The following is a 56,660-nucleotide window of genomic DNA, read 5'->3' on the forward strand; positions in this document are numbered from 1 at the left end:
GGTCAACATGAGCCTCGGCGGCGGTCCGACCGACGGCACCGACGAGCTCAGCCTCGGTCTCGAGGCGCTGAGCGCGCAGACCGGCACGCTCTTCGTGGTGGCCGGCGGCAACGACGGCGAACTGGGCGCGTACACGATCGGCTCGCCGGGCACCGCCGCGGCGGCGCTGACCGTCGGCGCCGTCGGCCGTGACGAGAGCCTGGCGCCGTTCTCCAGCCGCGGCCCGCGCCTGGGCGACAACGCCGTCAAGCCCGACATCACCGCGCCCGGCGTCGGCATCGTCGCCGCGCGCGCCGCGGGGACCGCCATGGGCGACGTCGTCGACGACCGCTACACCGCCGCGTCCGGCACGTCGATGGCGACGCCGCACGTCGCGGGCGCGGTGGCGATCCTCGCCCAGCAGCACCCGGACTGGACGGGCCGGCAGCTCAAGGACGCGCTGGCCAGCACCTCCCTGACCGCCGGCGGGCTTTCGGTGTTCGAGCAGGGCGGCGGCCGGGTCGACGTCGCCCGCGCGGTGAAGCAGCAGGTCTTCGCCACCGGCACGCTCGACCTCGGCGCCGTCGAGGACGGCCGGGCGCCGGTGGCCAAGCAGGTCACCTACACCAACGTCGGCACCACGCCGGTGTCCCTGAAGCTCGCCCTCGACGCCAAGTCCCTCGCCGGCGTCCCCGCCGCCGACGGGATCCGGCTCGGCAAGTCCACTGTGGACGTTCCGGCCGGTGGCCAGGCGAGCGTCACGATCACCGGCGACCCGGGGAAACTGGCGGCGGGCACCTACAGCGGGCGGCTCACGGCGACCGCGTCCGGCGTGGTCGTGCACACCTCCCTCGGCGCGGACAAGACCGCGCCGAAGCGCAAGGTCAAGCTCACGGCGCTCGACCTGCAGGGCAAGCCGACGGTCGCGCCGTGGCTGCTGGTGTACGGCGAGGACTACCGCTTCGACGTGAACACCTGGCTGGCCGGCGACGGCCTGACGGTCGAGCTCGGCGACGGCGTGTACTACCTGACCGCGCAGGTCAACGGCGTCCAGAGCAGTGACTACGTCTACCAGGTCGTCCAGCCGGAGATCCGGATCACCGGCGACACGACCATCGTGCTGGACGCCCGCAAGGCGGTGAAGGTACAGATCGAGACCCCGAAACCGTCGGAACAGGCCGGGATCTGGAGCTACTACACCTACCGGGAACTCGGCTCGCGCAAGATCGCGAACTACGCCATGCAGTTCGACTACACCCGCGAACTCTGGGTCACGCCGACGCCGAAGGTGACGACCGGGGCCTTCGAGTTCGGCTCCCGCTGGTCGCGGATCGCGCCGCCGTTGACGGCGAACGTCCTGGGCGGCCGTGCTCCGCTCACGACCCGCTACCTCGCCGGATCGCCCAAGCTGGACGGCTGGCGGCTGCTGCAGGCCGTCTCCGCGGGGGCGGGCAAACCGGCGGACTTCACGAAGGCGAACGTGCGCGGGAAGGCCGCGATCGTCGACCCGGACCCGGCGGACTACAACCGCGACGAGGTCTCCCGCGCCGCCGCGGACGCCGGGGCGGCGATCGTCTTCATCGTCGTGCCGGACGGCTGGGGGACCGCCGCGGTGCCGTCGATCAGCGCGGCGCCGTTCCTGCGGATCCCGACCGTCCAGCTCGACCGGGACGAGGGCGTGGCGCTGCTCAGCAAGATCAAGCGCTTCCCGGCTTTCCTGAGCCTGCAGGGGATCGCGGTCAGCCCGTACCTCTACGACGTGGTGCAGACCGAGCGCGACCGGATCCCGGAGAAGCTCGTCCACCGGGTCACCGCGGCGAACACCGCGACCGTCACCACCCACTACCGCCAGACCGGCAGCGGCGGGGAGGCCAAGGAACAGCGGTTCGCGTGGAAGCCCTGGCAGGACTTCGCCGTCAACGAGTACCAGCGGTACGTGACGACGCCGTCGACGCGGGAGGAGTACGTCAGCTCCGGGGACATCCAGTGGCAGCACCGGGTCAAGCACGGCCTGGTGTGGGACGAGATGTCGCCGCTCGACGGCGGCATGACCGCGGCGCCGCGCACCTACACGGGCAAGGAGAACCTGACCGAGGACTGGTTCGCGCCGGTCGTGCGGCCCGCCATCCCGCGGGGCGTGCCCGGCATGGACTCGACCCGCGAGGGCGACAACCTGCGGATCCGGATCCCGGAGTTCGTCGACAGCCAGGCCGGGCACTACGGTTTCAACGAAGGCGACGACCAGGCCGCCCCGGCGACCACGTCGGCGAAACTGTTCCGTGACGGCAAGCTCGTGTCGGAGCAGCCGTACGCGTTCGGTACCTTCCCCGCCGGCGCGGACCCGGCGACCTACCGGCTCGACCTGTCGGTGCGGCGCGATTCACCGGAGTGGCTGTTCGGCACGAGCACGCAGACGTCGTGGACGTTCCGCTCGGCCCGGTCGGCGGCCCCGGCGCTGCTTCCGTTGCTGCAGCTGGACTACGCGGTGGACGCCGACTCCGGCAACCGGCTCCCGGCCGGTCGGAAGGCCAGGATCGGCCTGAGCGCGCGGTTCCAGGACGGGATGGCCGCGCCGGACGTGCGGGCGGTGAAGGCCTGGGCGTCCTACGACGACGGCAGGACCTGGCGCGCCGTCGACGTCAAGCGCACCGGGAAGTCCTACGAGGCCACGATCGACCACCCGTCGCTCGGGGCCACGAACAAGTACGTCGCGTTGCGGGTGCAGGCCACCGACACCGCGGGCGACATCGTCGACCAGACGGTGACGCGGGCGTACGGGCTGCGCTAGCCGGTTTCGCTCAAGGGCTCCGGGTGCCTTCCGCCGGTTCGCGGCAGGAGGTGCCCGGGGCTCGGCTCGTCCAGCCAGCCGAGTTTGCTGGCCTGCCAGGCCAGCTGCATCCGGGTGCGGGCGTTGACCCGGCGCATCAGGTCCTGCAGGCGCCGCTGGACGGTCCGGTAGCTGACGTCGAGCTGCGTCGCGATCGACTTGTCGCTGACGCCGCCGATGAGCAGGGACAGCAGCCGCCGCTCGTCGGGGTCGAGGTGGCTCGTGGGCGCGGTGTCGCCGATCCGCAGCGGCGACGCGCGTTCCCAGTAGACCTCGAACAACGCGACCAGCGCGGACAGCAGGCTGCTCTCCCGGACGAGCGCGGCGGTCGGCTCGCCCGTGCTGTCGTGGCTGACCAGCGGGCACAGCGCCACCGAACGGTCGGAGATGGCCAGGCGCACCGGGAGTTTCGAGATCGAGCGGGCGACTTCGCCACCTTCGATCCCCTCCAGGACGTTGACGATCCGGCCGGGTTCCTCGAGCAGGCCGGTCTCGTAGATCACGCGGTAGCGCACGCCGCGGGCCTGCGCGAGCGCCTCCTCGACGTTCTCCGACGCCGCCATCGCGACGTTGCCCTCCAGGCAGAACCACAGCGACTCTTCGCGGGCCCCGCGCTGGATGGCGAGGGCCTGCCGCCGGATCGCGTCCACCCCGGTGACGACCTCGACGAGCTGCGCGGAGTCACGCCGCCGCGCGCTGCCGCGGTACTCCTCGGCGAGCTGGGACACCGCGGCCCTGGCGGCCTCCAGCTTCTCCTGGCCGTGCACCAGCAGCGGGCCGAGCGAGACGTCCGGCGGCGCGGACACGTAGTGCTCGTCGGTCCTGTTGACGAGCCCCTTCGCCAGCAGGACCTCCAGGATCGGATCCACGTCGTCGCGGCCCACGCCGGCCTTGTCCGCGATCTCGTCGGGCGCGGTCCGGTAGCCGCCGACGATCGCGCGGTAGACCCGTTCTTCATCGGGGGTCATGCCCAGTGCTTCCAGCACAATGCCTCCTGGCCACGTGGCCGGCGGGTGTCCCATCGGCGCTGACGGCTTGTCGACAACGTACAACGCGGGCGCAAACGGGTGAACGGGTCACACCGCTTCGTGATCTTGCCGGTCGTCCCGCAGCGCCGACTCCGCTTGCCCGGCCAGCCAGCCGGCCGCCTGCTCCAGGCCCCAGCCGAAGCTCCACATGGTGCGCCACGACTCGAACCCGAAGTAGAACCACAGGATCTGCCCGACGCGGGTCCGGTCCAGCCCCGCGCGCAGGCCGCCGATCTCGACGAGACGTCCCGCGGCGACGTCGAGACGCGCCCGGGTGGCGCGCACCGCCAGGTCGGCCGCGGCGGCGACGTCCCGGTCGGCCGTGCGGTTGTCCAGCAGGATCGCGAGGATCCGCTGCCGGCGCCGTTGCACCCAGCCGGTGCCCTCGGCCACCAGCCGCACCACCGCGCGGACGTCGGCGCACCCGGTGACCGCCCGCGCCGCTTCGACGGCTTCCTCGTCGCGGGCGCCGTCCTCGGTCAGCGCGGTCACCAGGGCCGGCTTGCCGCCCACGCTGGTGTAGACGGTGTTCACCGCCACCCCGGCGGCCTCCGCGACGGCGGCGACGCTCGTGCGGGCGTACCCCCGCTCGGCGAACAACGCGGCGGCCGCGTCGAGGATCGTCCGGCGGGTGTCCTGGGCGTGCCGCTCCCGCACCGACGACCGGTAGTCACGTGCAGCCATGGGCCGATGCTACCTCCCTACATTGAGAGTATGATCGTTACTATGAATATGGGGAGACTCCAGTCAACTGAACCGGTGCGTGACGACGTCGTGGTCGTCGGAGCGGGGCCGGTGGGCCTGTGGACGGCGGCGGAGCTGGGCCTGGGCGGCGTGCCGGCCGTGGTCCTCGAGCGGGCCGCCGGGCGCAGCCCGCACTCCAAGGCGCTGGGCGTGCACCCGCGCACCCTGGAGGTGCTGGCGACGCGCGGGCTGGCCGAGCGGTTCCTGGCCGAGGGGACACCCATCCCGCGGTGGCACTTCGGCATGCTGGACACCCCGATCGACCTCTCCGTGCTCGACACGCCCTACCCGTTCATGCTCGCCCTGCCCCAGCGCCGCACCGAGGAGCTGCTCGAAGAGCACGTGCTCGCGGCGGGGGCGCGGATCCTGCGCGGCCACCGCGTCACGGACCTGACGCAGGACGAGGACGGCGTCCGGCTGGAAGTGTCCGGACCGGACGGTCCGTACACGCGCCTCGCGCACTACGTCGTCGGAGCCGACGGCGTCGGCAGCGTGGTGCGCACCGCGGCCGGGATCGCCTTCCCCGGGACCGAAACGACGTTCTACAGCTACCTCGGCGAGGTCCGGGTGACGTCGGAACCGGTGCGCAGCGCCCACAACGAGCACGGCGCGCTGCTGTCGGTGCCCCTGCGCGACGGCCGCTACCGGATCTCCGGGGTGGACAAGGTGACCGGCCACGAAGCCGGCCCGTTGACCCTGGAAGCCCTGCGCGAGGCCACGATCCGCGTCGCCGGGAGCGATTTCGGGATGCACGACCCCAGCTGGCTCACCCGGTTCGGCGATGCCGCGAAGCTGGCGGAACGCTACCGCCACGGCCGGGTGCTGCTCGCCGGCGACGCGGCGCACCGGCACCTGCCGGCCGGGGGAGTGGGCCTCAACGTCGGCGTCCAGGACGCGATGAACCTCGGCTGGCGCCTGGCGGCGGTCGCCCGGGGCGACGCGGACCCGGCGCTGCTGGACGCCTACCACGACGAGCGTCACCCGGTCGGGGAACAGCTGGTCCAGCACACCCAGGGCCAGTCGGCGCTCATCACCGCCACCACCCCGGACGGGATGGCCCTGCGGGCGGTGCTGAGCGGGCTCATCGCCGAGGTGCCCGAGCTTTCGCTGGCGCTGGCCCGCAAACTGTCCGCCCTGGACGTCGCCTACCCGGCCGGCGGCCACCCGCTGACCGGCACACGCGTGCCGGTCGCACAGCCGTGGCCGGTGCTCCTGGTCGACGCGGCCGCACCGATCCCGGCGGCCACCGCGGCCGCGGTGAAGCGGGGAATCGACGTCGTCGCGGCGCCACTCCCGTGGACCACTGCGGCGGCGGTGCTCGTGCGTCCCGACGGGCACGTCTGGTGGGCCGCGGACGAGGTGGACGACGAGCGGATCGCCGCGGCACTGGCCGACGTCGGCGTCCGCTGGCCTGAACGCTCCGCTTCGGCCTAGGCGTTGCGCCGCTTCGGGTTGTCCCGCGGTGTCGTCTTCGTCGGTGTCTTCGGCGGTGCCAGGAGGCTAGGCATGAGGGCCACCGTCTCGGCGAACGCGTCGTTGTCGCCGAGGACTCGGGCGAGCACCAGCGAGCCTTCGATGCGCAGGAAGACGTCTCGGGCGGCACGCATGGCGTCGTCCGGGCGGCGGCCCGCGCGTTGTGCGGCTTCGGCCATCGCGTCGATCCACGTCTTGGCCAGCGCCCGGGCGTGGTCGCGCAGCCGCTCCGGGGTGCCGGCCAAGGTCATCGTGTCGAGGACGCACGACAACGCGCCCGCCCCGTAGAACTGGCCGAGTCGTTGCGCGGTCTCCGTGATGCCCTCGGTGACGTCCGGGTCCTCGCGCATCGGCGCCAGTATCCAGAGGAACCGTTTGCCCACCTCGGTGAGCACGGCGTCCGCCATCCCTTCCTTGCCGTCGGGGAAGCGGTGGTAGAGGCTCGCCCGCTGGAGGCCGGTGGCCGCCGAGAGGTCGCCGATCGCCGTGCCTTCGACGCCCTTCTCGCGGAACACCTTGACGAGCAGGTCGATCAGGTCGGCTTCGGTGATGGAGGGGGGGCGGGCCATACCGGCTAGTTTACCGAACTTTCGGTAAACTAGCCGGAGGGTGCTACTTCTTGAGCCTGCGGCTCCCGGCGTGCCAGTCCTCGGTCTTGCCCGTCTCCTCCGTCGTGACGCCGAACGACGGCAGCTGCGGGCGCTCGCGCAGGCTGCGCTTGAGCTCGGCGAAGCCGGGGAACCGGGCGAGGCCGACGACGTGGTCCCACAGCGCCGCGGCCTGGTCCTCGTCGGGCAGCCGGCTGATCACCGGCCCGAAGAAGGCGACACCCCCGGGCGGTTCGAAGTGGACGATCGGCGTACCGACGTCCTTGCCCGTCAAGGACAGTGCCTCGTCGGACTCGGCTTGGATCTCGGCGTCGCGGGTCGTGTCGTCGAGGGCGTCGGCGAGCGACGTCGGCAGGCCGGCTTCGGCGAGCGCGTCGGCGGCGAGGCCGGGGGTGCCTTGCCAGCCGGGGGTCTTGCCTTCGTCGGGGCCGGCTTCGAGGATGCGCGCGCCGAAGGCCGCGTAGAGCGGGCCGATCGCCTCACGGCCGTGCTTCTCGCGGGCCGCCGACGCGACGCGCAGCAGCCGCAGGCCCGCGGTGTGCTGGGCGTCGTACTCCGGGGGGAAGTGGGTGTCGTAGTCGAGGTGCGAGTTGATCAGGCGCAGGGAGATGAACCGCCAGTCGACGGTGTAGTCGCGCTGCGCCTGGACGATCCGGATCCACTTGCTCGTCATCCACGCGAACGGGCAGATGGGGTCGAAGTAGAAGTTGATGTCAGCGTTCTTCGCCGGATTCATGGTCACGATCCTAAGGTCGGTCTTCGGGTGGACGGCTGCTCAGTAGACGAAGCTCGGCCAGCCGCTGACGTAGTTGATGAAGCGCTCGCTCAGCCCGCCGGTGCGCAGATACTGTGCCGTCACGGGAAGCTGCGCGCTGTCGTACCGCGGGTTCGCTTTCACCTGCCGGGGGAAGTCCCGCTGGAGGATGCCGGCCCGGCCGATCAGCACGAAGTCGCAGCCTTCGTCCAGCAGCTGCCCGGCGCGCTGGGCGCTCATGATCTTGCCCGCTGTCCCCACGCGCACGCTCTTCCGGGGAAGACCGGTGAAGATACCGAGCATGGACTGTCCGCGCAACGCCCCCTCCTGGACGAGCTGCGCGGAATCCCACAGGGCCAGGTCGAGGTAGTCGATCAGCTCGCGGTCGAGCACCTCGGCGGTGATGTCCCGCAGTTCTTCCAGGCGCAGCCCGTACCGCTCGACCGACAAGCGCCAGCCGATCTGGAACTCGGGGCCGCACGCCCGGCGGATTCCCTCGATCACCTCGATGGTGAGGCGCGCCCGGTTCTCGGTGCTGCCGCCGTACTTGTCGGTGCGGTCGTTGAGCAGCGGGGACATGAACTCGGACAGGATCCACCCGAACGCGCCGTGGACGGCGACGCCGTCGAACCCGGCCCGTTCCGCCCGCACGGCGGCGGCGACGAAGCTGTCGCGGATGCGCTCGACTTCGTCCGTCGTCAGCGCTTTGACACCCGGCACCGTGGAGTCGGAGGCCGGAGCCGGGAGCCCGCCCAGTTCGGGGCGAGCGCGATGGCCGGCGTGGTGCAACTGCACCGCGGACAGGCCACCGCCCCGCCGGATCGAGGTGGCCATCTCGGTCAGGCCGGGCAGGTGGGCGTCGCTGTGGACACCCAGCTGCCGCTCGAACGCGATGCCGCCGGCCTCGACGGTGGCGGCGCACGTCTGGATCAAGGCGTAGTCGCTCCGGGCGAGCTGCCTGATCCACTCCTGGTCGAAGGGGGACGCGGAACCGTCGTGCTCGCTCTGCTGGTTGGTGAGCGGTGCCAGCATGAAGCGATTGCGCATCGCCGGGCCGTGGGCGAGGGTGAGCGGTTCGAACAGATCCGAAACTGACATGACGATCTCCTGCTGACGATGATTTCGGGCGAGTGACGGCGCTACTGGCCGGAGACGGGGTTCCGCGCCGGGAACGCGTGGTTCCGGGCGAGGAGCACGGCGAGCGCGGTCGGTACGAGGAGCACGACGGCCGCGATGATGAGCGACTCGGGGCCGAAACCGGCGAGCAGCGCGCCGCCGACCAGGCCGCCCAGTCCGATGCCCAGGTTCCAGGTGGTCACCATCGACGACTGGGCTGCGTCGGCGTGCTTGCCCGCGGCCCTCATCAGCGCCGACTGCAGCAAGGTGGCCGCTCCGCCGAACGCGAGTCCCCACGCCGCGACCGCGGCGTAGTCGACGGCGGGGCTGGAGGCGGCCACGGCGAGCACGCCCGCGGCTACGGCGAAGAGTGCGGTGCTGACGACGACCAGCCGGCGGTGGTGCCGGTCGATGAGCACGCCGGTGAGCCAGATGCTGACGATCGAGGCGATGCCGAAGTCGAGCAGGACCCACTGCACCTGGTCCTGCAGTCCGGCTTCGGAGAGGATCGGCGCGATGTAGGTATAGAGGATGGTGTGCGCGAGTACGAACGCGCCCGTCACGGCGAGGACGGTGCGAATGCCGTGCAGCCGCAGGATGCGACGCAGCGGAACCCGATCCTCGGCCTTTTGCCCGGCGAAGTTGGGAAGGCTCCACACGGTCCAGATGATCAGCAGCCCGGTCAGGGCCGTGACGACGCCGAACGTGAGCTGCCACCCGACCGCCTTGCCGAGGTACGCCCCCACGGGAACGCCGAGGGAAAGGGCCACGGGCGTACCGGCCATGGCGAACGCCATCGCCCGCCCCTTGAGCCCGGGGCCGACCAGCCGGGATGCGTACCCGCCGAGAAGGCTCCAGACGATGCCGGAGGAAGCGCCCGCGATGAATCGCGCGCCCATGGTGACGGGGAAGCTGAGGGAAATCGCGGTCACGAGGTTGGCGACCACGAATCCGGCCAGCGCCGCCAGGAGCAGATGACGTCTCGGCCACGAGGCGGTGGCCAGGGTGACGGGAATCGCCGTCAGCAGGGTGCCGACCGCGTAGATCGTGACCGTCTGACCGCCGACGGATTCCGAGACTTCCAGCGCCTGGCTCATCTGCGGCAACACACCGGCCGGCAGCGCCTCGGTGAGGGTGGTGATCAGTCCGGCGACGAAGAGCGCGATCAAGGGGAGCAGGGGCAGCCGTTCCGCGGGCGCGGTTGTCGGAACGTGCGTTGGTGAGGTGGTCACGAGTGTCCTTTGTGGTCAGAGCCGTTGAAGGTGTTGCCCTGGGCTCGAATCGGGCCTCCGTGTTCGGAGACTCGGCTAGACTCCAACCTTGACATCGATGTGAAGGCTAGTGGCTTTCCGGGAGTTGTGATGAGGATCAAAGCGCTGTCCGAGCGGACCGGCGTTTCCGCGCGGTTGCTGCGTTATTACGAAGAGCAGGGTCTTATCGATCCTCTGCGCCAGCAAAACGGTTACCGCGACTACGACGAGGCTCAGGTCGAGCGGGTCCGACAGATTCGTAGCCTGCTGGATGCCGGGCTGACAACCGAGATCATCAGGGCCGTGCTGCCCTGCCTGGCCGAGGCGGCGGATTCCCGTTATCCCGCACCGGACTTCGTCAGTCGGATCCGGCAGGAACGCAGCCGCATGGCTGAACGGCTCGCAATCCTGTCGAAGAACCTGCAGGCGATGGACGCCTACCTGGACGCGCTCGTCAAGGAGTAACACGCCGGTGTCCACTGTGCACAGTCCGAGGTGGACGCTTCGGTTCCGGTGTTCGGTGGTCCGGTCATGGTCCTCTCCGGTATGGACGATGGCACACTTGTTACCGAACGTACGGTAAAAAACTCCTGCGGGCAGCGTGACGAGTGCCACTTTTGAATATTACCGAACGTACGGTAAAAATGAAGCCGTTCACCTCATCCGATCCCGAGGAGCACGTTCCATGAGCAGCAAGACCGCGGTCGTGGTGCTGTCCGACCCGTCGACCGGCACCGACGAAGCACTGGGCCGGGTGTTCGACGCCCTCGCCACGGCGTGGGAGTTCGCGCAGGGTGGGGAGGCCCTGGTGCTGTTCCAGGGCACCGGCACCCGCTGGCCGGCCGTGCTGGCCGACCCGGCCCACCCCGCGCACGAGCTCTACACGGCGGTGAAGAAGCAGGTGGCCACGGTGGCCTCCTCCGGCTGCACGACCGTTTTCGGCGCGACCGCGGGCATCGAGGCCGAGGAGATCAAGCAGATCGGCCAGAACCAGGCCCCCGGCACCCCCGGCGTCGCGAGCATCCGGGAACTGGTCGAGTCCGGCTACCAGGTCCTGACCTTCTGACGCCGTGACCTCATCGACCGGCTCGCCGTCCACCCGGCGAGCCGGCGGCGAGGTCCGGCGGGATTCCCGACGCCGGGCGGCCGCCCGGCGCAGCGACAATCCGAAGTGGACGGTGACGATGAACCCCAGCGCGCACCCGGCGACCCGCGCCGCGCGAGCGGGCACCCACACCCCGCCCGGCGCGGCCCCGCCCCTGGTGCCGGCGCTGCACCAGAGCACCGTGCACGCCTACCCGGACCTCGCGTCGCTGCACCGGGTCCTCGACGACGAGGAGCGCGGGCAGGTCTACTACCGGTTCGGGCACTACAACGGCCAGGTGCTCGAAGAGGCCGTCGCGGACCTCGAAGGCGCGGCCGACGCGGTCTCCGCCGCGTCCGGCATGGCCGCGCTCACCGGGACGGTGCTCGCCCTCGTCGAGGCCGGCGGCCACGTCGTCGCCGACCGCAACGCCTACGGCGGCACCCGCAGCCTGCTCGAGGTCGACCTGCCCCGGCTCGGCATCACCACGACCCTCGTCGACGCCGCCGACCCCGGCGACGTCGAACGGGCGCTGACCCCGCGGACCGGGCTCCTGCTCGTGGAGGCGCTGACCAACCCGACCATGCGGGTGCCCGACCTGCCCGCCCTCGCCGCGCTCGCCGCCGCGGCCGGTGCCACCTTCGTCGTCGACTCGACGTTCGCCACGCCCGCCCTGATCCGGCCGCTCGACCACGGCGCCGACCTGGTGTGGCACAGCATCCCCAAGTACCTCGGCGGCCACTCCGCCGCGATGGGCGGCATCGTCGCCGGCGACGCCGGCCTCGTCGCGCGGATCCGCCGGTCGATCGTCCACGTCGGCGCCACGCTGGGCCCGTTCGACGCGTGGCTGGCCCTGCTCGGGCTGAAGACCCTCCCGCTGCGGATGCGGGCGCACACCCGCGGCGCGACGGCCGTCGCGGAGTTCCTCGCCACGCACCCGGCGGTCACGCGCGTGCACCACCCGGCGCACCCCGGCCACCCGCACGCCGCCACCGCGGCCCGGCTCTACCCGGGCGGAACGGGCGGCATGCTGTCCTTCGAGCTCGCCGGCGGCCGCCGCGCCGTCGACGAGCTCATCCGCCGCCTCGGGCCGGCGATCCCGCTGTCGCCCAGCCTGGCCGACGTCGCGACGACACTCGTCCACCCCGCCACGACCACGCACCGGTCGCTGGCCCCGGAGGACCTGGCGGTTCTCGGGATCACCGACGGGCTGGTCCGCCTCTCGGTCGGCATCGAAGAGCCGGCCGACCTCGTCGCCGAGCTGGGCGCGGCGCTCTAGAGCCGGTCGGCGAGCTTCCGCGCCAGTGCGGTGTAGACGTCGGTGCGGTGCTCGCGCAGGTACAGTGTCGCGGTCCGGTTCTGGCCGTGGCTCCGCTTGCCGGTCATGACCAGGGCGTCGCCGTCGGCGGCGGCCAGTGGGCAGTGGATCGCGCCCTCGCCGATCCCGGGCAGGGTGGTCGCGGGGCCGCGGCAGTCCCGCTTGCTGTTTTCGACCGCCCTGGCGGGTGTGTAGGACCGGGACGACGCGATGATCCACATGTCGAGCACCCAGGGCGTCCGGTACTTGCCTTCGTAGCGGCACTGGAACTCGGTGCCGGGTACGTGGGTCGGGTCCGGCGGCTGCTCGGCCGCGACGATGTCCTCGCTGGTGCCGATCAGCTCCTGCACTTCGCCGGGGCCGAGGAACGGGCACGCGGCCGTCACCTTCGCGGGCGACACCAGCGGCGTGAACGGCGGCGCCACCGGGGTCGTGGTGGCCGGCGGGGTCGTGGCCGGGCGCGCGGTCGTGGCGGTCGTCGCCGGCGCGGACGTCACGGCGGCGGTCTTCGGGGCCGAGCACGCGGCCGGGCCGGCCAGGACCAGTACGGCCGCGAGAGCGACCCCGAATCTCCCCATACCGCCAATCTAGCCCGAAATCGGTCGGAGGCGAGGGCCGGCGCATCGGTCACGACCGCGGAAACCGTCGAATGGGAAGTGGCGGATCCCGCCGAGGTGCCGGATTCGTCGGTGGCGCACCCACAGTCCGTCCCGCGGCCGGGCGACCGTGCTGATCCCGGGCCCTCGGTCCGGCTCGTGATTGACTGGCACGCATGGCCCTGCTCCCGCGTCCGTTCGCCCGGGTCCGCCGATGACCGCCGAGTCGCCCGCGGCCACCCGGCCGCGCAACCGCAAGCAGCTCATCGTCGAAGCGGCGGGCCGGGTGTTCAGCGAGCGCGGCTACCACGCCGCGTCCATGGAGGAGATCGCCACCACGGTGGGCATCACCGCGGCCGCGCTGTACCGGCACTTCCCGAACAAGTACGCGTTGTTCGCCGAGTGCGCGAACGTCATGGTGGACCGGCTCGTCGCCGCGGTCGACGAGGTGCCGCCCGACGCGGCCTTGGCGGACCTGCTCGCGGCCGTCACCCGGGTCACCGTCGCCCATCGCGCGGCGGGCGGGCTGTACCGGTGGGAGGCGCGCTACCTCGACCGCGACGACCGCCGGGTCCTGAGGGCGAAGTTCGCGCACGTCGTCGCGCGGGTGACCCGGGTGGTGCGGCGTGAGCACCCGCTGCCGGACGAGCACCTGCGGGCCGCGGCGGCCCTCGGCGCGATCGCGTCGGTCACGATGCACCGCACCTCGATCGCTCCGCGCCGGGCCGAGGACCTGCTGCTGGCGGCCGCTTTGCGCGTCGCCGCGACCAATCCCGCGGCGGCCGTCGGGAGCGCGCGCGCCGTCGAGCTGCCGGTCCTGCCCGTGCCGCGCACCCGGCGTGCGGAGATCCTCGCCGCCGCCGTCCCGCTGTTCGAACGGGACGGCTTCGCCACCGTCACGAACGGCCGGATCGCCGAGGCCGCGGGCCTGGTCCCGTCGACGATCTACCGCCACTTCCCCGCCAAGGCCGACATCCTGGCCGCGGCCTGCCTGCAGGCGGCGGGCCTGCTGGCCCAAGCGGTGGAACAGAACCTGCACGGGGTGGCCGGCCCGCACGACGCCGTCGTCGCACTGGCGGCGACGTACGTGGCCTACAGCTTCGAGCACACCGCGCTCACCAGCGTCGCCGACGCCGAGGTCGCCGGCCTGCCGGCCGCCCTGCAACGCCCGCTGGCCGTCGCGCAGCGCGAGCACATCGCCGTCTGGGAGCAGCAACTGCGGCTGGCCCGCCCGGACCTCGATCCGCGCCAGGCCCGGGCGCTGGTGCACGCGGGCTTCGGCGTGGTGGTCGAGGCCGGCCGGCGGCTGCGGTGGCAGGACGGCCCGGACCACCGCGCCGCCGTCACCGCGTTGGTCGTCGGGGCGCTGGGACTCCCGGCGCGCCGGTCAGGCGCCGGGCCGGTTCGCGGTGGGGATCACGATGGTGGTGCTCGTCGGTGACGTCCCGTTGTTGAGGAACAGCATCGCCAGCGCCCGCACGAACTGGTCGAACATGTAGAAGCCGACGGGCAGCACGGGCAACAGCCCCTCCCGGAACGCGATGTAGGTGGGCCACCCGGTCCGGACGAGGGTGGCCGCCGCGTAGTCGCGGGGCAGGGAGAGCCAGTCGCCGATCTTGTCGTTGAGCACGTAGCGCACGAACTCGTTCAGGAATCCGCGTGTCACACCCAAATCGACCTGCGCGGTCAGGCCGAGGAGGTCCTTGGCCAGTTCCTTGCCCTCGGTCGTCGGGGCGAGGATCGGCGTGAGCGCGTACGCCGACTGCGCGTTCGCGTCGGCCCACGTCTTGGGGATGAACTCGTCGCGCACGCCGAGCAGGTGGATGGCGACCTGCCACATGTGCAGGAAGGCCTCCTCCTCCGCGGCCGTCATCGGCACCTTCCACTCGACCAGCTTCCGGTGCACGAAGGTGCCCAGGCTGTGGAAGGTGACCAGGATGTCGCCGTTGCTGATCGGGATCGGCGTGTCCGTGGCCGCCTGCCAGTGCGCCGACCGCGGCAGCAGGTGGCGCACCGCGGCGTGCACCAGCCGCGTCTTGTTGGCGGTGACCACGAACTGGCCGGTGGGCTCGTAGGCGGTCAGCTCGCTCAGGTCGTAGCCGAACGTGAACGTCTTGGCCGCGCGGTCCTTCATGTTGGCGCCGCCCGCGGACCAGTAGACCGACTCGGCCTCCCGCGGGATGACCGTGCTCATGATGCCGCTGCCGAGGCCGTACAGCATGAACAGGTAGGTGTCCTTGCGCCGGTTGAAGTCGGCGGCGAGCCGGAGCTTGGCGCGGTCGGCCCAGGCGGGCAGGTTCGCGGCCTGCTGGAGGTGCGCGGCGAGGGCGGCCGGCAGGCTGCTGGGCACCGGGTCGTTGTTGTTCGCCCACGACGCCAGCGCGGCGTTGACCGCCGGGACCTGGCCGTTGTCGAGCAGCACCGCCACCAGACCGTCGACCGGGTCGTCCCAGACCTGCCACGGGTCGGCTCCCGAGCCGGTGCCGGCCATCGACCCCGTCGACGACCAGGCCCACGCGGGGGCGGCCGTGCTCGCCACACCCGCGAGCCCGAGCGCCGCACCGAGGGACAAGACACTCCTTCTGCTGAGATTGCTCATTTACATACCTGCTTCCTTGGAGGCTGTTACGTGCATCTCTGCTGTCTGGCCTGGACTTGGTGCCACGACGTCGTGTTCGAGCTTGTGTGCGGGTGCGATTCCTCGTTAACATATCGAAGCGGGGTGCCGGTCAGCAAGGCCGTCGCCGGCCGGAACCGGTTCGCAGGCGTCGAAGGAGTTCGTGTGACCACAGTCAGCCCGGCCGAGCGGTCGCTCTACGACCAGGACCACGAGCTCCTGCGGGACACGGTCCGCGCGTTCGTCGACAAGCACGCCGCGCCCCACGCCGAGCGGTGGCGGGCGGCGGGCAAGGTCGACCGCGAGCTCTTCCGGGAGGCCGCCCGCGCCGGGATCCTCGGCTTTTCCATCCCCGAGGAGTACGGCGGGGGCGGGATCACCGACTACCGCTTCAACGCCGTGATCGGCGAGGAGTTCTCGCGTAACCCGGTGTCGGACGGGCTCGCCTGCGTGGCGCTGTCCAACGACATCGTCGTGCCCTACTTCACCGACCTGACGAACGACGAGCAGAAAGCCCGCTGGCTGCCCGGCATCGCCGCCGGCGAGCTGGTCGTCGCGGTCGCGATGACCGAGCCCGGCACCGGCAGCGACCTGGCCGGGATCAGCACCACCGCCGTCCGCGACGGCGACGACTACGTGGTCGACGGCAGCAAGGTCTTCATCTCCAACGGTCAGAACGCCGACCTCGTCGTCACCGCCGTCCGGACCGGCCCGGACCGCCACGGCGGGCTCAGCCTGCTGGTCGTCGAGGCCGATCGGGCCGGCTTTTCCCGCGGTCGCAACCTGGAGAAGATCGGCCTGCACGCCCAGGACACCAGCGAGCTGTTCTTCCAGGGCGTCCGGGTGCCGGCCGCCAACCTGCTCGGCGCGGAGGGGTCGGGCTTCGCCGGCCTGATGCGCAACCTGCCCCAGGAGCGGATCTCGATCGCCGCCAACGCCGTGGCGTCGTCGGAGGGCGTGCTGGAGCGCACCCTGGACTACGTCAAGCAGCGCACGGCGTTCGGCAAGCCGATCGGCTCGTTCCAGAACACGCGCTTCGAACTGGCGGAAATGGTCACCGCCGTGCGGGTGAGCCGCAGCTACATCGACGACCTGCTGGCCCGGCACTCCCGCGGCGAACTGTCCTCAGTGGACGCCGCGGCGGCGAAGTTCTGGACCACGGAACAGTACGTCGACATCGTCGGGCGGTGCCTGCAGCTGCACGGCGGTTACGGCTACATGCTCGAATACCGCATCGCGCACGACTACCTCGACTCACGCGTCTCCACCATCTACGGCGGCACCACGGAGATCATGAAGGAGATCGTCGGCCGCGACCTGGGCTTGTGACTCTCGCTTCGGCGGGGATGCTAAGACTCGCGGCGAGCGAAGAGAACCGCGCCCGGCTTCTCGTCCGGGTGCAGCAGAAACTGGGCCTCGATCCCGAAACCGGCCTCGCGCAGCCAGGTCGCCACCTGCTCCGGCCGCCGGAGGTGCTCGGTTTCCGACGGTGACCCATCGCCGACGTGAAATCCGAGTTGCAGCGGCCCGCCGGGCCGCAGCACCCGGTGGAAGTGCCCGAACACGACCGGCACCTCGTCGTCGGGGATGTGGATCAACGACCACCAGGCGATCAGGCCGGCCACCGAGGCGTCGGGCAGGGCCAGGTTCGTCATCGACCCCACTTCGAACCGCAGGCCGGGATGGTCGCGCCGGGCCACGTCGATCATCCCGGGGGAGAGGTCGATGCCGAACGCGTCGACGCCGAGTCCGTGCAGGTGAGCGGTGACATACCCGGGCCCACAGCCGACATCCGCCACCGGCCCGCCGCCGGCGGCCCGCACGTTGCCGGCGAACAGCGCGAGAGCTGTCCGCAGGTACGGCTGTTCGATCAAGAGGTCGCGCACTTGATCGGCGTAGCTGACGGCGATGGTGTCGTAGGAGGTCCGGACGTCGCCCAGCCAGTCGTCTGTGCCCATGATCCGCACGGTAGCCCACGATCCGGCTCCGGCGACCGGATCGGCGAGCACACTGCCGGCGAACTCGCGCCGGACCCGGCCTCGGCGACGTGATCAGCGACCAGGAGATCGACGGCTTCCTTCCGAATGGCTACCGGGCCTGGTCGGCGCCGAGCGGGGTGCGCGACACCGAAGGCCTGTCGGCGGCCGCGCACCGCTGGTTCGGCACCAAGGCGGAGTCGGGCACCGGCCTTTGTGGCCACGACGTCCGGGCGCGCTGACCCGGCGGGGGAAACCCGGGCCACGGCCGGAGAACCGGCCCGGCTGTGGCGAATCCGACTCGGACTAAGCCGAACCGCGGGGCCGGGCGTGGTGGCTTCATGAAACCGAGAACAAAAGTCTTCGCTGTCATCACCTTCCTACTGTCCGTGGTCTTCACCGGTGCCACGCCGGCGTCGGCCGCCACGGTGCAGACCGTCGAAGTCGCCGCGCCGGTGGCCAGCGGCCTTCCGCCCTACGTCGCCTTCATCAGGCCCGTCACCGCGCAGCGGCTCGCTTCCAGCTGGCACGAGGGCTGCCCCGTCGGTCCCGATCAGCTGCGGCTGATGAGCTTGCGGTTCTTCGGCTTCGACGGTGCGGTGCACCAGGGTGAACTGGTCGTCAACGCCGATCGCGCCGTCGAAGTCGCCTACGCCTTCGGCGACCTGTACGCCGCCCGGTTCCCGATCGAGCGGATGGAGACCGTGGAGAAGTACGGCTCCGACGACGACGCGTCGATGGCGGCGAACAACACCTCGGCGTTCAACTGCCGGGCGATCACCGGCGGCACCGCGTGGTCCAACCACTCCTACGGGCGCGCCATCGACGTCAACACCGTGCAGAACCCCTACATCTCCGGCAGTGGCGCGATCTACCCGCCCAACGGCGCGCCCTACGCCGACCGCACGCTCAACGCGCCGGGCATGATCCACGCGGGCGACACCACCGAGCGAGCGTTCAGCACCCGCGGCTGGACCTGGGGCGGCTCCTGGGACACCCCGATCGACTACCAGCACTTCGAGAAGCCCTGACCCCGTAAGGAAAACCGAAGGAACGGACCACGCCCAGGACCGCCGCCGGCCGGATCGGCGGCGGCCCTGGGCGGGTCGTCGTGGCCTCGCGACACTAGGGTGTTTCCCTTGGCGAGAGGGGAAACAGGGCGATGACCGACGAAGCGGACGAGTGGTACGCGGTGCGCTGCGTCTTCCGGTGGACCGAGCCCGACGACCGGCCGTACGAGGAGCGGATCACGCTGTGGCGCGCGGCCGATCTCGACGCCGCCATCGCGCGCGCCGAGGCGGAAGCCCGGGAGTACGCCGGGAACACCGGTGTCACCTACCTCGGGCTCGCCCAGGCGTACGAGACCGGGGAGAAGGACCTCACCGAGGGCATCGAGGTGTTCTCGTTGCTGCGCAACAGCTCCTTGCCGCCGGAAGCGTACCTGGACCGGCACTTCGACACCGGCGGGGAACACCAGGGCGCGCGCTGACCGGCCGAGCCGACGTCAAGATCGGTGCGCCGCCGGGCGTCGGCGGAGTTCCGGGTGCGCGAGTGCCGGTGGGACGTAGGCGACGTCGATCGGTCCGACGTCCGTTCCCGGCGCGACGATCTCGTCGATGCGGTCGAGCACGTCGTCGTCGAGGAGCGTGCCCGCTCCCGCGAGCAGGTCGTCGAGCTGCTCGGGCGTGCGTGGGCCGATGATCGCCGACGTGACCGCGGGGTGGGCGGTCGCGAACGCCAGCGCGAGGTGGGGCAGCGACAGCCCGGCCTGATCGGCGACCCCGGCGAGGGCTTCGACGGCGTCGAGCTTGCGTTCGTCGGTCATGTGCCGCCCCGCCCAGTGCAGCCGCCCGGCCGACGCCGTTTCCGCGCTGCCCTTGCGCAGGCGCCCGGCGAGCAGGCCCATCGCCAGCGGGCTCCACACCAGGACACCCAGCCCGTAGCGCTCGCAGACCGGCAGGATCTCGCGTTCGATCCCGCGGTTGAGGATCGAGTAGTGCGGCTGTTCGGACCGGAAACGGGCCAGCCCGCGGCGCTGCGCCACCCACTGGGCCTCGACGATGTCCGACGCGGGCAGGTTGGAGTGACCGATCGCGCGGACCTTGCCCGCCCGCAGCAGGTCGGTCAGCGCGCCGAGGGTTTCCTCGACGTCGGTGCCGGGCTCGGGGTGGTGGGCTTGGTAGAGGTCGATGTGGTCGACACCCAGCCGCCGCAGCGATCCTTCGACGGCGGACACGATCCACCGGCGGGAGCTGCCGCGTTCGTTGGGGCCGGACCCCATCGGGCCGTTGAACTTCGTGGCCAGGACGACGTCGTCGCGGCGGCCGCGCAGGGCCTTCCCGACGATCTTCTCGGACTCGCCGTCGCCGCCGTAGACGTCGGCGGTGTCGATGAGCGTGATGCCGCCGTCGAGGGCGCGGTGGACGATGCGCGCGCAGTCGTCGGGGTCGGGATTGCCGTACGGCCCGAACATCATCGTGCCCAGGGCGTAGGCGCTGACCTGGATGCCGGTCCGGCCGAGCGGGCGGGTCTGCATGGGTTTCTCCTGTGGGGGTGCGGGGAGTGCGGCCGGGACCGGCCGCACTCCCCGCGGGTCGGTCAGGCCTGGGCGTACTCGGCCGCGACGTCGACGATCCAGGTGACGCCGAAGCGGTCGGCGAGCATCCCGAAGCCGGGCGCCCACGGGGCGGGGCCGAACGCCTCGATCACGGCCCCGCCCTTGGCGAGGCCCTCCCAGACGGGGGTGACCTCGTCGACGCTCTCGCCGCGGACGGAGAGGAAGAACGGCTCCGTGGTGATCGTGGTGCCGTTTTCGCGACGCGTGGTGGGCGCGCCCGGGGCGGCCGGCGTCTGCGCGCCGGGCACGTCGTAGGCCATGACCCGGAAGCCGTTGTCGGCGACGACCTGGCCGAACACGACGCGGTCGGCGCCCGGCACCTCGGCGGGCATCCCGAAGTCGGCGTAGGTGGCGACGGTGAGCTGCCCGCCGAACACCGACTGGTAGAACTCCAGGGCTTCGCGGGCCTGGCCGTGGAAGTTCAGGTGGGTGACAGCGCTGAGCGACATGTGTTCCGGTCCTTCACGAGTGGTTCCTGGTGCCGGAGGTCTCCGGCACCAGGAACGACGATGCCAGCAGTAGCGGACAGGGAACGTCCGCTACTTGTGGCATGGTGAAACCATGCCGATCGCCTCCTCGACGACCACCTCCAGCCGGCTGCTGTCGCTGCTGTCCATGCTGCAGGCCCGCCGTGACTGGCCCGGCGGCCTGCTCGCCGAGCGGCTGGGCGTCAGCGAGCGGACCGTGCGCCGCGACGTCGACCGGCTGCGCGAGCTGGGTTATCCCGTCCACGCGGTCAAGGGCCCCGACGGCGGCTACCGGCTCGAAGCCGGCAGCCAGCTGCCGCCTCTGCTGTTCGACGAGGAGCAGGCGGTCGCGCTCACGGTGGCGCTGCGGATCGCCGTCGGCACCGGAGCGGGCATCGAGGAGGCGGCCGCGCGGGCCCTGACCACCGTGCGGCAGGTGCTGCCGTCGCGGCTGCGGCAGCGCGTCGACGCCCTCGAGATCAGCGCGGCCGGCCCCGGCGGGCCCCAGGTCGACACCGGGGTGCTGCTCACGCTGAGCGCCGCGGTCCGCGCGGGGGAGGAGCTGCGGTTCGACTACCGCTCGCCGGGGCGCCCCGAAGACGCCGAGCCGGGTCCGCCGCGGCGGGTGCAGCCCCACCACCTGGTGGTGCGGGCCGGGCGCTGGTACGTCGTCGGCTGGGATCCCGACCGCGACGACTGGCGGACCTACCGCGCCGACCGGATGACACCGCGGATCCCGAACGGGCCGCGGTTCGCGCCCCGCGAAGTGCCGGGCGGCGACGTGGCCGCGTTCCTGTCGGCCCGGTTCAAGGGATCCGAGACCGCGGACGCCTGGCCCTGCCGCGGCGAGGTGATCCTCGACCTGCCGGTGGCGGAGGTGGCCCCGTTCGCCGGCGACGGCGTCGTCGAGGCGCTCGGCGCGACCCGGACCAGGCTGACGTCGGGCTCCTGGTCCTGGGCCGCCCTCGCCGGGGCGCTGGCCCGCTTCGACACCGAGATCGAGGTGATCGCCCCGCCGCAGCTGCGTGCGGCGTTCGCGGAACTGTCCCGGCGGGCCGGCCGCGCCGCCGGCTAGGCGCTGTCCTGCAAGTCATCGGAGCCGGCGGACGATCGCGGCGATGGTGAGTTCGGCCTGGTAGCAGGCAACGCGTTTGGCGTAGCGGGTGGCCAGGTCACGGATCTGTTTGAGCCGGTTGAAGCACCGCTCCACGACGTTGGGCTGCTTGTAGGCCTCGGCATCGAAGGCGGGTGGCCGGCCGCCGCGGGAACCTTTGGCTGCGCGGCGGGCAACCACACTCGAATCCACCGAGACGACCCACTCGAGGTCGCCGACAGAGTCGTCTTCGCGCCCAGGCGGCCCCTGACGGCACGGGCGGCCCCTGACGGCACCGCCCGCACCGTCAGGAACCACCTGGATCACGAAGCCCATCGAGCAGACTCGCAGGACAGCGACTGGACGATCAGGCCGGGTGCAGCCGCACCGGCAGTTCGCGCACGCCCCAGGTGAAGTTCGACGCCGTGTAGCGCGGCTCGCCCACGATGTCCACGGCGGTCACCCGGTTCAGCAGTTCCTCCAGGAACACGGTCAGTTCCAGGCGGGCCAGGCGCGCCCCCAGGCACTGGTGACGGCCGCCGCCGAAGGCGAGGTGGCGGTTGGGTGTGCGGTCCACCCGGAAGCGGCCGGCGTCGCCGAACTCGGCGTCGTCGCGGTTGGCCGAGACGTTCCACAGGGTCACCCGGTCGCCCGCGGCGATGTCGACGCCGCCGATCGTGGTGGGCGCGGTCGCGGTGCGCAGCACGTGCACGCCGGGGGTGGTCCAGCGCAGGACCTCCTCGACCGCGCTCGGCAGCAGCCCGGGGTCGGCCCGCAGCGCCGCCCACTGGTCCGGGTGCTCGATCAGGGCGAGGACGGCGCCGGCCGCGGAGTAGCGCGTGGTCTCGTTGCCGCCCGCGAGGACACCGTTGCAGTTCACCACGATCTCGGTGTCGGTCAGCGGCCGCTTCGTGCCGTCCGCGGTGGACCGCCGGTCGGCGGCGATGCGGCTGACGAAGTCGTCGCCCGGGCGCTCCCGGCGGTCGAGCACCAGTTCCGAGAAGTACAGGAAGATCTCGGCGTGCGCGGCGAGCCTGCTCTGTTCGTCCTCGCCCTCGAAGGCGTCGTTCATCGTGCCGCCGAGCCAGTCCCACTCCTCGCGCGGCACGCCCATCAGCGCGCACACCACGCGGGTCGGCAGCCGGCGCGCGGTCTCCACGACGTCCACCTCGCCCGCGGCAAGGGCGTCGTCGAGCAGGCCGCGCACCACGGTGCGCACCAGGTCCTCCGCGTGCGGGATCGCGGCGGGCGAGAAACCCTTGGCCAGCACGGTCTTCAGCTGCGCGTGGTCCGGCTGGTCGGAGACGATCAGCATCTGCCCGGTCACGGCGTCCACCGCGGTCTGGTTGGTGCCCAGCCGCATCCCGTGCCGGGAGCTGAACCCGGCCGCGTCGCGGTAGACCGACAGCACGTCGGCGTACCGGCTGACCACCCAGAACCCGCCGTGGGCGTCGGGGTGGCGGCTCACCGGGTCGTGTTCGCGCAGCCACGCGAAGTGCGGCCAGAATTCGGTGCCGGCGAAGCTCAGGTCGTCGGTCAGGTCCATCAGCACAGCAGGCTCCCCAGCGCGGGCACGGTTTCGTCGGCGAGATCGGTCAGGAAGGTGTGGCTCCCGGCGAAGGCGCGCCGGGTGGTGCCGGTGGTGCTGTAGCCGGCCCAGCCGTCGAGCAGGTGCCCCGGCACGACCTCGTCCAGGTCGCCGGACCAGGCGTGGATCGGGCAGTCCACCCGGAACTTCTCGGCGAGCACGTGGGTGTCGGCGAGCTTGTCGTCCCGGCGCAGCACGTCGAGCAGGAACTCCTGGCTGTCCTCGTCGAGATCGCGGAGTTCGGGCGGGCCGGAGACGAACAGGTCGCGCAGGATCTGCTCGTCGATGACCAGGTGCTCGGCGGCCGACCGGTTGCCCGGGGGCTCGGTCGCGGCGAGCACGAGCGCGTCCGGCCCCACCGCCCGCGCGAGCTCGTAGGCGAGCAGGCCGCCGAAGCTCTCGCCGACGATGACGAGCGGCGCGCCCGCCCGGAGCTCGGCGAGGTCCGCGGCGACGGCGGCGACGGCGTCGGCGAAGGTCGCCGGATGCTCCTCGGCGAACCGGTTCTCCCGCCCGGGAAGCTGCACGCCGACCACCGAGACGGCCAGCCCGAGCCGGGCCTGCCAGCCGCGGAAGCGGTTGCAGCCGGAGCCGCCGGGCGGCGCGCAGACCAGGGTCGGGCGGCCGGCGGGGGACGGGTGCCACGGCACCACCCAGGCGCTCACGCGGACACCGCCGCGAGCAGGTCCAGCTCCCGGGCCAGCGCGGCCGGGTTGGGGTTGCCCAGCAGCAACGGGATCGACGCCCGCAGCCCGGTCCGCTTGCGCAGCGTGGCCACCATCCGGGCGGCGAGCAGCGAGTGGCCGCCGAGCTCGAAGAAGTCGGCAGCGACGTCGGCCACCGGCTGGTCGAGCACCTCGGCGAAGACGGCGCAGACCTCGTGTTCGCGGGCGGTGGCCGGCGCCCGGCCGGCGGGGCGCGCCGCGTCGGCGGCCACCGCGAGCGCGTCCCGGTCGACCTTGCCGCGGTCGGTGTAGGGCAGCGCGGGTACGAAGTCCACTGTGGACGGAAGCAGGTGCTCGGGCAGGAACGTCCGGCAGTGCTCGCGCACGAGCAGGGCGCCGGCGACCGGGTCGTGCCCGTCGGCGAGCACGGCGGCGACGCCGAGGGTGCCGCCGTCGGTCCGCACGAACGCCGTGGCCGCGAGCACGGCCGGCAGCTGCTCGACGACCTGCTCGAGCTCGCCGAGCTCGATCCGGAACCCGCGCACCTTGACCTGGGTGTCGAGCCGGCCGAGGAACTCGAGCTGCCCGTCCGGGTGGGCGAGGACCTCGTCGCCGGTGCGGAACAGCCGTTCGCCGTCCACGGTGACGAACCGGCGCGCGGTGAGGTCGGGGTCGCCGCGGTAGCCCCGGGCGAGCGCGGGGCCGCCGAGGCACAGCTCGCCGCGGGTGCCCGCGGGCACCGGCCGCAGGTCGTCGTCGAGCACCCGGGCCAGGTAGCCGGGCAGCGGGCGCCCGATGGTCGTGACGTCGTCGCCGCGGGCGCTGTCGGCGCAGGTCGCGGCGATCGTGGCCTCGGTGGGCCCGTAGACGTTCAGCACCCGGTGCCGGGCCAGCAGCACCTCGAGCAGCCCGCGCGGGCAGCGTTCCCCGGCGACCACCACGACCTCGGCCCCGGCGAGCGCGTCGGCGCAGGAGGCCAGCAGCGACGGGGTGAGGCTGGCCGTGCGCGGCGCGATCGCGGCGATCCGGCCGGCGAGGTCGACGTGCTCGCCGTCGTCGGCGAGGTCGAGGATCGCCGTGCCGATCCCGTTCAGCAGGTGCAGCAGCACGCACCAGAGCCAGCCGTCGAACGCGGGCGAAAGCGGGTTGATCCCCAGGCCGCCCGGTCCGATGTGGAGGGTGCTCATGGCGCCCAGCGCGGTTTCCAGGCCCGCGTAGGTGACCTCGACGCCCTTCGGTCGTCCCGCGCTGCCCGAAGTGTGGATGAGGTAGGCGATCTCGCCCCCGGCCGCGGTGAACGCCCCGCCCCGGGCGCTGTCCGGGTCGAGCACGGGCAGATCGGCCGGTGCGCCCGGCGGCCGCCGGCCGAGGATCAGCGACACGCCGGCGTCGGCGAGCACGTCGGCGGTCCGGGCGGCCGGGTGCCGCTCGTCCAGCGGCGCCGCCGTCGCGCCGAGGCGCCACACGGCGAGCAGGCTCGCCACGGCCAGCCGGGACCGTCCGGTGGTCAGCGCGACGGTGGTGCCCGGTCCCGCGCCGGCGGCCGCCAGCGCCCCGGCGATCGCCGTCGTCCGCTCGGCCAGGCCGGCGAAGCCGAGCACGCCGTCCGGCGCGGAGCACGCCGTGGCGGTGGGCCGCTCGGCCGCCCACCGCTCGACCGCGGCCTCCAGCAACCCGATGCTCCTGCTTCGGGCGGCGTTCACCGGCAACGCGAGATCCGTCATCGTGCTGGAATCCATTCTTTCGGACGCGACAATGAAACCGACAAAGGGTGACCCGGCGCGTTCGTCGACGGGGGGTGATCGTCAGGACCGGGGAAGGGCGACTGATCGCTGGAGAAGTTACGGTGAGATCGCGTCCGAAGCAATACCACCCGAAGGTGTTCGACCCTCTTCGCCTAGTCGGACTGTACGCAGCGCAACTGCTCCGAATGCGCCGCCGACCATGGTATGCGACCGTTCGTGGCAGGGTGGATAACCCGATTAGCGTAGGACCGGTCGGATTCACCAATGATTTGACAGTATTGCGAAAAGTGACTATCCACATCGCGCGCCGCGCGGGTTTGTGACTGCCTGTGACAGTGATCGGCGACGGCTGGTCCCAAGTTCCGGAACCGGCTCCCGCGCCTTGGATCACCGTGGCGCTTTCCCGGTCGCCGGTCCGACGTGGATAGTGCGGTAGCCACCCGGGCAGTGATGCCCGTCACGTCCGGCGGCGGTGATTACGCCAGTCGGTCCAATTCGGAGCGTCGGCGGCGGACGCGACGACGGCTTTTGCGATCGACGGCGCGTTCGGCAGGCCGGCTTTGTTCGAGGGCGCCGAAAAAAGGGGAGTCCGGGCCTGTCGGACGTGACGCGGCGAGCCGTACGATGCGGCGTCGCCCGATCTGATCGAATGAGGAAACACCGGATGTCACAGACCATCGGCTGGAACAACTTCGTCGACACCCAGGCGGAGGCCGAGCGCCACCGGCTCGGCCTGCTGGAGAAGAGCTTCGACCCGTTCAGCTTCCGGCAGCTCGAAAGCCTCGGGGTGCGGCGGGGGTGGCGGTGCCTGGAGGTCGGCGCCGGAGCGGGTTCGGTGGCCGACAGGATGGCCGACCTGGCCGGCCCGGAGAACGTGGTCGCGACGGACCTCAGCCTCGCGTTCCTCGGCCCGCTCGCCGACCGCGGGGTGACCGTGCTGCACCACGACGTCACCACGGACGACGCGCCCGGGGAGTTCGACGTCATCCACACCCGGTTCGTGCTGGAGCACCTGCCCGCGCGCGACGCCGTGATCAAGCGGTTGTCGTCGTGGCTCAAGCCCGGCGGGTGGCTGCTCATCGAGATCGGTGTCACGCTGCCCGAGCTGTCCTCGCACCCGGCGACCCGCCAGACCATGGCGGCGCTCGCGCGGGTCATGGCGGACCGGGTCGGTACCGCCCCGGAGTGGGGCCGCACCCTGCCGGTCGCGCTGGAGGCGGCCGGCCTGCTCGAGTGCGCCGCGGAGGGCGTGGTCCTGCCGGCGCGGGGCGGGCGGCCGCTGGCGGGCTGGCTCAAGGGCACGACGAAGCTCGTCGAGGAGCACGCGCTCGCCACCGGCCTGGTCACCCGGGAGGTGCTCGACGAGGCGTACGCGGTGTACGAAGATCCGTCCTTTGTGGACTACAGCTGGATGACCGTCGGCGCGCGCGGCCGCCGGGGCTGAGCGAGCCCACCCCTCGGTGGCGGGGGAGTGGTCTCGACCACGACCCCGCCCCGACCGGCGTGCACGAAGAGCACGTCTCCGATTGCCGTCAGTGACAACGCAAATACGCGGCCCAGCGCGGCACCGGGCGGCCCTTTGGGGGTTTCCTTCGCGAAGCTAAGCGTTAGTCTGTGGGCATGATCAAGCGCACGGTCCTCGACGCCACCCGTGAACTCCTCCGCGAACTCGGCCTCACCACGGTGTTCGGGAACCCCGGCACCACCGAGGTCCCGTTCCTGACCGACTGGCCGGACGACTTCGACTACATCCTCGGGCTACAGGAGTCCGCCGTCGTGGCGATGGCCGAGGCCTACTCCCAAGCGGCGCGCAAAGCCGTGCTCGTCAACCTGCACTCCGCCGGCGGCGTCGGGCACGGCCTCGGCAGCCTTTACACCGCCTACAAGAACCGGACGCCGCTGATCATCGTCGCGGGGCAGCAGAGCCGCTCGCTGCTGCCGCACGATCCCTTCCTCGGTGCGACGGACGCCCCCGAATTCCCCAAGCCGTACGTGAAGTGGTCCATCGAACCCGCGACCGCGGAGGACGTCCCGGCCGCGCTCGCACGGGCCTACCACGTCGCGACGCAGGCGCCGTCCGGTCCGGTCTTCGTGTCCGTCCCGGCCGACGACTGGACCGCCACCACCGAACGCCCGATGATCAGCCGGCCGCGGATCCGCGGCTTCGCACCGGATCCCGAGGCCGTCGCCGAACTCGCCGCCGCGCTGGAGGCCGCCGAACGGCCCGCCATCGTCGTCGGCGGGGCCGTCGACCAGGACGGTGCCGTCGGGGAGACCGTCGCCCTCGCCGAGCGCGTCCGGGCGGGCGTGTGGGTCGCGCCGATGTCGTCCCGGTGCTCGTTCCCCGAGAACCACCCGCTGTTCCAAGGGTTCCTGGACCCCGAGCGCGGCGCGATCTCGGACAAGCTGGCCGCGCACGACCTCGTCGTCGTGCTCGGCGCACCCGCATTCACCTACCACGTCGACCGCGGTCGCGGGGAGGCTCCGCTGCCGCCGCTGTTCATCGTCAGCGACGACGAGCAGATCCTCGCGCGGGCCTTCGAAGGCACCGGCATCCGCGCCACGCCGAAGCTCGGCATCCGCGCACTCGTCGACGCCGTCGGTGAGACGAGCCGGCCCGCGCCCGCGCCGCTGGCGCGGCCCGCGAAGCCGAGCAGCGAGAAGCTGACCGGCGAGTTCGTCTACTCGACGCTCACGGACCTGTTGCCGGACAACGCGATCGTCGTCGAGGAGGCACCCAGCCACCGCGGGGTGATGCACGACCACCTGCCGATCACCGCGACCGACACGGGCTTCCTGACGGTCGCCAGCGGCACGCTCGGCTACGGCGTCCCGGGTGTCGTCGGCGCGGCGCTCGCGCGGCCGGACCGCAAGGTGATCGGCGTGGTCGGCGACGGCTCGAGCATGTACGGCATCCAGGCCCTCTGGACGGCCGCGCGTCAGGAGCTGCCGGTGACGATCCTGATCATGGACAACACCGAGTACGCGGCGGTCCGCATCTTCGGCGACTCGATCGGTGGCGGGAAGCTGCCGGGCACCGTGCTGGGCGGCATCGACTTCGCCGCACTGGCGTCGAGCATGGGCTGCCAGGGTGTGACGATCTCGGAGCCGTCCGGCCTGGTTTCCGGCCTGACGGCGGCGTTCGCCGACTCGCGCCCGACGCTGGTGCACATCCGCGTCACCTCGGCGGAGAAGTCGCCGTACTGACGCACCGGCGTCGCCGCTGAGTCCCTCGGTTCCGCCAGAACGCCCGTCTTCCGCAGCACATACCGGCTGCGGAAGGCGGGCGTTCCTGTGTGGAGCGTGGCTCCTGCCACGCAAAGCGGCCTGGCCGGCTTCCTCCCGGAGCAGGGGGAAGCCGGCCAGGCCGGTGAGTCCGCGGAAGCGGTTGCTACCTCAGCTGGTCACCTGCGGGGCGATCATCGAGGCGGCGTCCACGGCGGTCGTGATCGCGCCCATCTGGAGCATCAGGTCGGGCACGCGCTGCAGGCGCCGGGCGTCCAGCTTGGCGACGAAGGCGGGCAGGTTGAGCAGCTTCGCCGTGCCTTCGTCGATCTTGGCGTACTTGACCAGGATCGGCTCGACCTTGGACCGGTCGTTGGTCGTGTCACTGGTGGCCTTCGCCATCGCGCGCTGGAAGGCGGCCAGGGTCTTCGGGTTCGCCTGCACCCACTTCCTGGTCGAGGCGTAGCCCGACAGCGGGAAGTCCTGGGTGGCACCGGTGTTGACGTCGACCACCGGGATCGCGCCCGCGGACTTGGCGGCCTGCGAGAGGAACGGCTCGGGCAGCAAGGCCGCGTCGACCTGACCCTGCTGCAGGGCCGCCGCGACGTTCGGGAACGGCATCTGGACCCAGTTCACCTTGGTGATGTCGACGCCGTGGTCCTTCATCTGGGACTTGGCCAGCAGGTCGCTCGCCGTGTTCTTGGCGGTCATCGCGATCTTCTTGCCCTCGAGGTCGTTGATCGACTTCACCGGCGAGTTCGGGACCGTGACGATCGAGACGGACTTCGGGCTGATCGACGTCGCGTCCGAGACGAACTGCAGGTCGGCCGCACCCGTGCTCTTCGCGACGAAGAACGGGAAGTAGCTCGAGATCGCGATGTCGGTTTCGCCGGAAATCGCCTTCGTCATGGCCGCCTGGCCACTCGCGGCCACAACGGCTTCGACCTCGAGGCCCTCGGCCTTGAAGTAGCCGTTGTCCTGGGCGAGCCACAGCGGAGCGGTGTCGACGGTGGGCAAGATCGCGACCTTGATCTTGGTCTTCTCCAGACCGCCGCCACCGGTCGACGAGGCGTTCGAGCTGTCCGAGCCGAGCGAGCTGCACCCGGAGAGGGCGGTGGCGGCGACGGCGATGAGGGCGAGCCCGAGCGCGGCGCGGCGAGTGCGAACCCGGCCACCGCTCATGGCGTTTCCAAGCAAGGCTTGCTCCTTGAAGAAATATGACGGTTCGGGGACCGAATCCGATGGGAGTGCGTGACTCATTCTCGGGGAGTCACGCGGGCCACTGTAGAGGCGGTGACAGCTTGCTCACAACGGGTGGGGTCAATACTCGGGAGGATGACACACGTCACTTTTTTGGCCTTCGGTCTAGACTCACTGGTCCGTTCGTAGGAGCTGTTCACCCAGTGTAGGACGAAGATCGTGAATCTGAAACGTCAGGAACTCCCGGCGGCCGAGCACGCCGGAGTGGGCCTGGACCAGGGCAGGCGTGGCCCGGACGGTCCCGTCCGGTGTGGACGGCGTGCGCAACTGTGCGGCGGATCCCACGTGGACGACTCGGTCGAAACAGGACGTTCCGGAACGGACAGTCACCGGACCGGGCGCGCGTTGTCCGATCGCGACAGATCGCTCGGAGGCGGGGTTCGTGCCCGGCCTGGACGTGCTGCGGACCCCGATCGCTCCCGCCGGTACCGGGCCGGGGAGTCCATCGTGGTCACTGCCGGCTCGCGCCCGGCCGGGTGAGCCAGGGCCGGTGAATCACGGCCGCCCTCGCGCGGCTCGTCCGCACCGCCGGTGAGCCACGGCCGCCCTCGCCCGGCTCGCCCGCACCGCCGGTGAGCCACCGCCGACGGGCTACCGCCGCCGAGCCATGGTCGTCGAGCTACCGCGGTGAGCCACGGCTGCCGAGTCGGATCGGCGACCTTACGGCCTCCTTACCGAACGCGTCGCCGGCCCACCTGACCTGCGTGGGGTGCCTAACGTGGGCGGCCTTCGTCGAAAGGGGTTACCGGTGCGTTTCGCTCCGTGGTGCCTGGCCGCCGTCCTCCTCGCCGGCTGCTCGAGTCCGGTCGCGGACAAGCCCGCCGAGCTGCCGCCCGCGGCCGAGCCCGCCGCCGCTCCCGGGGTGGCCCGGCCCCCGGCCGGCCAGGTGCTGCCGATCGGCACGTCCCCCGAAGGTGTCGTGGCCGACGCGCGCACCCACCTGGTCGCGGTCGGCGTCCGCGAGCCGAACGCGCTCGCCCTCGTCGACGCGCGGACCGGGCAGGTGGTGAAACGGGTGCCGCTGCCCGGCTGGCTGCGGCACCTGCAGCTGGCCGCGCCCGGTGGGCCGGTGCTGGTGCCCGACGAGACGTCGAACTCGCTGCTGACCATCGCCCTGCCCGGTGGTGAGGTGACCACGACCGTGGTGACCGGGGTGGTCCCGCACGACGCCACCCGGGCCGCCAACGGCTCGTACTTCGTGGCCAATGAGCTGGGCAAGAGCGTCGTCGTCGTCCGCGACGGGCACGTCGTGCACACCTTTTCCGACGTCACCCAGCCCGCCGGGCTCGCCGCGGTCGGCGACCTCGTCGGGCTGGTCGACGTCCGGCAGAACGACCTCACCGTCTACGACGCGGGGGCGTTGCGGCAGGTCGGGCGCGTGCCCGCCGGGGCGGGGCCCACGCACGTGCTCGCCGACAAGCGCGGGCACCTCGCCGTGGCCGACACCCGCGGCAACGCCGTCCTGCTCTACCGGCTCACGCCGCGGCTCGAGCAGATCGGGAAGCTGGCGCTGCCGGGGACGCCGTACGGGATCGCCTACGACCCGGTGCGCGACCGGATGTGGGTGACGCTGACCGCGCGCAACGAGGTGGTCGGCATCGACCTCTCCTCCGGTACGCCGACGGAGGTCGTGCGGCTGCCGACGGTCCGGCAGCCGAACACGGTCGGCGTGGATTCGTCGACGGGGCGGCTGTTCGTCACCGGCACGGCCGACGGCGTCCTCGAGCTGATCGACCCGCGCTGACCGTTGTGCACAGTGGACAGTCGGCGAGGCCGTAACGTTCAGGTAAGGATCATCGGCGACGTGACGTGGGACACTCGACGTATCACCGAATCAGGAGGGTATGTCATGACCCACCAGCATTCCTGGCGCACGTTGGTCGCCAAGCCGGCCGGAATCCGCCCGCTGCACTGGCTGGTGATCGCCGGTTACGCGCTGGTGGTCGCCGGCGGCGCCAAGGGCGTTTCACTGCTCACCGCGGGCATGATGACGGGTCTCCCGTTGGTGGGCGCGTGGTTGATGCTCGCGTTGGGACTGGCCTACGCGGGCGTGCGGCTCCGCCCGGCCATCGGCGGCGCACTGCTCGTCGGTTTCGGCGTCGGCGCCCTGCTGGTCGTGTTCTTCGCCGGGATGCAGATGCTCGGCTGACGGCAGGGGTGAGCCCGTGAGTCCGATGTGGACTGTCGCGTCCGGTGTCATTCCGTGAGCTGCGGACCGGTGTCGATTCGGGGATCAGGCGGCCGAGGGAGTCCTTCCATGCTCGGGCGTAGCGGCCGTCGCGGTAGCTGTGCGCGAGGATGCCGTGGATCGCCTGCCTGGGCGTCTGATCGGAGCAGCGCCACCGCGGCGGGCCAGGGTCGCCGACGCCCGGCCGGCGGCCGGGCCGCGGTAGTCGCCGTGGTGCGGACGAGGACGATGCGATGACCGGCGTTGCGGCTGCGCAGCTGGGGGTGGACCGGATGCGCTATGCGGTCAATCGATCATTTCCTTCATTCGTCCGTGAATGATTGACGAACTCCTGAGAAAGCGCTTTCATGATTGGGCTGCACCATCCCCCGCATCCCCGATGGAGTCGATGTGACGCGCAACCCTTCCGCGGTGAAATCCTGGTTCCTGGCCGCCCTCGCCGTGCCGGCCCTGACGTCGGCCTGCCTGCTGGCGACGGCGGGTGCGTCGGCGGCGGCGGTCACACTGCCGCCGACGCCGTCGGCGTGGGACTACCAGATCGGTGGGGCCTACGCGCCGCCGTCCGGGGTCAAGATCGTGAGCCGGGACCATTCCGACTCGGCGGCGAGCGGGCTGTACAACATCTGTTACATCAACGCTTTCCAGGTCAACGAGGGTGACGACGGCGAGTGGGCGAGTGACCTGCTGCTGCGGGACGCGAACGGGAACACGGTCGTCGACCCGGACTGGCACGAGGCGTTGCTCGACCTCCGCACGGCCGACAAGCGCTCCCGGGTGGCCGCGCAGATCAACGGGATCGTCGACTCCTGCGCGGGCAAGGGTTTCCAGGCGATCGAGCCGGACAACTACGACAGCTACGAGCGGTCGAAGAACCTGATCTCGACGGCGAACGCGCAGGACTACATCAAGCTGCTCTCGAGCCACGCGCACGCGAAGGGGCTGGCGATCGCGCAGAAGAACACGGTGGACCTGGCCGCGAACCGGGTCGCCAACGGGCTGGACTTCGCGGTCGCCGAAGAGTGCGGGCAGTACACGGAGTGCGACGTCTACGCGAACGCGTTCGGGAACCGCGTGGTGGACGTCGAGTACACGAGTTCGGGCCTGAGCAAGGCGTGCGCGTCGTGGAAGGGCAAGATCAGCATCGTCCGGCGGGACGAGGACGTCGTCCCGGCGGGTGAGTCCGGGTACGTCCGGAAGACCTGCTGAGCGACCCCGGGCTCACCCGGCTACGAGGCGGCTGGTGAACGGCGTCACCGGCCGGTCGAGCAGCTCGCCGTCCACCTCGATGTCGACGATCTCGTTGTAGAACGCGACGTGGTCCTTGATCGGCCCGGCGGCCGGGATCGGGGCCGGGTAGGCCCACGCCGCGTTCGGCACGTCCGGAGTGGACCAATAGCGGGCGGTTCCCTTGTAGGACGTCACCGATCAATCGGGAAAGGGTTTGACAGCAACAAATGTGTCCAGGCCGGGTGGCCGGCGGGTGCGACGGAGAGGCGCCGGTTTTGCCGGAGAAACGGCACGGAGATCGGGCCCTCCGGGCGTACCGGTACCGGCGACCGGGCCAGGGAAGCCGGGCCGGCTCGACGCGGGCGCTCAGCTCAGGGTCGCGCACAGCAAGTCGCGGCCACCACCGCCTCGGCGGTATCGACGCCTCGCCGACTACGGGCGCACCCAGCCGACCTGCTACGAGTTCAAGGGCGCCGGCCTCGGCAAGGGCAAGTGTGTCTGGAACGACGCCGCCTCGGCGAAGAACAACACCACCGGCCACACGATCTTCCTCTATTTCGCCGACACTCACTTCGTCCTGAGCGTCGGGCAGTCGCTCAACATCAACAACCGGGACACCTCGCACAAGTTCATCGCCAATTAGCGCCGCCGACCAGGTCCGGGCAGTCAGCCTCTGTTCGTGTCCGGACCTGGTCGGCAGAGCCTCGCTGAAGGTGACACCGTGATCGCGACCGGCCCCGCGAGACAGGTGTTCAGTCCCGCGGCGCGTCTTCGATCGTGCCGACCTGCTCGAGGTCGTCCGGTGCGGGCATGTGCCGGATGCTCTCGCCGCCCTTGTGGTCGTGCGCCTTGGTGTACCGGGAGTCCAGCACCTTGCCCAGCTTGTGCGCCGCGCCGGCGTACGCGTCGTCGACGGTGGTGGCGTGGTGGGTGACCGCGACCGGCTGCTTGCCGCCGGGGCGGGCCTCGATCACGCACTTCTTGTCTTCCGGCTTGCCGCCGCCGTCCTCGCTGAGGTGCACCTCCACCCGGGTCAACCAGCCGTCGAACCGGGAGAGGCTGGTCTCCAGGTCGGTGGTCACGAAGGTGGCCAGTCCTTCGCCACCGTGGACGTTGTGGTCGGTGTTGACCTGGATCTGCACGAGCACCCTCCAAAGCGGGACATCGATGATCTCGTGGCAGTACCACGAGGACGGCCTGCTCAAACCCGGTGACGCCCGGTGCAGGTCAGAGCAGTCCGGCGGTGGCGGCGTGCGCGGCGGCCGCCGCCCGGGACGTCACGCCCAGCTTGCCGCGGATGTTCGACACGTGGCGGTGCGCCGTGTGGGCGCTGATGCCGAGCCGGCGGGCGATCTCCTGGTCGCTCAACCCCTGCGCGACCAGGCGCAGCACGTCGAGTTCGCGGTCGGAGAGCTCGTGCCGCGGTGAGCCGGCCCGGCGGGCGCGCCGGCCGGCGCCGAGGAACTCCCGCACGGGGCGGACCAGCGCTTCCACGTCCCCGCGCCAGGGCAGGTGGTCGGTGCCGTCGAGCGGGACGAAGGTGGCGCCCGGGATGCGGGCGGCGACGTCCTGGCCCAGCGCGAACGGGATCGCGCGGTCGTCGCGACGGTGCAGGACGAGGGTCGGCACCGTGATCGTGGCCAGCCGGTCCCGGACGTCGAACGCGTACACCGCCGCGAGCGAGCGCTCCGCCTTCTCCGCCGTCAGGCCGGCGCGCTGGAAACGGACGAACTCGTCGCGTTCCGCCGGGGTCGCGGTCGGCAGGAAGAGGTCGGCGAACACCCGGGAGCCCACGCCCCAGTGCCGGCCGACGAGCGTCACCAGGGAGTCCCGCGCGTCCGCCGTGGCGATCTCGGTGCCGCGGGCGTAGCTGCCGTAGAGGACGAGCCGCTCCACGCGGTCCGGGTGGGCCGCCGCGTACGCCATCGCGGCGCAGCCTCCGGACGAACCGCCGAACAGGGTCACCTTCTCCCCGGCCGCGTCGACGACGGCGCTCAGCGCGGCCACTTCGTCGGCGAGCGAGGTGATCAGCGGCCCGGCGGGGTCGGACATGCCGACGCCGGGCCGGTCGTAGCGCACGAGCGTGAAGTGGTCGCCGAGCAGCCCGCTGAACCGCCGGAACAGCGCGTTCCGCCAGTCCAGCTCGAGGTGCCCGCACCACCAGCTGCCGACGACGAGGGGCGGGCCCGCGCCGGTGGTGGCCCAGGCGACCGGGCGATCGCCCGCGTCGGTGAACCGCACGGCTTGGTCTTGCTCCGGCATTTCCCCAGCTTAGGCCGGTCCACGCGCCGGCGTGGCCCGTTCCGGCCAGCACCCGGAATGGCACGAGCGGGTGATGCGGTGGGCGGGCGGCGGCTGGTGTGCTGCGTCGCATCAAGTGGTGCGGAGGAGGAACGATGGCCGGAGGGGACGACGTGGGGGCACGGGACGGGTTCGGGGAGCGGTTCGGGGCGGCGCTGTACGACCCGTTCCTGCGCCGGGGGGAGCGGCTGGGCCTGGCCGGCCGGCGCGCGGAGCTGCTGCGACAGGTACACGGACGGGTGGTCGAGATCGGGGCGGGGACCGGGCTCAACGTCCGGCATTACCCGCCGACGGCGGAGGTCGTGCTGAGCGAGCCCGTCCCGGCGATGTACCGGCGGCTCGAGAAGCGTGTGCGGGGCCACGCCGGGATGCGGCCGGTGCGGGCCGGTGCCGACGCGCTGCCGATGGCGGACGCCAGTGTCGACACGGTCGTGTCGACACTGGTCCTCTGCACGGTGCCCGACGTCGATCGGGTGCTGGCCGAGCTCGTGCGGGTGCTGCGGCCGGGTGGTCGGCTGCTGTTCCTGGAGCACGTGCGTGCGGAGGACCCGAAGCTGGCGCGGCGGCAGACGCGCCTGGCGGGGCCGTGGGCGGCGTTCGCGCAGGGCTGCCGGTGCGACCGCGACACCGTCGCGCTCGTCAAGCAGCGGTTCGACATCGAGGACCTGAGCACGGCGAGCTGGCGCGGGATGCCTTCGGTGGTGCACCCGCTGATCATCGGGACGGCGACGCCTACCCGCTGACGTCCGTCGCCCGAGCGTTCCCGGCACCGAGCGGCCAGAATGATCCTCATGGCAGATTTCGGGATCACCCGCGTCGGCGTGGTGGCGCACCCGCGGAAGCCGGTGCGCGACTCGGTCGACGTGCTGGTCTCGTTCGCCGAGCGGCACGGGGTCGAACTGGTGGTGCGGGAGACCGACGCCGCGCAGGTCGGGGCCGGGGTGGCGGTGGTGTCCGACGCCGGGTTCGCGGCCGGGGTGGACGCCGTCGTCAGCCTCGGCGGGGACGGGACGATGCTAGGAGCGATGCGGCTGGCCGTCGAGCGGCCGGTGCCGGTGCTCGGGGTGAACTACGGCAACGTCGGGTTCCTGGTCGAGATCGCGCCGGCCGAGCTGGCCGGCGCGATCGAGCGGGTGCACGCCGGGGACTTCGAAATCGAGCCGCACAGCTGCATCGCGCTGGAAGAGGGCGACGCGGCCGCGGTCGCGTTCAACGACGTCGTCGTCGGCGGGGCCGAGCCCGGCGCGACGGTGGAGGTCGACCTGCTGGTCGACGGCGCGCAGTTCGGGTACTACCGCTGCGACGCCCTGATCCTGAGCACCCCGACCGGCTCCACCGCCTACAACTACGCCGCCGGCGGGCCGGTGATCTCCCCGGCGGCGGAAGTGCTCGCGGTGACCCCGGTCGCGTCGATGTCGGGCGTCAGCCGCTCGATCGTGCTGCCGGCCCGCGACGTCGTCACGCTGCGTGGGACGACCCGCAGTGCGCCGCCGATGCTGCGCGTCGACGGGAACGCCTGGCGGCCGCTCGAGCCCGCCACCCCGCTGACGGCGACCCTGCGCCCGGACGCGGCCCAGGTCGTGCGCCTGGACCCCGGCCGCCACGCCCGGCGCAGCCGGGTCAAGCTCAGCCTTCTCGACCTGCCGCTGCGTCCCGAGCAGATGGCCGAGCTCCTGCCCACGGACATGCGCGAGGACCTGGCCCGCCTGCGCGAACGCCGTCAGCTGCCGGAGCGCTGAACCGACCTCGCCGCCCGGCCACGAGTGTCCACTTCGGACCGTGGTGCGCCTTCAGTTCGTGTGGGTGACTGTCAGGGCGTGGATGACCACTTCGCCGTAGTTGGCGTCCGAGCACGGCGCGGACTTGTCGCAGTTGGCCTGCGTGTACGCGCCGGCTTTGAAGTAGGCGCCGCTGAACTTCTGGGAGATCGTGGTCTGCAGCGTGCCGTTGTAGTACGCCTTGACCTTCCCGCCCGAGACGACGTACTTGGCCTCGAACTCCGTGCCGAGCTGGTAGGTGCTGGTGACGAGCTTGTAGTGGGTGTCGTCGCCCTTGGTGACGTAGAGGTTGCCGCCTTCGAGGCGGAACACCGTCAGGTCGTCGTCGGAGCCGTGGATCTGGCCGGCGACCACCTGGTTCTTGTCCTCGGGCAGGTGCGTGATCGCCTCCTTGACCACCATCGTGTGGGTGCCCGAGGTCGAGGACCAGTTCGCGTTCTTCGACCCGTCGGTCTCGCGCAGTTCCGAACGCGGGTAGCCCGAGCCGCTCGTGGTGACGCCGTTCACCGCGGCCCGGAACCGCACGCCGGTGCAGTCGGCCGTCGTGGTGAACCAGGGGTCGGCGCGGTAGGTCGCCAGTTCGGGCTGCTTCACGTTCTTCGGGTTCTCGGCCTCGCCGATCGGCAGGCCTTCGTACCAGTTGTGCAGGTCCAGGACGTCGGCCGGATAGGTGCAGGACGCCGCGGCCGGGCCGCCCGGCGCCGCGATCGCGGCGCCGCCGCCGGCGAGCACCGCCACGGCACTCAGGATCGTCGCCACTGTCAACCCGCGCTTGACCGTCATCGGTTCCCCCTGTGTATGCGGCTGTGGACGCATCGTAAGTTTCCGTCGCCGAAGACGTCAACGGCGTGATCTTCCGACGGTCAGAGGTTCCGGAGCCCGGCGACGTAGATGTCGGCTTGGCGGCGGGCCGTGGGTTTCCAGTCCGGGACGTCGGGCAGGCCTTGCGCCAGCAGCGCGCCGAAACCGACGATGTCGGCTCTGGTCACGTCGGGCCGGATCGTGCCGTCGTCCTGCCCTCGTTCGAGGATCGAGCCCAGCGTCCGGTGGGCATCGTTGCGGAGCGCGACGGTGGCCTGGTCGCCGGGGGCCGGGCCGCCGTGCATCGGCAGCACGAGGTCCCGCCCGTGCTCGATGGTCCGCTCGAGGAAGAAGCGGATCCCCTCGAGCGCCGGTCCGTCGAGGGCCGCGGCCCGGCGGGCGGTGTCCAGCACGAGCTGGAAGGACCGGTGCGTCAACGCGCCGAGCAGCGCTTCCCGCGAGGGGTAGTGGCGGTACACCGTCCCGACGCCGACCCCGGCGTCCGCCGCGATGGTGGCCATCGGGACCGCGGTCCCTTCCCGGCGGACTGCGACGGCGGCGGCCGCCAGGACCCGGTCGCGGTTGTCGGCCGCGTCCCGTCGTGGCCCCCGGCGCCGGACGACCTTGTCCTGTTCTTCGGTCACGGCACCGATCATCGCAGCTCGACGGTCCGGGGGCGCCGTTGACAGGCCGTTAGACGGACGATATCGTCCGTTTAAGGCATACGAGTGCCGGGAAGAAGGACCTCCGTGACGTTCACCGTCGACCCTCAGGTCGCCGCGATCCTGGCGCCGGTGGCCGAAGCCATGGCCGACGCACCGCACCCCGCCGTGGGTGACGTCGCCACCCGGCGGGTCGCGCTGGAAGCGATGATGGCGCAGACCGCGGCGCTGCAGCCCACCCCGGCCGACGTGACGGCCACCGACTTCCACGCGGTCGCCGCGGACGGCGCGAAGGTGCTGCTGCGCTGGTACGCCAAGGACGGCGCCGCCCCCGGCCCGGCCGCGTTGTACCTGCACGGCGGCGGGATGATCCTGGGCAGCGTCGCGCTCTACGACGCGCCGATCGCCCGGTACGTGTCCGCGAGCGGGGTGCCGATGCTGGCCGTCGACTACCGGCTCGCCCCCGAACACCCCGATCCCACCCCGATCGAGGACGTTTACACCGGGCTGCGGTGGCTGCACGAGCACGCCGCCGAGCTCGGCGTCGACCCGGCCCGGATCGCCGTGATGGGCGACAGTGCCGGTGGCGGCCTGGCCGCCGGGGTGACGCTGCTGGCCCGCGACCGCGGCGGACCGGCGGTGGCGCGCCAGATCCTCGTCTTCCCGATGCTCGACGACCGCACGACGACGCCGGACCCGGAGCTGGTCCCGTTCGCGACGTGGACCTACGAGGACAACGCCACCGGGTGGACGGCGCTGCTCGGTGCCCGGGCCGGCGGCCCCGACGTCTCGCCGTACGCCGCCGCGGCACGGGCCGCCGACCTCTCGGGTCTGCCGCCGACGTACATCGAGGTCGGCCAGCTCGACATCTTCCGCGACGAGGACCTCGACTACGCCCGGCGGCTCGGCGTGGCCGGGGTCGACGTGGAGTTCCACCTGCACCCCGGGGTGCCGCACGAGTTCGAGACCTTCGCCTGGGACACCGACGTCGCCCGCCGCGCGGTCGCCGATCGCCTGCGTGTCCTCGGTTCCCTCTGACCGTCCCTTCGAACGGAGCCACCCGATGAGCATGGCCTACCTCGCCCAGCCCGAGCAGCAGCAGAAACTGGAGTGGCTCGACGGCGGCACGCTGTCGATCCTGCTCGACAGCGCGGCCACCGACGGTCAGCTGATGGTCGGCCGGTTCGACGTCGAGAAGGGCGAAGCGCCGCCGTTCCACCTGCACACCCGGGAAGACGAGGTGTTCATGCTCATCAAGGGCACCGCGCTGGTCTGGGTGGGGGAGGAGGAGATGGAGCTGGCGGAGGGCGGCATCGTCTTCCTGCCCAAGAACATCCCGCACGCCTACCGCATCACGTCCGCGAAGGCCGACCTGCTGGTGATCAACACCCCGGCGGGCATCGAGGGCATGTTCCGCCACGCCGGCCGCGACCGCGCCGAGCCCCGGCCCGACGGTTTCGAGATCTCCCCGGACCGGATGGCCGAGGCGGCCGAGAAGTTCGGGAACGTCATCGTCGGCCCGCCGCGCTGACGCCGATCCGCTGCCGACCGGCACCGTGATCCGGACCGACCCGGGCCGCCGGGGCCGGGACGGCGTCCCAGCGGTGTCCCACGGGGGTGGCGTTCCCGCTGGTCCGGTGGGGTGGGACTGTCCCGGCGTCCCGAGTCGGTCGCTGACCGCGACCGGCGGGGGCGGGCACTGCCAGCCTGCTCGCCATGCAAAGACTCGCTCTGGTCGTCGCGGTGCTGCTGGTGTTCCCCGCCGCGGCCGCTGCCACAGTCGCGGCCGAACCCGTTGCGGTGTGCGGGCACACCACCGCCCAGCCGACCCTGCAGCAAGGGTCGACCGGCACCGAGGTCGCCGAGGCGCAGTGCGAACTGAACCTGGCGACCAAGGCGAGCAAGTACACGCCCATCGGCGCGGACGGCTCCTTCGGCGCGGCCACCGACGCTCGGGTGCGCGTGTTCCAGCGGTGCGCCGCGCTGAGCGTGGACGGCCAGATCGGGCCGAACACCTGGACCGCGCTGAACTCGTGGGCCGCGCGGCCGAAGAAGTGCGCCACCCAGGGCACGGCGGACGCCGCGCAGAGCGTGGTGTGCGGCCTCTCCACGGCCCGCCCGACCCTGCAGAGCGGTTCCACCGGCACGGACGTCAAGGAGCTCCAGTGCCGGCTGAACCTCGCCATGGAGCCGGGGCACTACCCGCCGCTGACGGTGGACGGCAACTTCGGTGACGGCACCCGCAACCGGGTGATCCAGTTCCAGCACTGCGTCAACGCCAGCGCCGACGGCGTCGCCGGGCCCACCACGTGGGCGAAGGTGGCCGACTGGTCCAGCCGCAACGCCTACTGCGTGCCGCCGAAGCCCGCGGGACGCCCGATCGACGGCGTCGACACGGCGAAGTACCAGCACCCCGGCGGCGCGCCGATCAACTGGGCCGCGGTGAAGGCGTCCGGTGTCGAGTTCGCGACCGTGAAGGCGACCCGCGGCCTGAACACCACCGACGAGTACCTGGCCACGGACCTGCCCGCCGCCCGCACCGCCGGCCTGGCCGTGGGGCCGTACCACTTCTACACGGGCACCACGGCCGGCACCGGCGGCGCGCAGGCGGACCGGTTCATCGCCGCGGTGCGGGCCACCGGGTACACCGGCAAGCGCGCCGGTGACCTGCCGCCCGTGTTCGACCTGGAGTGGAAGGACGACGGCTCAGGCGGCTGCCCGCCGTACGTCACCGTCGCCGACGCGAAGGCGTGGCTGGACAAGGTCCAGGCGGCGTTCGGCCGGACCCCGATCATCTACACCCAGAAGTCGTTCCTGGACGCCTGCCTGGGCGGCACCACGGCGTTCGCGGCCTATCCGATGCAGCTCGCCGACTACCGCCAGTCCGTCACGCAGCCGTCGCTGCCCGCCGGGTCGAGCACCTGGCTGATGTGGCAGTACACCGACGCGGCCATCCCCGACGGCATCCCCGCGCCGGCGACCGGGGACGTCTTCAACGGCACCCAGGCCGATCTCGACCAGCTCGCCAACCGCTGAATCCCGCCGGAAATCCCCGCTAGGAAAGGACGAGAATGAGTCTCCCCATGAGCCGTCGCACGCTGCTGCGCAGCGCGGCGGTGATCGGCACCGCCGTGGCGGTCAGCCCGCTCCTGCTGCCGGGCATCGCCCAGGCGTACCCGTGGTCCCGCACCCTGGCCGAGGGCAGCACCGGCGCCGACGTCACCGAACTGCAGATCCGGGTGGCGGGCTGGGCGGCCGACTCGGCGAGCCACAGCCGGGTCTCGATCGACGGCGAGTTCGGCCCCGGCACGGCCGCGGCGGTCCGCCGGTTCCAGGCGGCCTACGGCCTGGGCGCGGACGGCGAGGCCGGCCCGGCCACCCAGAGCGCGCTCAACGCGCTGGAGCAGAGCGACGGGTCCACCGCGCACTTCAACTTCAGCGAGTTCACCGACCGGGTGAGCGGCACCTTCAACGGCGGCAAGGTCAGCGCGGCCACCGCCAAGGAGAACGCCCGCCGCTGCATGTACAAGCTGGAGGCGGTGCGCAAGAAGCTCGGGAACAAGCCGATCACGGTGAACTCCGGCTTCCGCAGCATCGCGCACAACGCCGAGATCGGCGGCGCCAGCGACAGCATGCACATGTACGGCACCGCGGCCGACCTGGACGTGCCGGGCGTGGCCAACAAGACCGTCTACCAGAAGGCCGAGACCAGCGGGTTCTCCGGCCTGGAGACCTACAACACCGACCACCAGCACGTGGACAGCCGGGCCGACCTCGGCCGCGCGTGGTGGTGGGAGAACGGGACGGTCTGACCGGCGCTGGGGGTCTGACGCCGGAAACCCCTCTCCCCGGGGGTTTCCGGCGTCAGGATCTTGTGCTCGGGCAGCCCGCAAAGCCGTGCCCCGGGCGGCTCGGCGGGAGTTTCGGCGTGCCGCGCGTCGACCTCGTCCGGCCGCCCTTCGGGGAGATCGCGGCCGGGCCGTGACCCGGGCGGCTCGGCGAGAACGAGCACCGGCGCCCGCGCTCAGTGCGACCGGGGGTCCTGGAGGGCCGCCGAGCAGGACGGCCAGTCGCGGAAGTCGTGGTGGGCGCTCCACAGGCGGTGCGCCGCGTCGATGTTCCAGACCGGGTCGAACGCCTGCCGCGGTGTGCCGCCCAGGTCCAGCAGGCGGGCGTCGGAGATCTGGAAGATCCCCCAGTTGCGGCTGCCGTTCGTGTTCGGCAGCACCCACAGCGGATCGAGGAACGAGGCGCAGCGGGCGATCGCGACCGCGGTGTCCGGCGCCTCGGTGAACACGGCCCGGATCCGCTGCTCCACCACCGGCCCCGGCCAGGCCGCCAGGCTGGTCCGGCGGTCGTACAGCGCGTTCTTCGTGGCCTCGTCGACGACGCCGCGCGCGGGCAGGCCGGCCATGACCTGGAACGCGGTGACCCGGCGCAGCGTCTCCGGGCCGAACGAGCCGTCGACCGAGAGCCGCCCCTGGGCCGCGACCAGCAGGTTCTGCACCTCGGTGACGCACTCGTCGTGCTGGCCCATGCTCACCGGCGGCTGACAGGCCGGGGAGAAGAGCACCCGGTCGGCGTAGCGGCCGGGGGGCGGCTCGGACCCGTCGGCGGTGACCCAGACCAGGCCGCCCGCCAGCAGGATCATGATCGCGATGGCCAGGGCCGCGTACCCGCGTCTGCGTCGCGGTGTGACGTCCGCAGCGGGGGCCGGCGGCGCGGTCGCGGGGACGACCGGCGCCTCGGCGTGCCCCTCCTCGACCCGGCCGGCGTCGGCCAGGGCCCACAGCTGGTGCAGTTCGCGCAGTTCCTCCGCGGACGCGCCGCAGACCTTGGCGAACGAGTGGACCACGCGGTAGTCGGCGGGCACGCTCTGGCCCGAGCAGTACCGGTGCAGGCTGGAGCCGCTGGCCCCGGCCCGCCGGCCGAGACGTTCGTATCCCTGCCCGCTGCGGTCCTTCAACATGCGCAGGTAGGCAGCGAACTTGTCCACGTGCAGGGTCACGGTCACTGGTACACCTCGCTCGGGCGAATGACGGACGGAAGCTAGCACCGTCCCGCCGGAAGCCGGGCGGAAATTCACGGATTGGGCCACTCGGCGGCTCACGGTCCGGCCATGTGGTGGTCACCGCCCGGGGCTCAGTCCCCGGGACAGAGGTGCAGCGCCAGGACGTTCCCGCCGGACACCCGGACGTGGACCCGGGCGATGCCGAACCCGGGACCGGTGGCGACGCGGAAGTCGGCGCCGGCGTTCTCCCGGTTGCCGAACCCCGCGTCGGGGAGGGTGAAGGTCGCCGTCTTCCAAGTGCCGGTGTTCGTGTTCGTCACCGGGGCGCTGCCCTGGTACGGCTCCCCGGTCGAGTCGTACTGCACGTTCCACGTCCCGGTGCCCTGGTCGAAGTAGTCGACGTCGATCGTGGCCGTGTAGGCGGAGCCGCCCGGCACGAGGTCGTTGGTGACGCCGAAGTACAGGTAGCCGTTCAGCGTGGTGCGGGCCGAGCGCCCTGCGACGGTGCCCGCTTCGGAGCGGCCGTCGTCGTTGTCGAGCCGCTGCAGGCCGCACTCGGCGTCGGTGGCGCCGAGGGTGTCGCACACGGTCGCCGCGCCGTCGGCCGCGGGCACCGTCACGCCGATCGTGCTCCCCGGCAGTGCCTTTCCGGTGGAGTCGGCGAAGCTCACCGGCACGGGGTGGCTGCCCTGCGCCGCGTCGGCGGCGACCGCGACGGTGACCGCCTGGCTCGTCCCGGGGCGCAGCACGCCTGACGACGGCGTCACGGTGATGCCCGCCGGGGGGTTCGCCGTCCAGCGCACGGGACCGGCGCGGCCCCCGGCGTCGACCACGCCGACGGTCGCCGGGAACGACGTGCCCTGGCCCGTGACCACCCCGCCGCTCGGGCTGGTGTAGCCGATGGCGGGCGCCTGACGGTCCTGATAGGACGGTGGGGCGGCCCCGGCGGCCGTCGCCCAGGAGGTGTTGGGCTGCGCCGAAAGCGCGAAGGTCAGCTTCGCGCCGGACCGCAGCGCCGTGTCCGGCAGGACCGTCTTGTCCCACCGCTTGCCGTCGAGGGTCAGACCCGTGACGTACGGGTGATCGTCGGCCGCGGCGGGGGCGTCGATCGTGATCGCGCGGCCGTTCGCCAGGTGGATCACGGCCTTGGGGAACAGCGGGCTGGCGAACGCGAGGTCGGTCGTGCCCGGCGTCACCGGGTAGAGCCCGAGCGCGGCCCACACGTACCAGGACGACTGCGCGCCCAGGTCGTCGTTGCCCGGCTCGCCGTCCGGGGTCGCCGAGAACAGCTGGGTTTCGATGCGGCGGACGACTTCCTGGGTCTTCCAGGGCTGCCCGGTGTAGTCGTAGAGCCAGGGCGTGGCGAAGTCGATCTCGTTGCCGGACCACTGGTTCGGCAGGTTCGGCCCGGTGTTGAGCAGCCGGAAGAACGCGTCGGCCCGCTGGTTGACGGCGTCGCGGCCGCCCATGGCCGTGATCAGCCCGGCCATGTTCTGCGGGACGAGGTAGTTGTACTGCGCGGCGTTGCCCTCGTCGAAGCCGTCCTGGCCGAACTGGCCGGGTGGTGGCGCCACGAACCCGGGCCCGGCGGGGAAGGCGCCGGTGCTGTCCTTGGGCCGCAGGTAGCCGGTGCCGCCGTCGAAGACGTTCTGCCAGTTCTGCCCGCGCGCCGCGAACGCGCCGGCCGTGTCGCCCCGGCCGAGCGCGCCGGCGAACCGCGAGATCGCGAAGTCGTCGATCGCGTACTCGAGGGTCTGCGACGCGCCTTCGCGCACGTGACCCAGTTCGGCCCGGTCGTTGGGCACGTAGCCGTAGGCCTGGTAGTCGGCGACGCCTTGGCGTTCGAGGTACGGGAACCCGGCCGGGGCGGGTGTGGTCGCGCCCTTCAGCAGGTACGTCAGCGCGGTGCCGGTGTCGAAGTCCCGGGCGCCGAAGGCGTGCAGCGACGCGAGGAACGGGACGACGTTGTCGCCGTTCATCACGCCGGACTCCCCGTTCATGACGGGCCACTTCGGCAGCCAGCCGAACTGCTCGGCGTCGTTCACCAGCGACTGGGCGAGGTCGCTGCCGACGTCCGGCAGCAGCAACGCCTGCAGCGCGGCGAGGCAGCGATAGGTGTCCCACAGCGAGAAGTTGGCGTACTGGACGCGCTGGCGACCGCTCACCGCGTGGATCTTCGCATCGAAGCCCGGGTAGCGACCGTCGACGTCGCTGAACGTCGTCGGGTACAGCAGCGAGTGGTAGAGCGCGGTGTAGAACGTCCGCAGCCGGGCGTCCGTGCCGCCGCCGACCTGGATGCGCGCGAGGACGTCGTCCCACTGCGTGCGCGCGGAGGCTTGGACCGGGCCGGGGTCCCAGCCGGGGATCTCGGTCATGTTCCGCTGGGCGCCGGCGGTGTCGACGAAGGAGATCGCGACTTTCGCGTGGACCGTCCGGTTCGCCCGGGTGTCGAACGTCAGGTAGCCGCCGGAGTGCGGGCCGGAGACGTCGATCGAGGAGCCCGGCGCGCCGACCGTCGTGCCGTCCCAGCCACCCGCCGTCGTGAACGGGCGGTCGAACCGCACCGAGAAGTAGATCGTGTACTTGTTCTGCTTGCCGCAGAAGTCCCCGGTGGTGGCCGAGCCGGTCACCTCGCGGTCGCCGACCGTCCGCAGGCCGGCGGCCTGGTTGCCGTTGAGGCTGGCGCCCGCTTTGACGAGCACCCGCGCCCGGTCACTGGCCGGGAAGGTGAACGCGGCGAGGCCCGTGCGGGTCGCGGAGCTCAGGTCGACGCGCACGTCCGAGTCGGCCAGCGTCACGCTGTAGGCCCCGGCTCGGGCCGTTTCGGTGCTGTGGGAGAACGTCTCGGCGCGGTTCCACGGCGCGGCGCCGACGTCACCCACCACCGGCAGGATCGGCACGTCGCCGAACTGCCGGCAGCCGACCGAGGCGTGCGTCAGGCTGAAGCCGCTGATATGCGTGCTGTCGTAGGAATAACCGGCGTACGCGCCGGGGGTGTCCGGGCTCCACTGGAGCATGCCGAACGGCACCGCCGGGCCGGGGAAGTTGTTGATCTGCCCGACTTCCGCGCCGCCGGTGCCCGTCCCGATCATCGGGTCGACGTACTGCGCGGGATGCGTCACGAGCGGCACCGGTTTGGGGGTCACGGGGGCCGCGGTGGCCGGCGTGGCGACGCCGAGCGCGAGCAGGATCGCGGCGGGGAGCGCTTTCCACGACGCTTTCCGGGACGGGGATCGGCGCACGGCAAGCCTCCGGAATCGTCGGCATCGCGGTCAGGCGGCGCCTCGAAGTGTCGGCATTTCTCCCATATCTGTCAATACCGCTCACGCCGTAGGGAGCTTGCTGAAACTTTACGTCTTGTCCTGTTCCGGTTTTGCGTCGAACAAAGGGGACAAGATCGCGTTCCGCCCTTGACTTTCCGCGCCGAACGGCGGAAGTGTGACTTCTCGCGTCGGTCCGCTCCTGGAGGTTTTCCCATGGCCCACACGCGTCCCGCCCACCGGTACACGGCTTTCGCCGTCGCCGCGCTGAGCGGAATCGCCGTCACCGCTGCCGTGGTCACCGATGCGGCCGTCGCGGCTCCCGCGCCCGGCACGCCGATTTACCGGGACACCCATTACAGCTTCGCCGAACGCGCCGCCGATCTGGTTTCGCGCATGACGCTGCCGGAAAAGGCGCAGCAGCTGCACACGAACAACGCGCCCGCGATTCCGCGGCTCGGCGTGCAGCAGTACACCTACTGGAGCGAGGGGCAGCACGGCCTGAACCGGCTCGGCGGCGACGCCGGCGCGGGCGGCCAGGGCGACGTGGACGACGTGCACGCGACGAGCTTCCCGGTGAACTTCGCCGCGACGATGTCGTGGGACCCGGCGCTGACCTACGCCGAGACGACGGCGATCTCCGACGAGGCCCGGGGCTTCCTGGACAAGTCGCTGTTCGGGACCGGGCAGAACAACATCGGCCCGGACGTCGGCGAGTACGGCGACCTCACCTATTGGGCGCCCACGGTCAACCTCGACCGCGACCCGCGCTGGGGCCGCACCGACGAGGCGTTCGGCGAGGACCCGTACCTCGTCGGGAAGATGGCCGGCGCGTTCGTCGACGGTTACCAGGGTTACACGCTCGACGGCACGCCGATGACGCCGTACCTCAAGGTGGCCGCCACGGCCAAGCACTACGCGCTCAACAACGTCGAGGACGACCGGCTCTCCGGCGACTCGCCGACCACCGAAGCCGACCTGCACCAGTACTACCTCAAGCAGTTCCAGAAGCTCGTCGAGGACGACCACGTCAGCGGGCTGATGACGTCGTACAACGCGATCGACGGCACGCCCGGCGCGGTCAACACCTACCTGGTGAACCAGCTGGCCCAGCGCACCTTCGGCTTCGACGGCTACACGACGTCGGACTGCGACGCGATCGCCACGGCGTGGCAGCCGCCGCCGGGCGGGCACCTGTGGGCCGCGCCGGGCTGGCGCGCGTCCGTCGCGGGCGCGCAGGTGATCTGGACGAACACCACGACCGACGCGACGATCCCGGCGGCGGCCGGCGCCGAGGCGTACGGCCTGCGTGCCGGGACGCAGCTCAACTGCACGGGCGACCAGGCGACGCTCACGAACATCCAGGCCGCCATCGACGCGGGCATCCTGTCCGAAGGCGTGCTCGACGCCGGTCTCGTCCGGCTGTTCACCACGCGCATGGCCACCGGCGAGTTCGACCCGGCCGACCGGGTCGGGTACACGAAGATCGGCAAGTCCGTCATCGAGAGCCCGGCGCACCAGGCCCTTGCGACGAAGGTCGCCGACAACTCCCTGGTGCTGCTGAAGAACGCGCCGCTGCCGGGTGGTGCTCCGCTGCTGCCGGCCGACCCGGCGAAGACCGCGAAGGTCGTCGTCCTCGGCGACCTGGCGAACACGGTGACGCTCGGCGGATACAGCGGCCAGCCGACCCACACCGTCAACGCCGTGCAGGGCATCCGGGCCGCGCTGCCGAACGCGTCCGTCGTCTTCGACGCGGCCGGGACCTCGACCACGGCGACGACGCCCGCGGTGCTGAGCGAGGCGACCAAGGCGGCCGTCCGGGCCGCCGACCTGGTCGTGATCGCCGCCGGCACGGACCGCGCGACCGCGGGGGAGGGCCACGACCGCGCGTCGCTCGCGCTGCCGGGCAACTACACGTCGCTGATCGACCAGGTCAGCGCGCTGGGCAACCCGCGGACCGCGCTCGCGCTGCAGACCCTCGGGCCGGTCGCGCTGGGCGACGTCGAGGCGAAGGTGCCGGCGATCCTGTTCAGCGGTTACAACGGGCAGAGCCAGGGCACCGCGCTCGCCGACGTCCTGTTCGGCGCCCAGAACCCGGACGGGCACCTGGACTTCACGTGGTACCAAGGCGACGCGCAGCTGCCGGACGTGCACGACTACGGGCTGAGCGCCGCCGCGACCGGCGGGCTGGGGCGGACCTACCAGTACTTCACCGGCGCGCCGACCCGCCCGTTCGGCTACGGGCTGAGCTACAGCACCTTCCGGTTCTCCCGCGTCGCCGTCGACCACCAAGCGGTGTCCGCCGACGGCACGGTGAACGTCAGTCTTGATGTGACGAACACCGGACAGCGCCCGGGAACCACCGTCGCGCAGCTGTACGTCGCCACGCCCGGCGCGGGCACCGGTGACGAGCCGCTGCAGCGCCTCGCCGGGTTCCGCAAGACCGGGTCGCTCGCGCCGGGTCAGACTCAGCACCTCGTGCTGCCGGTGCGCGTCCGCGACCTCGCGCTGTGGGACACCGCGCACTCGCGTGAGACGGTCGCGGACGGCACCTATCAGTTCCGGGTGGGCACCGACGCGGCGACGATCGTGGCCCGCAAGGACGTTCAGGTGACCGGGACGCCGAAGCCGCGCGTGAAGACGGTGACCGTACAGCCCGAGGCCGTCGTGTACCACCCCGGGCAGAGCCTTGACCTGACGGGCGCGAACCGGTGGCTGGCCGACGACACGAACCCGGCCGAGCAGCCGGACCGCGACCTGGGCATCGTCGCGGACGGCGTCGTCGAAGCGGTGAACGACGACCAGTCCTTTGTGGACCTCGCCCGTGCTCGTGTCGCTTACAAGAGCAGCAATCCGGACGTCGCGAGCGTCGACGGCCAGGGGATCGTGCACACGATCAAGGACGGCGTCGCGACGATCACCGCGACCGTGAACGGCGTCTCCGGGTCGGCGCCGATCGTCGTCACCGGCACGCTGACGAGCACGGTGCCGGCGTTCCTGGCGGCGGGGGAGCGGGGCACGGCGACGGCGACGTTCGTCAACGGCAGCACGAAGGACGTCCGCGGGCTCGCCGTGGCGATCGCGGTGCCAGCGGGCTGGACGGCCACGCCATCGACCCCGGCCGGCTCCGGCCGCGTCCCGGCGGGCGCGTCGGTCACGGTGAAGTGGACCGTCACGGCCGGGGCCGACGCCCAGCCCGGCACCTACCCGATCGGCTTCACCGCGACGTCCGGCGCCGGGACGTTCACCTCCAGCGGCGACGTCAAGGTGCCGTACGGCTCGGTGGCGGCCGCTTACAACAACACCGGGATCAGCGACGACGGCCTGCCCGCGGCCGGCGCGTTCGACGGCAGCGGCCTGAACTACTCGGCCCAGGCGCTGGCCGCCGCCGGCTTCGCGCCGGGACAGCCCGTCACCGCGGGCGGGATCACCTTCGCGTGGCCGCGGCCGAACGTCCCCGACAACGTCATCGCGGCCGGTCAGGTGCTGCCGGTCAGCGGTTCGGGCCGGCTGCTCGGGTTCCTCGGCGCCAGCGCCTTCGGCAGCACGTCCGCGCCGGGCACCGTCGTCTACACCGACGGCAGCACGCAGAGCTACACGCTGTCCTTCGCCGACTGGTGGTCGGGCAGCGCGTCGCCGGGGACGTCGATCGCGGCCACGACGCCGTACATCAACGTCGGGCCGGACAGCGCGCGCCAGAACCAGAACGTGCACGTCTACCTGGCCTGGACGACGCTGGACCCGGCGAAGACGGTCCGGTACGTGGTCCTGCCCGACAGCGCGCCGGGGCAGGCGGCGGGCAGCCCGGCCACGCACGTCTTCGCCGTCGGCGTCGGGCAGCCGGCCGGCGGGGCCGCGATCGTCGGCGACTCGTTCGGCGACCCGGACAGCGCGCACGGCGCGAGCGTCCGGGACGGCGACGACGGCCGGACGATCCCGGTGACCGCGGGTGGGCTGCCCGCCCGCACGACGACGGGGGCCGCGTCGCCGTTCGTCTACCTGGACCTCGACGACGGCGTCGTCCCGGGCGGTAGCTACCAGGCCACCGCGTACGTCAGCTACTTCGACCGCGGGACCGGCAGCTGGAACATCCAGTACGACTCGGGCGCCGACGTGCCGAACAACGCCTACCGCGAGTCGGCGGCCGTGACCGGGGAGGACACCGGCACCTGGCGGACCGCGGTGGTGCCGCTGCCCGACGCCGCGTTCGCGAACCGCGAGAACAACCACTCGGACCTGCGGCTGAACATCGGGACCGGCGGCCTGGCGATCGGCCGGATCGCGGTGGCCGTCACGGGTGGCGACGTCGTCCCGATCCAGCTGACGTCGGCGGAGCCGACCGCTCCGGTGGTGTCCCAGCAGCCCCAGGACGCGACCGCCGCACCGGACGTCACGTTCACGGCCTACGCCGTCGGCGACCCGGCCCCGCTGGTGCGCTGGCAGCAGTGGCTGCCCGGTGGCGAGTGGGCCGACGTCCCGGCGGCGACGTCACCGACACTCACGGTGAGCGGCGCGGCCGACGGCACGCAGTATCGAGCCGTGTTCACCAACCTGGCCGGCAGCACGACAAGTGACCCGGCCACCCTGCACGTCGGCTGACCTCACACGGAATTGTCCACGGTGGACAGTGCGGCGTAGGCGATGTCCCGCCCGGCACGCTCCCAGATGACGTCGGGGCCGGTCAGACCCTCGGCGGACAGCTGCCGCTTGACGACCTTGAACGTCGACGTCCGTGGCAGCTCCCGGACGGTGCGCACGTACCGGGGCACCTGTTTGGGCCCGAGATCGGGCTGGCCGGCGAGGAAACGGCCGAACCCGGCGGGGTCCAGGGGCGTGTCGCCGAGGACGATCGCGGCCATCACCTGGTCCCCGGTCACCGGGTCGGGCACCGCGTAGACGGCGGCGTCGGTGATCGCGGGGTGCCGCAGCAGGATGCGCTCGATCGGCGCGGTGCCGAGGTTCTCCCCGTCGACGCGGAGCCAGTCGCCGAGCCGCCCGGCGAAGTAGCAGAACCCGGCGGCGTCGGCGTAGGCGAGGTCGCCGGTGTGGAACCGGCCGCCGCGCAGCCGCTCCGCGTCGGCTCCGGGGTCGCGGTAGTACCCGGCGAACCAGCCGGCGCCGGTGGTGTTGACCAGCTCGCCGACGGCGTCCCCGGCGTTGGTCAGCCGGCCGTCGGCGTCGAACGCGGCCGGTGGGCACGGCCGGCCGGTGTGCGGGTGCACGATGGCGACGTCGTCGGCCGGTCGGCCGAGGGAGCCGGCCGGGGTGTCGTCGGTGCGGGCGAAGCCCACGCCGCCTTCGGTGGAGCCGAACGCGTCGACGACCTTGCAGCCGAAGCGGTTCTCGAACGCGGCCAGGTCGGCGCTCGCGCCTTCGTTGCCGTAGACGAGACGCAGCGGGTTGTCCGCGTCGTCCGGACGTGGCGGGGTGGCGACCACGTAGGACAGGGGCTTGCCCACGTAGCTGGCGTAGGTCGCGCCGAACTTCCGCACGTCGGGCAGGAAGCCGGACGCCGAGAACCGGCGGCGCAGCGCGATGCCCGCGCCGGCCGCGAGCCCGACCGCCCAGCCGGCCATGATGGCGTTGGAGTGGAACATCGGCATCGTGACGTAGACCGTGTCCGTTGTGGACAGTCCGAAGCGCTGGGCGAGCATCGCGCCGGGAAACGCGATCTTGCCGTGGGTGCAGCGCACGGCCTTCGGGTCGCCGCTGGTGCCGGAGGTGAAGATCAGCATGAGCAGGTCGTCCGCCGACGCGGGGACGGGATCGAGCGGCGTGTCCGCCGACGGCCACGATTCCAGGTCCCGCACGCCGATCCCGCCGAGGTCCAGTCCCGCCAGCAGGGGCCGGTACTTGCGCTCGGTGACCACGAACTGGCAGTCGGCGAGCCGGATGTCGCGCGCGAGGGCCGCACCGCGGCGGGTGGGGTTGAGTCCGACCAGCACCGCCCCGGCGAACGCGCAGGCGCCCAGGAGGACGGAGAACGCCGGTACGTTGTCGGCCAGAATGCCGACATGGGGCGGTTTGTCCCGGTCCAGCGTCGCCCGGAGGTCGGTGGCGCGGCAGGCGGAAGCCCGGACGTGCTCGGCCCAGGTGTACGTCTCGTCCTCGAACCGCAGGCCCGGACGCTCGTCGTCGGCGCGGGCCAGCAGCAGTTCGGTCACGGTCGGGACGCCCATCCGCGCACCTCCAGGCACCGGTGATCAAAGTGAAACAGGTTCTACTTCTACCACGGTGACCGGTGCGGGGTCCACCGCCGCCGGGTACTCCGGGAATCACTAAGTCTTCCTCAAGCCCATTTTCTTTCCCCCGCACCGGTGTTAGACCTGCGGTGGTGCTTCCGGACAGCGTGGTCACCAGGGCGGTGGTCACTCGTCCCGGAGAAGGGACGCTCATGCGCACAGTCCGATCAGTCCTCACGGTCGGCGTCGTCACCACCCTGGTGCTGACCGGGGCCGCGGCGCCCGGTCAGGCCCAGCCCCAGCCATCGAAACAGCCGGTGGCCGTGGGGTCCGGCGGGGCGGTCGTGTCCAACACCCCCGAGTCCACCCAGGCCGGGATCGACGTCCTGCGCCGGGGCGGTACCGCGGCCGACGCCGCCGTCGCCGTGGCCGCCACCCTCGGGGTCACCGACCCCTACGTCGCCGGGCTCGGCGGCGGGGGCTACTTCGTCTACTACGACGCCCACACGAAGAAGATCTCCACGATCGACGGCCGCGAGGCCACCCCCGCCGCCGACGGCCCGAAGATGTTCATCGACCCGGCCACCGGTCAGCCGTACCCGTTCGAAACCGCCGTCGAGAGCGGCCGGTCCGTCGGGGTGCCCGGCATGCTCGCGACGTGGCAGCGGGCGCTGGACAAGTGGGGCCGGTTCAGCCTCGCGGACAACCTGCGCCCCGCGGAACAGGTGGCGGACCGCGGGTTCGTCGTCGACCCGGCCTTCTCGAACCAGACCACCGAGGAAGCGGCCAAGCTGGGCCAGTTCAGCTCGAGCGCGAAGCTGTTCCTCCCGGGCGGCAAGGCACCGGTCGCCGGCTCGGTCTTCCGCAACCCCGACCTCGCCGCCACCTACCGGCAGATCGGCCGCGAAGGCATCGGCGCGTTCTACGGCGGTCCGGTCGGCCGGGACCTGGTGAACACCGTCCAGCACCTGCCGCTGGCGAAGAACGCCACCATCACGCCGATCCCCGGCCCGATGCAGCTGTCGGACCTGCGCGCCTACCGGGCGCTCGACGCCGCGCCGACGCACGTGAACTACCGGGGTTACGACGTCTACAGCATGGCCCCGTCCTCCAGCGGCGGCATCACCGTCGGCGAATCGCTCAACATCCTGCAGAACTTCGACCTCGGCAAGATGTCCACCGTCCAGGCCCTGCACCACTACCTGGAGGCCAGCCGGCTCGCCTTCGCCGACCGCAACCGCTACATCGGCGACGCGCGTTACGTCGACGTCCCCCAGCAGCAGCTGCTGTCGCGGTCGTTCGCGGCGACCCGGGCGTGCAAGATCGATCCGGCCCGGGCCGGGCAGAGCCCCGTCGCGCCGGGTGACCCCTTCCACCCGCAGGGCTGCAAGACCGTCCCGGCGGCGTCGGCCGACGGCAACGAGAACCACACCAACCACTTCGTCGTCACGGACAAGCAGGGCAACGTCGTGTCCTACACGAACACGATCGAGCAGCAGGCCGGCAGCGGCATCACCGTGCCCGGCCGCGGTTTCGTGCTCAACAACGAGCTGACCGACTTCAACTTCGCACCCACCCAGGGCACCGCCCCCGACCCGAACCTCCCGGCGGCCGGCAAGCGGCCGCGCTCGAGCATGTCCCCGAGCATCGTGCTGCGCGACGGCAAGCCGTTCCTCGCCGTCGGCTCCCCGGGCGGCGCGACGATCATCACGACCGTCCTGCAGATCCTCGTCAACCGCATCGACCTGGGCATGAGCCTGCCGCAGGCGATCGCCGCCCCCCGCGCGTCCCAGCGCAACGCGGCGACGACGGACGCCGAGGCGGCGTTCATCGCGCAGCCGACCACGGCGGGGCTCGAGGCACTCGGCCAGAGCTTCACCGACGTCGGCGACATCGGCGTCGCGGCCGGGCTGGAGTTCCTGCCCCACGGCCGGGTCCTCGCGGCGGGCGAACCGGCCCGCCGTGACGGCGGCACGTCCGCGGCGGTCGTCTCCCGCCGGTGAGGTGCGCACCGGCCGGGTTCACCGCCCGGCCGGTGCGGCCCGCTCCCGAACCGGTGGCCCGGTGGCCGCGGCGAGGCGCAGCTTGGTCTCGGCGGGGCTGCCGGGGACGGCCGTCATGATCACGATCTTGAGCTCGGTGTCGCCGTCGCCCAAGACGTCGCAGTTCACCTCGATCGGTCCCACCGCGGGGTGGTCGATCGTCTTGTCGTCCTCGCGGTGGGCGGCCACGGCGCCGGTGGCCCACAGCCGCGCGAACCGCCGGTTGCCCGCGGTCAGCTCGCGGATCAGGCCGGCGAGGCGGGCGTCGTGCGGGAAGCGTCCGGTGGCGCGCCGCAGGTCGGCGACGACGGCGAGGTCGGTCGTGTCGCTGTCGAGCTCGGTCACCGGCCACTGGGCGAGGCAGGCGGGGCCCGTGCCGAGCGGGAACCGGTCGCGGGCGAAGTTGCGCCGGCGGGGCTCCGCAGCGGACGGGTCGCCCAGCAGCGCGGCCCAGCCGCGGTTCCACCAGACCAGCTGCCAGTCGGCCGCGAACACCGCGACCGCGACGTCGCCGAGCCGGGAGAGCACGCGGTGGACGCCGGGCGGGATGTGGTCGGAGATCGTGCCGCCGGCCGGCGGGGTGAGACCGGCGAGCCGGTACAGGTGATCCCGTTCGGGGGTCGAGAGCTGCAGGGCCCGCGCGAGGGAGGCGACCACCTGCACCGACGGCGTGGTGGCCCGGCCCTGCTCCAGGCGCACGACGTAGTCGACCGACAGGCCGGCGAGGTCGGCGAGCTCCTCGCGCCGCAGCCCGGCCGCGCGGCGGGCCCGGCCCACCGGCAGCGCCGCGGCCGACGGGGGCAGCCGATCCCGCCAGGTGCGGATCATCGCGCCCAGCCCGGTCCCGGGTGTCGTGGTCATGCCCCCATCTTCCCCGAGCACGGCCGCCGGACCCGGCCTCGAGGGTGGTACCGCTGTTCCTACCGTCGAGGCGTCCCTGGCCGCCCGCCCGCAGCGGGCCGAGGATCGACCGCATGACGATCACCTTCATCACCGGAGCGAACAAGGGTCTCGGCCGCGAGACCGCCCGCCGCCTCGTCGAGGCCGGCCACACCGTGCTGGCCGGCGCCCGCGACCCGGAGGCGGGCGCGCGCGCCGCCGCCGCGGTCGGCGCGCGGTTCGTGCTCATCGACGTGACCGACGACGCGTCCGTCGCCGCCGCGGCCGCCGACGTCGCC

Annotated in this window: 51 protein-coding genes (2 of these 51 cut by a window edge); 26 read left to right on the top strand and 25 right to left on the bottom strand. The window is 72.0% G+C overall.

Features of this window, described 5'->3' with window-relative positions:
- Positions 1–2,767 carry the 3' portion of a S8 family serine peptidase gene (locus OG570_RS29710; RefSeq protein WP_326952433.1) on the top strand. It extends 935 nt beyond the left edge of the window, so 2,767 of the gene's 3,702 nt are visible here — the last part of the coding sequence; its start codon lies off the left edge, out of view; it ends in the stop codon at positions 2,765–2,767.
- On the opposite strand, the gene OG570_RS29715 is transcribed toward OG570_RS29710, so the two are convergent.
- Together OG570_RS29715 and OG570_RS29720 are read right to left on the bottom strand one after the other, a co-directional pair.
- The gene (locus OG570_RS29715; RefSeq protein WP_326952434.1) at positions 2,764–3,828 is read right to left on the bottom strand and encodes a helix-turn-helix domain-containing protein; all 1,065 of its coding nucleotides are present in this window, start codon (positions 3,826–3,828) and stop codon (positions 2,764–2,766) included. The genes OG570_RS29710 and OG570_RS29715 overlap by 4 nt on opposite strands.
- A 54-nt stretch (positions 3,829–3,882) precedes the next feature.
- On the bottom strand, positions 3,883–4,518 hold the full coding sequence (locus OG570_RS29720) for a TetR/AcrR family transcriptional regulator (protein WP_326952435.1): 636 nt from the start codon (positions 4,516–4,518) through the stop codon (positions 3,883–3,885).
- Between the two features lie 75 nt (positions 4,519–4,593).
- Here OG570_RS29720 and OG570_RS29725 point away from each other — a divergent pair, with 75 nt between their 5' ends.
- Positions 4,594–6,012 carry an FAD-dependent monooxygenase gene (locus tag OG570_RS29725; RefSeq protein WP_326950706.1) on the top strand — a complete coding sequence of 473 codons (1,419 nt, stop codon included), beginning with the start codon at positions 4,594–4,596 and terminating at the stop codon, positions 6,010–6,012.
- Here OG570_RS29725 and OG570_RS29730 read toward each other — a convergent pair.
- From OG570_RS29730 to OG570_RS29745, 4 genes are read right to left on the bottom strand one after another with little or no spacing between them, the layout of a single operon-like run.
- Complete coding sequence (locus OG570_RS29730) at positions 6,009–6,620, bottom strand: TetR/AcrR family transcriptional regulator (protein ID WP_326952436.1); 612 nt, start codon at positions 6,618–6,620, stop codon at positions 6,009–6,011. The genes OG570_RS29725 and OG570_RS29730 overlap by 4 nt on opposite strands.
- Positions 6,621–6,663: 43 nt before the next feature.
- A complete protein-coding gene (locus tag OG570_RS29735) occupies positions 6,664–7,395 on the bottom strand; it encodes a mycothiol-dependent nitroreductase Rv2466c family protein (protein ID WP_326950704.1) in 732 nt (243 codons plus the stop codon).
- Positions 7,396–7,434: 39 nt separating this feature from the next.
- Positions 7,435–8,511 (bottom strand): NADH:flavin oxidoreductase, encoded by a 1,077-nt coding sequence (locus OG570_RS29740; RefSeq protein WP_326952437.1) that lies wholly within the window; start codon positions 8,509–8,511, stop codon positions 7,435–7,437.
- Between the two features lie 41 nt (positions 8,512–8,552).
- A complete protein-coding gene (locus tag OG570_RS29745; protein WP_326952438.1) occupies positions 8,553–9,761 on the bottom strand; it encodes an MFS transporter in 1,209 nt (402 codons plus the stop codon).
- Positions 9,762–9,890: 129 nt separating this feature from the next.
- Here OG570_RS29745 and OG570_RS29750 point away from each other — a divergent pair, with 129 nt between their 5' ends.
- From OG570_RS29750 to OG570_RS29760, 3 genes are all read left to right on the top strand, one after another.
- Complete coding sequence (locus OG570_RS29750; RefSeq protein WP_326950701.1) at positions 9,891–10,244, top strand: MerR family transcriptional regulator; 354 nt, start codon at positions 9,891–9,893, stop codon at positions 10,242–10,244.
- 220 nt (positions 10,245–10,464) lie between these two features.
- Positions 10,465–10,845, top strand: a complete 381-nt coding sequence (locus OG570_RS29755; RefSeq protein WP_247053000.1) for a hypothetical protein — start codon at positions 10,465–10,467, stop codon at positions 10,843–10,845.
- 4 nt (positions 10,846–10,849) lie between these two features.
- Positions 10,850–12,142 carry a trans-sulfuration enzyme family protein gene (locus tag OG570_RS29760; protein WP_326952439.1) on the top strand — a complete coding sequence of 431 codons (1,293 nt, stop codon included), beginning with the start codon at positions 10,850–10,852 and terminating at the stop codon, positions 12,140–12,142.
- Here OG570_RS29760 and OG570_RS29765 read toward each other — a convergent pair.
- Entirely contained in the window at positions 12,139–12,759 is a 621-nt protein-coding gene (locus OG570_RS29765) for a hypothetical protein (RefSeq protein ID WP_326952440.1), read from the bottom strand. The two genes, OG570_RS29760 and OG570_RS29765, sit on opposite strands and share 4 nt — an antisense overlap.
- A 232-nt stretch (positions 12,760–12,991) precedes the next feature.
- On the opposite strand from OG570_RS29765, the gene OG570_RS29770 reads away from it, so the two are divergent.
- Positions 12,992–14,218: a TetR/AcrR family transcriptional regulator gene (locus OG570_RS29770; protein WP_326952441.1), complete on the top strand. Its 1,227-nt coding sequence runs from the start codon at positions 12,992–12,994 to the stop codon at positions 14,216–14,218.
- Here OG570_RS29770 and OG570_RS29775 read toward each other — a convergent pair.
- Positions 14,165–15,376: an oxygenase MpaB family protein gene (locus tag OG570_RS29775; RefSeq protein WP_326952442.1), complete on the bottom strand. Its 1,212-nt coding sequence runs from the start codon at positions 15,374–15,376 to the stop codon at positions 14,165–14,167. The two genes, OG570_RS29770 and OG570_RS29775, sit on opposite strands and share 54 nt — an antisense overlap.
- A 183-nt stretch (positions 15,377–15,559) precedes the next feature.
- On the opposite strand from OG570_RS29775, the gene OG570_RS29780 reads away from it, so the two are divergent.
- Positions 15,560–16,723: an acyl-CoA dehydrogenase family protein gene (locus OG570_RS29780; RefSeq protein WP_326952443.1), complete on the top strand. Its 1,164-nt coding sequence runs from the start codon at positions 15,560–15,562 to the stop codon at positions 16,721–16,723.
- 20 nt (positions 16,724–16,743) lie between these two features.
- On the opposite strand, the gene OG570_RS29785 is transcribed toward OG570_RS29780, so the two are convergent.
- Entirely contained in the window at positions 16,744–17,352 is a 609-nt protein-coding gene (locus tag OG570_RS29785) for a class I SAM-dependent DNA methyltransferase (protein WP_326960202.1), read from the bottom strand.
- 89 nt (positions 17,353–17,441) lie between these two features.
- Between OG570_RS29785 and OG570_RS29790 the strand changes: the two genes are divergently transcribed.
- The 3 genes from OG570_RS29790 (at position 17,442) to OG570_RS29800 (ending at position 18,859) form a co-directional block, all read left to right on the top strand.
- Positions 17,442–17,612 carry a hypothetical protein gene (locus OG570_RS29790; protein WP_326952444.1) on the top strand — a complete coding sequence of 57 codons (171 nt, stop codon included), beginning with the start codon at positions 17,442–17,444 and terminating at the stop codon, positions 17,610–17,612.
- A gap of 99 nt (positions 17,613–17,711) precedes the next feature.
- Positions 17,712–18,401: a M15 family metallopeptidase gene (locus OG570_RS29795; protein ID WP_326952445.1), complete on the top strand. Its 690-nt coding sequence runs from the start codon at positions 17,712–17,714 to the stop codon at positions 18,399–18,401.
- 131 nt (positions 18,402–18,532) lie between these two features.
- Positions 18,533–18,859, top strand: a complete 327-nt coding sequence (locus tag OG570_RS29800; protein ID WP_326952446.1) for a hypothetical protein — start codon at positions 18,533–18,535, stop codon at positions 18,857–18,859.
- A gap of 15 nt (positions 18,860–18,874) precedes the next feature.
- Here the strand turns inward: OG570_RS29800 and OG570_RS29805 are convergent, their stop codons facing one another.
- Together OG570_RS29805 and OG570_RS29810 are read right to left on the bottom strand one after the other, a co-directional pair.
- Positions 18,875–19,906 (bottom strand): aldo/keto reductase, encoded by a 1,032-nt coding sequence (locus OG570_RS29805; RefSeq protein WP_326952447.1) that lies wholly within the window; start codon positions 19,904–19,906, stop codon positions 18,875–18,877.
- Positions 19,907–19,968: 62 nt separating this feature from the next.
- Positions 19,969–20,436: a VOC family protein gene (locus OG570_RS29810; RefSeq protein ID WP_326952448.1), complete on the bottom strand. Its 468-nt coding sequence runs from the start codon at positions 20,434–20,436 to the stop codon at positions 19,969–19,971.
- Positions 20,437–20,548: 112 nt separating this feature from the next.
- Here OG570_RS29810 and OG570_RS29815 point away from each other — a divergent pair, with 112 nt between their 5' ends.
- A complete protein-coding gene (locus OG570_RS29815; RefSeq protein WP_326952449.1) occupies positions 20,549–21,529 on the top strand; it encodes a helix-turn-helix transcriptional regulator in 981 nt (326 codons plus the stop codon).
- A gap of 15 nt (positions 21,530–21,544) precedes the next feature.
- On the opposite strand, the gene OG570_RS48385 is transcribed toward OG570_RS29815, so the two are convergent.
- Genes OG570_RS48385 through OG570_RS29835 form a run of 4 tightly spaced genes read right to left on the bottom strand, consistent with a single transcriptional unit; the run spans position 21,545 to position 25,539 of the window.
- Positions 21,545–21,883: a hypothetical protein gene (locus OG570_RS48385; protein ID WP_442788198.1), complete on the bottom strand. Its 339-nt coding sequence runs from the start codon at positions 21,881–21,883 to the stop codon at positions 21,545–21,547.
- Between the two features lie 31 nt (positions 21,884–21,914).
- The gene (locus OG570_RS29825) at positions 21,915–23,093 is read right to left on the bottom strand and encodes a cytochrome P450 (protein ID WP_326960204.1); all 1,179 of its coding nucleotides are present in this window, start codon (positions 23,091–23,093) and stop codon (positions 21,915–21,917) included.
- The gene (locus OG570_RS29830) at positions 23,093–23,800 is read right to left on the bottom strand and encodes a thioesterase II family protein (RefSeq protein WP_326952450.1); all 708 of its coding nucleotides are present in this window, start codon (positions 23,798–23,800) and stop codon (positions 23,093–23,095) included. Before OG570_RS29830 ends, OG570_RS29825 begins: the two co-directional genes overlap by 1 nt.
- Positions 23,797–25,539: a non-ribosomal peptide synthetase gene (locus OG570_RS29835; RefSeq protein WP_326952451.1), complete on the bottom strand. Its 1,743-nt coding sequence runs from the start codon at positions 25,537–25,539 to the stop codon at positions 23,797–23,799. The genes OG570_RS29830 and OG570_RS29835 overlap by 4 nt, the downstream gene beginning before the upstream one ends.
- Before the next feature lie 670 nt (positions 25,540–26,209).
- On the opposite strand from OG570_RS29835, the gene OG570_RS29840 reads away from it, so the two are divergent.
- The gene (locus tag OG570_RS29840) at positions 26,210–26,989 is read left to right on the top strand and encodes a class I SAM-dependent methyltransferase (RefSeq protein WP_326952452.1); all 780 of its coding nucleotides are present in this window, start codon (positions 26,210–26,212) and stop codon (positions 26,987–26,989) included.
- Positions 26,990–27,165: 176 nt separating this feature from the next.
- Positions 27,166–28,752 (top strand): benzoylformate decarboxylase, encoded by a 1,587-nt coding sequence (gene mdlC, locus OG570_RS29845; RefSeq protein WP_326952453.1) that lies wholly within the window; start codon positions 27,166–27,168, stop codon positions 28,750–28,752.
- A gap of 189 nt (positions 28,753–28,941) precedes the next feature.
- On the opposite strand, the gene OG570_RS29850 is transcribed toward mdlC, so the two are convergent.
- Positions 28,942–29,952, bottom strand: coding sequence for an ABC transporter substrate-binding protein (locus OG570_RS29850; protein ID WP_326951569.1), 1,011 nt, complete (start codon positions 29,950–29,952; stop codon positions 28,942–28,944).
- 826 nt (positions 29,953–30,778) lie between these two features.
- Here OG570_RS29850 and OG570_RS29855 point away from each other — a divergent pair.
- The 3 genes from OG570_RS29855 to OG570_RS29865 all read left to right on the top strand — a co-directional run bounded on the left by OG570_RS29855 (position 30,779) and on the right by OG570_RS29865 (position 33,424).
- Entirely contained in the window at positions 30,779–31,774 is a 996-nt protein-coding gene (locus OG570_RS29855) for a YncE family protein (RefSeq protein WP_326952454.1), read from the top strand.
- 105 nt (positions 31,775–31,879) lie between these two features.
- Entirely contained in the window at positions 31,880–32,179 is a 300-nt protein-coding gene (locus OG570_RS29860; RefSeq protein ID WP_326952455.1) for a hypothetical protein, read from the top strand.
- 450 nt (positions 32,180–32,629) lie between these two features.
- Positions 32,630–33,424, top strand: a complete 795-nt coding sequence (locus OG570_RS29865) for an endo alpha-1,4 polygalactosaminidase (protein ID WP_326952456.1) — start codon at positions 32,630–32,632, stop codon at positions 33,422–33,424.
- A gap of 12 nt (positions 33,425–33,436) precedes the next feature.
- Here OG570_RS29865 and OG570_RS29870 read toward each other — a convergent pair whose 3' ends face one another.
- Positions 33,437–33,640, bottom strand: a complete 204-nt coding sequence (locus OG570_RS29870) for a DUF427 domain-containing protein (RefSeq protein WP_326952457.1) — start codon at positions 33,638–33,640, stop codon at positions 33,437–33,439.
- 58 nt (positions 33,641–33,698) lie between these two features.
- Here OG570_RS29870 and OG570_RS29875 point away from each other — a divergent pair, with 58 nt between their 5' ends.
- A complete protein-coding gene (locus tag OG570_RS29875) occupies positions 33,699–34,088 on the top strand; it encodes a hypothetical protein (protein WP_326952458.1) in 390 nt (129 codons plus the stop codon).
- 109 nt (positions 34,089–34,197) lie between these two features.
- Here the strand turns inward: OG570_RS29875 and OG570_RS29880 are convergent, their stop codons facing one another.
- Together OG570_RS29880 and OG570_RS29885 are read right to left on the bottom strand one after the other, a co-directional pair.
- Positions 34,198–34,587: an HPF/RaiA family ribosome-associated protein gene (locus tag OG570_RS29880; RefSeq protein ID WP_326952459.1), complete on the bottom strand. Its 390-nt coding sequence runs from the start codon at positions 34,585–34,587 to the stop codon at positions 34,198–34,200.
- An 85-nt stretch (positions 34,588–34,672) separates the two neighbouring features.
- On the bottom strand, positions 34,673–35,707 hold the full coding sequence (locus OG570_RS29885; protein ID WP_326952460.1) for an alpha/beta fold hydrolase: 1,035 nt from the start codon (positions 35,705–35,707) through the stop codon (positions 34,673–34,675).
- A 134-nt stretch (positions 35,708–35,841) separates the two neighbouring features.
- On the opposite strand from OG570_RS29885, the gene OG570_RS29890 reads away from it, so the two are divergent.
- Complete coding sequence (locus tag OG570_RS29890) at positions 35,842–36,489, top strand: class I SAM-dependent methyltransferase (protein ID WP_326952461.1); 648 nt, start codon at positions 35,842–35,844, stop codon at positions 36,487–36,489.
- Positions 36,490–36,537: 48 nt separating this feature from the next.
- Positions 36,538–37,485, top strand: coding sequence for an NAD(+)/NADH kinase (locus OG570_RS29895; RefSeq protein ID WP_326952463.1), 948 nt, complete (start codon positions 36,538–36,540; stop codon positions 37,483–37,485).
- A gap of 51 nt (positions 37,486–37,536) precedes the next feature.
- Here OG570_RS29895 and OG570_RS29900 read toward each other — a convergent pair whose 3' ends face one another.
- Positions 37,537–38,307: a polysaccharide lyase family 7 protein gene (locus OG570_RS29900; protein WP_326952464.1), complete on the bottom strand. Its 771-nt coding sequence runs from the start codon at positions 38,305–38,307 to the stop codon at positions 37,537–37,539.
- Positions 38,308–38,387: 80 nt separating this feature from the next.
- The gene (locus tag OG570_RS29905; protein WP_326952465.1) at positions 38,388–38,969 is read right to left on the bottom strand and encodes a TetR/AcrR family transcriptional regulator; all 582 of its coding nucleotides are present in this window, start codon (positions 38,967–38,969) and stop codon (positions 38,388–38,390) included.
- A gap of 105 nt (positions 38,970–39,074) precedes the next feature.
- Here OG570_RS29905 and OG570_RS29910 point away from each other — a divergent pair, with 105 nt between their 5' ends.
- The 4 genes from OG570_RS29910 (at position 39,075) to OG570_RS29925 (ending at position 42,799) form a co-directional block, all read left to right on the top strand.
- Positions 39,075–40,025, top strand: coding sequence for an alpha/beta hydrolase (locus OG570_RS29910; RefSeq protein ID WP_326952466.1), 951 nt, complete (start codon positions 39,075–39,077; stop codon positions 40,023–40,025).
- 25 nt (positions 40,026–40,050) lie between these two features.
- On the top strand, positions 40,051–40,518 hold the full coding sequence (locus tag OG570_RS29915; RefSeq protein ID WP_326952467.1) for a cupin domain-containing protein: 468 nt from the start codon (positions 40,051–40,053) through the stop codon (positions 40,516–40,518).
- A 185-nt stretch (positions 40,519–40,703) separates the two neighbouring features.
- Entirely contained in the window at positions 40,704–42,023 is a 1,320-nt protein-coding gene (locus tag OG570_RS29920; protein ID WP_326952468.1) for a GH25 family lysozyme, read from the top strand.
- A 47-nt stretch (positions 42,024–42,070) separates the two neighbouring features.
- Entirely contained in the window at positions 42,071–42,799 is a 729-nt protein-coding gene (locus tag OG570_RS29925; RefSeq protein ID WP_247052953.1) for a D-Ala-D-Ala carboxypeptidase family metallohydrolase, read from the top strand.
- A 212-nt stretch (positions 42,800–43,011) separates the two neighbouring features.
- Here OG570_RS29925 and OG570_RS29930 read toward each other — a convergent pair whose 3' ends face one another.
- Complete coding sequence (locus OG570_RS29930) at positions 43,012–44,001, bottom strand: helix-turn-helix domain-containing protein (protein ID WP_326952469.1); 990 nt, start codon at positions 43,999–44,001, stop codon at positions 43,012–43,014.
- Between the two features lie 128 nt (positions 44,002–44,129).
- Positions 44,130–47,240 (bottom strand): GH92 family glycosyl hydrolase, encoded by a 3,111-nt coding sequence (locus OG570_RS29935; protein WP_326952470.1) that lies wholly within the window; start codon positions 47,238–47,240, stop codon positions 44,130–44,132.
- Between the two features lie 234 nt (positions 47,241–47,474).
- On the opposite strand from OG570_RS29935, the gene OG570_RS29940 reads away from it, so the two are divergent.
- Entirely contained in the window at positions 47,475–51,857 is a 4,383-nt protein-coding gene (locus OG570_RS29940) for a glycoside hydrolase family 3 C-terminal domain-containing protein (protein WP_326952471.1), read from the top strand.
- 2 nt (positions 51,858–51,859) lie between these two features.
- Here OG570_RS29940 and OG570_RS29945 read toward each other — a convergent pair whose 3' ends face one another.
- Positions 51,860–53,437: a long-chain-fatty-acid--CoA ligase gene (locus tag OG570_RS29945; RefSeq protein ID WP_326952472.1), complete on the bottom strand. Its 1,578-nt coding sequence runs from the start codon at positions 53,435–53,437 to the stop codon at positions 51,860–51,862.
- A gap of 215 nt (positions 53,438–53,652) precedes the next feature.
- On the opposite strand from OG570_RS29945, the gene ggt reads away from it, so the two are divergent.
- Positions 53,653–55,443: a gamma-glutamyltransferase gene (gene ggt / locus OG570_RS29950; RefSeq protein WP_326952473.1), complete on the top strand. Its 1,791-nt coding sequence runs from the start codon at positions 53,653–53,655 to the stop codon at positions 55,441–55,443.
- Between the two features lie 18 nt (positions 55,444–55,461).
- Here ggt and OG570_RS29955 read toward each other — a convergent pair whose 3' ends face one another.
- The gene (locus OG570_RS29955) at positions 55,462–56,343 is read right to left on the bottom strand and encodes a helix-turn-helix domain-containing protein (RefSeq protein WP_326952474.1); all 882 of its coding nucleotides are present in this window, start codon (positions 56,341–56,343) and stop codon (positions 55,462–55,464) included.
- Between the two features lie 113 nt (positions 56,344–56,456).
- On the opposite strand from OG570_RS29955, the gene OG570_RS29960 reads away from it, so the two are divergent.
- Positions 56,457–56,660, top strand: partial view of an SDR family NAD(P)-dependent oxidoreductase gene (locus OG570_RS29960; protein ID WP_326952475.1) — the 5' portion only. Its footprint extends 495 nt past the window's final position; only the first 204 of its 699 coding nucleotides appear in the window; it begins with the start codon at positions 56,457–56,459; its stop codon lies beyond the right edge, outside the window.

Source organism: Amycolatopsis sp. NBC_01286, from assembly GCF_035982555.1.
Classification (GTDB): Bacteria; Actinomycetota; Actinomycetes; order Mycobacteriales; family Pseudonocardiaceae; genus Amycolatopsis.

Excerpts from the sequence above, each read along its gene's own strand:
- OG570_RS29715 (WP_326952434.1), bottom strand. The coding sequence starts at position 3,828 with ATGGGACACCCGCCGGCCACGTGGCCAGGAGGCATTGTGCTGGAAGCA.
- OG570_RS29720 (WP_326952435.1), bottom strand. The coding sequence starts at position 4,518 with ATGGCTGCACGTGACTACCGGTCGTCGGTGCGGGAGCGGCACGCCCAG.
- OG570_RS29730 (WP_326952436.1), bottom strand. The coding sequence starts at position 6,620 with ATGGCCCGCCCCCCCTCCATCACCGAAGCCGACCTGATCGACCTGCTC.
- OG570_RS29735 (WP_326950704.1), bottom strand. The coding sequence starts at position 7,395 with ATGAATCCGGCGAAGAACGCTGACATCAACTTCTACTTCGACCCCATC.
- OG570_RS29740 (WP_326952437.1), bottom strand. The coding sequence starts at position 8,511 with ATGTCAGTTTCGGATCTGTTCGAACCGCTCACCCTCGCCCACGGCCCG.
- OG570_RS29750 (WP_326950701.1), top strand. The coding sequence starts at position 9,891 with ATGAGGATCAAAGCGCTGTCCGAGCGGACCGGCGTTTCCGCGCGGTTG.
- OG570_RS29755 (WP_247053000.1), top strand. The coding sequence starts at position 10,465 with ATGAGCAGCAAGACCGCGGTCGTGGTGCTGTCCGACCCGTCGACCGGC.
- OG570_RS29765 (WP_326952440.1), bottom strand. The coding sequence starts at position 12,759 with ATGGGGAGATTCGGGGTCGCTCTCGCGGCCGTACTGGTCCTGGCCGGC.
- OG570_RS29770 (WP_326952441.1), top strand. The coding sequence starts at position 12,992 with ATGACCGCCGAGTCGCCCGCGGCCACCCGGCCGCGCAACCGCAAGCAG.
- OG570_RS29775 (WP_326952442.1), bottom strand. The coding sequence starts at position 15,376 with ATGAGCAATCTCAGCAGAAGGAGTGTCTTGTCCCTCGGTGCGGCGCTC.
- OG570_RS29785 (WP_326960202.1), bottom strand. The coding sequence starts at position 17,352 with ATGGGCACAGACGACTGGCTGGGCGACGTCCGGACCTCCTACGACACC.
- OG570_RS29795 (WP_326952445.1), top strand. The coding sequence starts at position 17,712 with ATGAAACCGAGAACAAAAGTCTTCGCTGTCATCACCTTCCTACTGTCC.
- OG570_RS29800 (WP_326952446.1), top strand. The coding sequence starts at position 18,533 with ATGACCGACGAAGCGGACGAGTGGTACGCGGTGCGCTGCGTCTTCCGG.
- OG570_RS29805 (WP_326952447.1), bottom strand. The coding sequence starts at position 19,906 with ATGCAGACCCGCCCGCTCGGCCGGACCGGCATCCAGGTCAGCGCCTAC.
- OG570_RS29810 (WP_326952448.1), bottom strand. The coding sequence starts at position 20,436 with ATGTCGCTCAGCGCTGTCACCCACCTGAACTTCCACGGCCAGGCCCGC.
- OG570_RS29815 (WP_326952449.1), top strand. The coding sequence starts at position 20,549 with ATGCCGATCGCCTCCTCGACGACCACCTCCAGCCGGCTGCTGTCGCTG.
- OG570_RS48385 (WP_442788198.1), bottom strand. The coding sequence starts at position 21,883 with ATGGGCTTCGTGATCCAGGTGGTTCCTGACGGTGCGGGCGGTGCCGTC.
- OG570_RS29825 (WP_326960204.1), bottom strand. The coding sequence starts at position 23,093 with ATGGACCTGACCGACGACCTGAGCTTCGCCGGCACCGAATTCTGGCCG.
- OG570_RS29835 (WP_326952451.1), bottom strand. The coding sequence starts at position 25,539 with ATGGATTCCAGCACGATGACGGATCTCGCGTTGCCGGTGAACGCCGCC.
- OG570_RS29840 (WP_326952452.1), top strand. The coding sequence starts at position 26,210 with ATGTCACAGACCATCGGCTGGAACAACTTCGTCGACACCCAGGCGGAG.
- mdlC (WP_326952453.1), top strand. The coding sequence starts at position 27,166 with ATGATCAAGCGCACGGTCCTCGACGCCACCCGTGAACTCCTCCGCGAA.
- OG570_RS29850 (WP_326951569.1), bottom strand. The coding sequence starts at position 29,952 with ATGAGCGGTGGCCGGGTTCGCACTCGCCGCGCCGCGCTCGGGCTCGCC.
- OG570_RS29860 (WP_326952455.1), top strand. The coding sequence starts at position 31,880 with ATGACCCACCAGCATTCCTGGCGCACGTTGGTCGCCAAGCCGGCCGGA.
- OG570_RS29885 (WP_326952460.1), bottom strand. The coding sequence starts at position 35,707 with ATGCCGGAGCAAGACCAAGCCGTGCGGTTCACCGACGCGGGCGATCGC.
- OG570_RS29890 (WP_326952461.1), top strand. The coding sequence starts at position 35,842 with ATGGCCGGAGGGGACGACGTGGGGGCACGGGACGGGTTCGGGGAGCGG.
- OG570_RS29895 (WP_326952463.1), top strand. The coding sequence starts at position 36,538 with ATGGCAGATTTCGGGATCACCCGCGTCGGCGTGGTGGCGCACCCGCGG.
- OG570_RS29900 (WP_326952464.1), bottom strand. The coding sequence starts at position 38,307 with ATGACGGTCAAGCGCGGGTTGACAGTGGCGACGATCCTGAGTGCCGTG.
- OG570_RS29915 (WP_326952467.1), top strand. The coding sequence starts at position 40,051 with ATGAGCATGGCCTACCTCGCCCAGCCCGAGCAGCAGCAGAAACTGGAG.
- OG570_RS29920 (WP_326952468.1), top strand. The coding sequence starts at position 40,704 with ATGCAAAGACTCGCTCTGGTCGTCGCGGTGCTGCTGGTGTTCCCCGCC.
- OG570_RS29925 (WP_247052953.1), top strand. The coding sequence starts at position 42,071 with ATGAGCCGTCGCACGCTGCTGCGCAGCGCGGCGGTGATCGGCACCGCC.
- OG570_RS29940 (WP_326952471.1), top strand. The coding sequence starts at position 47,475 with ATGGCCCACACGCGTCCCGCCCACCGGTACACGGCTTTCGCCGTCGCC.
- OG570_RS29945 (WP_326952472.1), bottom strand. The coding sequence starts at position 53,437 with ATGGGCGTCCCGACCGTGACCGAACTGCTGCTGGCCCGCGCCGACGAC.
- ggt (WP_326952473.1), top strand. The coding sequence starts at position 53,653 with ATGCGCACAGTCCGATCAGTCCTCACGGTCGGCGTCGTCACCACCCTG.
- OG570_RS29955 (WP_326952474.1), bottom strand. The coding sequence starts at position 56,343 with ATGACCACGACACCCGGGACCGGGCTGGGCGCGATGATCCGCACCTGG.